Annotated in this window: 56 protein-coding genes (1 of these 56 cut by a window edge); 28 read left to right on the top strand and 28 right to left on the bottom strand. The window is 72.2% G+C overall.

The genetic code is table 11. From position 1 onward, the window contains the following. Together HGB44_RS17670 and HGB44_RS31600 are read left to right on the top strand one after the other, a co-directional pair. A protein-coding gene (locus HGB44_RS17670; protein WP_061081329.1) for a S9 family peptidase crosses the window boundary here: on the top strand, nt 1-1,119 show its 3' portion. It extends 801 nt beyond the left edge of the window; only the last 1,119 of its 1,920 coding nucleotides appear in the window; its start codon lies off the left edge, out of view; it ends in the stop codon at nt 1,117-1,119. Between the two features lie 320 nt (nt 1,120-1,439). Continuing rightward, nucleotides 1,440-1,619 (top strand): hypothetical protein, encoded by a 180-nt coding sequence (locus HGB44_RS31600; RefSeq protein ID WP_061081330.1) that lies wholly within the window; start codon nt 1,440-1,442, stop codon nt 1,617-1,619. A 36-nt stretch (nt 1,620-1,655) separates the two neighbouring features. Here the strand turns inward: HGB44_RS31600 and HGB44_RS17660 are convergent, their stop codons facing one another. Continuing rightward, nucleotides 1,656-1,964 carry an ArsR/SmtB family transcription factor gene (locus HGB44_RS17660; RefSeq protein WP_061081358.1) on the bottom strand — a complete coding sequence of 103 codons (309 nt, stop codon included), beginning with the start codon at nt 1,962-1,964 and terminating at the stop codon, nt 1,656-1,658. 59 nt (nt 1,965-2,023) lie between these two features. On the opposite strand from HGB44_RS17660, the gene HGB44_RS17655 reads away from it, so the two are divergent. Further along, nucleotides 2,024-3,043 carry a zinc-binding dehydrogenase gene (locus HGB44_RS17655; protein WP_061081331.1) on the top strand — a complete coding sequence of 340 codons (1,020 nt, stop codon included), beginning with the start codon at nt 2,024-2,026 and terminating at the stop codon, nt 3,041-3,043. A gap of 132 nt (nt 3,044-3,175) precedes the next feature. Here the strand turns inward: HGB44_RS17655 and HGB44_RS17650 are convergent, their stop codons facing one another. Next, complete coding sequence (locus HGB44_RS17650) at nt 3,176-3,757, bottom strand: TetR/AcrR family transcriptional regulator (RefSeq protein WP_061081359.1); 582 nt, start codon at nt 3,755-3,757, stop codon at nt 3,176-3,178. 220 nt (nt 3,758-3,977) lie between these two features. Between HGB44_RS17650 and HGB44_RS17645 the strand changes: the two genes are divergently transcribed. The 11 genes from HGB44_RS17645 to HGB44_RS17595 all read left to right on the top strand — a co-directional run bounded on the left by HGB44_RS17645 (nt 3,978) and on the right by HGB44_RS17595 (nt 11,105). Further along, nucleotides 3,978-4,817, top strand: a complete 840-nt coding sequence (locus HGB44_RS17645; protein ID WP_061081332.1) for a helix-turn-helix transcriptional regulator — start codon at nt 3,978-3,980, stop codon at nt 4,815-4,817. 513 nt (nt 4,818-5,330) lie between these two features. Beyond that, on the top strand, nt 5,331-5,633 hold the full coding sequence (locus HGB44_RS17640) for a gas vesicle protein GvpO (RefSeq protein WP_061081333.1): 303 nt from the start codon (nt 5,331-5,333) through the stop codon (nt 5,631-5,633). 72 nt (nt 5,634-5,705) lie between these two features. After that, nucleotides 5,706-6,119: a gas vesicle structural protein GvpA gene (locus HGB44_RS17635; protein ID WP_061081334.1), complete on the top strand. Its 414-nt coding sequence runs from the start codon at nt 5,706-5,708 to the stop codon at nt 6,117-6,119. Further along, nucleotides 6,116-6,847 (top strand): GvpL/GvpF family gas vesicle protein, encoded by a 732-nt coding sequence (locus HGB44_RS17630; RefSeq protein WP_061081335.1) that lies wholly within the window; start codon nt 6,116-6,118, stop codon nt 6,845-6,847. Before HGB44_RS17635 ends, HGB44_RS17630 begins: the two co-directional genes overlap by 4 nt. 37 nt (nt 6,848-6,884) lie before the next feature. Next, complete coding sequence (locus HGB44_RS17625; protein WP_061081336.1) at nt 6,885-7,133, top strand: gas vesicle protein GvpG; 249 nt, start codon at nt 6,885-6,887, stop codon at nt 7,131-7,133. 21 nt (nt 7,134-7,154) lie between these two features. Then, nucleotides 7,155-7,778 (top strand): hypothetical protein, encoded by a 624-nt coding sequence (locus HGB44_RS17620; protein ID WP_061081337.1) that lies wholly within the window; start codon nt 7,155-7,157, stop codon nt 7,776-7,778. After that, entirely contained in the window at nt 7,762-8,961 is a 1,200-nt protein-coding gene (locus HGB44_RS17615) for an SRPBCC family protein (RefSeq protein WP_061081338.1), read from the top strand. Before HGB44_RS17620 ends, HGB44_RS17615 begins: the two co-directional genes overlap by 17 nt. 101 nt (nt 8,962-9,062) lie before the next feature. Then, nucleotides 9,063-9,506, top strand: a complete 444-nt coding sequence (locus HGB44_RS17610) for a gas vesicle protein (RefSeq protein WP_061081339.1) — start codon at nt 9,063-9,065, stop codon at nt 9,504-9,506. Then, nucleotides 9,493-10,287 carry a GvpL/GvpF family gas vesicle protein gene (locus HGB44_RS17605; RefSeq protein WP_061081340.1) on the top strand — a complete coding sequence of 265 codons (795 nt, stop codon included), beginning with the start codon at nt 9,493-9,495 and terminating at the stop codon, nt 10,285-10,287. Before HGB44_RS17610 ends, HGB44_RS17605 begins: the two co-directional genes overlap by 14 nt. Further along, nucleotides 10,284-10,598, top strand: coding sequence for a gas vesicle protein (locus HGB44_RS17600; RefSeq protein ID WP_013153378.1), 315 nt, complete (start codon nt 10,284-10,286; stop codon nt 10,596-10,598). Before HGB44_RS17605 ends, HGB44_RS17600 begins: the two co-directional genes overlap by 4 nt. Nucleotides 10,599-10,631: 33 nt before the next feature. Beyond that, nucleotides 10,632-11,105, top strand: coding sequence for a gas vesicle protein K (locus HGB44_RS17595; RefSeq protein WP_082768424.1), 474 nt, complete (start codon nt 10,632-10,634; stop codon nt 11,103-11,105). A gap of 124 nt (nt 11,106-11,229) precedes the next feature. Here the strand turns inward: HGB44_RS17595 and HGB44_RS17590 are convergent, their stop codons facing one another. Genes HGB44_RS17590 through HGB44_RS17580 form a run of 3 tightly spaced genes read right to left on the bottom strand, consistent with a single transcriptional unit; the run spans nt 11,230 to nt 14,419 of the window. Beyond that, on the bottom strand, nt 11,230-12,129 hold the full coding sequence (locus HGB44_RS17590; RefSeq protein WP_061081341.1) for a carbohydrate ABC transporter permease: 900 nt from the start codon (nt 12,127-12,129) through the stop codon (nt 11,230-11,232). Continuing rightward, nucleotides 12,126-13,148: a carbohydrate ABC transporter permease gene (locus tag HGB44_RS17585; RefSeq protein WP_061081342.1), complete on the bottom strand. Its 1,023-nt coding sequence runs from the start codon at nt 13,146-13,148 to the stop codon at nt 12,126-12,128. The genes HGB44_RS17590 and HGB44_RS17585 overlap by 4 nt, the downstream gene beginning before the upstream one ends. Next, the gene (locus HGB44_RS17580; RefSeq protein WP_061081343.1) at nt 13,145-14,419 is read right to left on the bottom strand and encodes an ABC transporter substrate-binding protein; all 1,275 of its coding nucleotides are present in this window, start codon (nt 14,417-14,419) and stop codon (nt 13,145-13,147) included. The genes HGB44_RS17585 and HGB44_RS17580 overlap by 4 nt, the downstream gene beginning before the upstream one ends. 148 nt (nt 14,420-14,567) lie before the next feature. Here HGB44_RS17580 and HGB44_RS17575 point away from each other — a divergent pair, with 148 nt between their 5' ends. Both HGB44_RS17575 and HGB44_RS17570 read left to right on the top strand, forming a co-directional pair. Beyond that, nucleotides 14,568-15,617, top strand: a complete 1,050-nt coding sequence (locus tag HGB44_RS17575; protein WP_061081344.1) for a LacI family DNA-binding transcriptional regulator — start codon at nt 14,568-14,570, stop codon at nt 15,615-15,617. Between the two features lie 280 nt (nt 15,618-15,897). Further along, nucleotides 15,898-16,209, top strand: a complete 312-nt coding sequence (locus HGB44_RS17570) for a hypothetical protein (protein ID WP_061081345.1) — start codon at nt 15,898-15,900, stop codon at nt 16,207-16,209. A 76-nt stretch (nt 16,210-16,285) separates the two neighbouring features. Here the strand turns inward: HGB44_RS17570 and rpsR are convergent, their stop codons facing one another. Next, on the bottom strand, nt 16,286-16,543 hold the full coding sequence (gene rpsR, locus HGB44_RS17565; protein WP_061081346.1) for a 30S ribosomal protein S18: 258 nt from the start codon (nt 16,541-16,543) through the stop codon (nt 16,286-16,288). 360 nt (nt 16,544-16,903) lie between these two features. Between rpsR and HGB44_RS17560 the strand changes: the two genes are divergently transcribed. Continuing rightward, on the top strand, nt 16,904-17,716 hold the full coding sequence (locus tag HGB44_RS17560) for an alpha/beta fold hydrolase (protein WP_061081347.1): 813 nt from the start codon (nt 16,904-16,906) through the stop codon (nt 17,714-17,716). A gap of 57 nt (nt 17,717-17,773) precedes the next feature. Here HGB44_RS17560 and HGB44_RS17555 read toward each other — a convergent pair whose 3' ends face one another. Then, nucleotides 17,774-18,148 carry a carboxypeptidase-like regulatory domain-containing protein gene (locus tag HGB44_RS17555; RefSeq protein ID WP_168444048.1) on the bottom strand — a complete coding sequence of 125 codons (375 nt, stop codon included), beginning with the start codon at nt 18,146-18,148 and terminating at the stop codon, nt 17,774-17,776. Between the two features lie 272 nt (nt 18,149-18,420). On the opposite strand from HGB44_RS17555, the gene HGB44_RS17550 reads away from it, so the two are divergent. Together HGB44_RS17550 and HGB44_RS17545 are read left to right on the top strand one after the other, a co-directional pair. After that, the gene (locus tag HGB44_RS17550) at nt 18,421-18,951 is read left to right on the top strand and encodes a hypothetical protein (protein WP_061081349.1); all 531 of its coding nucleotides are present in this window, start codon (nt 18,421-18,423) and stop codon (nt 18,949-18,951) included. A 152-nt stretch (nt 18,952-19,103) separates the two neighbouring features. Continuing rightward, nucleotides 19,104-19,760, top strand: coding sequence for a TetR/AcrR family transcriptional regulator (locus HGB44_RS17545; RefSeq protein ID WP_061081360.1), 657 nt, complete (start codon nt 19,104-19,106; stop codon nt 19,758-19,760). A gap of 73 nt (nt 19,761-19,833) precedes the next feature. On the opposite strand, the gene HGB44_RS17540 is transcribed toward HGB44_RS17545, so the two are convergent. The 3 genes from HGB44_RS17540 to HGB44_RS17530 all read right to left on the bottom strand — a co-directional run bounded on the left by HGB44_RS17540 (nt 19,834) and on the right by HGB44_RS17530 (nt 22,814). Then, the gene (locus HGB44_RS17540) at nt 19,834-20,940 is read right to left on the bottom strand and encodes a Gfo/Idh/MocA family protein (protein ID WP_061081350.1); all 1,107 of its coding nucleotides are present in this window, start codon (nt 20,938-20,940) and stop codon (nt 19,834-19,836) included. Further along, the gene (locus HGB44_RS17535) at nt 20,937-21,674 is read right to left on the bottom strand and encodes a sugar phosphate isomerase/epimerase family protein (protein ID WP_231972485.1); all 738 of its coding nucleotides are present in this window, start codon (nt 21,672-21,674) and stop codon (nt 20,937-20,939) included. Before HGB44_RS17535 ends, HGB44_RS17540 begins: the two co-directional genes overlap by 4 nt. A 306-nt stretch (nt 21,675-21,980) precedes the next feature. Then, a complete protein-coding gene (locus HGB44_RS17530) occupies nt 21,981-22,814 on the bottom strand; it encodes a DeoR/GlpR family DNA-binding transcription regulator (protein ID WP_061081352.1) in 834 nt (277 codons plus the stop codon). 165 nt (nt 22,815-22,979) lie between these two features. Here HGB44_RS17530 and HGB44_RS17525 point away from each other — a divergent pair, with 165 nt between their 5' ends. The 4 genes from HGB44_RS17525 (at nt 22,980) to HGB44_RS17510 (ending at nt 27,881) form a co-directional block, all read left to right on the top strand. Then, nucleotides 22,980-24,347, top strand: coding sequence for a hypothetical protein (locus HGB44_RS17525; RefSeq protein WP_061081353.1), 1,368 nt, complete (start codon nt 22,980-22,982; stop codon nt 24,345-24,347). An 18-nt stretch (nt 24,348-24,365) separates the two neighbouring features. Beyond that, entirely contained in the window at nt 24,366-25,748 is a 1,383-nt protein-coding gene (locus HGB44_RS17520; protein WP_168444047.1) for a GntP family permease, read from the top strand. Between the two features lie 235 nt (nt 25,749-25,983). Continuing rightward, nucleotides 25,984-27,234 (top strand): 3-oxo-tetronate kinase, encoded by a 1,251-nt coding sequence (gene otnK, locus HGB44_RS17515; RefSeq protein WP_061083327.1) that lies wholly within the window; start codon nt 25,984-25,986, stop codon nt 27,232-27,234. Further along, complete coding sequence (locus HGB44_RS17510) at nt 27,231-27,881, top strand: class II aldolase/adducin family protein (protein ID WP_061083326.1); 651 nt, start codon at nt 27,231-27,233, stop codon at nt 27,879-27,881. Before otnK ends, HGB44_RS17510 begins: the two co-directional genes overlap by 4 nt. 236 nt (nt 27,882-28,117) lie before the next feature. Here the strand turns inward: HGB44_RS17510 and HGB44_RS17505 are convergent, their stop codons facing one another. From HGB44_RS17505 to HGB44_RS17440, 14 genes are all read right to left on the bottom strand, one after another. Continuing rightward, complete coding sequence (locus tag HGB44_RS17505) at nt 28,118-29,521, bottom strand: alkaline phosphatase family protein (RefSeq protein ID WP_061083325.1); 1,404 nt, start codon at nt 29,519-29,521, stop codon at nt 28,118-28,120. A 24-nt stretch (nt 29,522-29,545) separates the two neighbouring features. Beyond that, entirely contained in the window at nt 29,546-30,712 is a 1,167-nt protein-coding gene (gene eboE, locus HGB44_RS17500) for a metabolite traffic protein EboE (protein ID WP_061083324.1), read from the bottom strand. Beyond that, complete coding sequence (locus tag HGB44_RS17495) at nt 30,709-31,584, bottom strand: TatD family hydrolase (protein WP_061083323.1); 876 nt, start codon at nt 31,582-31,584, stop codon at nt 30,709-30,711. The genes eboE and HGB44_RS17495 overlap by 4 nt, the downstream gene beginning before the upstream one ends. Then, a complete protein-coding gene (locus HGB44_RS17490) occupies nt 31,584-32,261 on the bottom strand; it encodes an EboA domain-containing protein (RefSeq protein WP_061083322.1) in 678 nt (225 codons plus the stop codon). Before HGB44_RS17490 ends, HGB44_RS17495 begins: the two co-directional genes overlap by 1 nt. Beyond that, nucleotides 32,258-33,112 (bottom strand): sugar phosphate isomerase/epimerase family protein, encoded by an 855-nt coding sequence (locus HGB44_RS17485; protein WP_061083321.1) that lies wholly within the window; start codon nt 33,110-33,112, stop codon nt 32,258-32,260. The genes HGB44_RS17490 and HGB44_RS17485 overlap by 4 nt, the downstream gene beginning before the upstream one ends. After that, on the bottom strand, nt 33,109-33,978 hold the full coding sequence (locus HGB44_RS17480; protein ID WP_061083320.1) for an SCO3242 family prenyltransferase: 870 nt from the start codon (nt 33,976-33,978) through the stop codon (nt 33,109-33,111). Before HGB44_RS17480 ends, HGB44_RS17485 begins: the two co-directional genes overlap by 4 nt. After that, nucleotides 33,975-35,129 (bottom strand): inositol-3-phosphate synthase, encoded by a 1,155-nt coding sequence (locus tag HGB44_RS17475; protein WP_082768626.1) that lies wholly within the window; start codon nt 35,127-35,129, stop codon nt 33,975-33,977. Before HGB44_RS17475 ends, HGB44_RS17480 begins: the two co-directional genes overlap by 4 nt. 47 nt (nt 35,130-35,176) lie before the next feature. Then, nucleotides 35,177-35,917 carry a hypothetical protein gene (locus HGB44_RS17470; protein ID WP_061083318.1) on the bottom strand — a complete coding sequence of 247 codons (741 nt, stop codon included), beginning with the start codon at nt 35,915-35,917 and terminating at the stop codon, nt 35,177-35,179. 171 nt (nt 35,918-36,088) lie between these two features. After that, complete coding sequence (locus HGB44_RS17465; RefSeq protein ID WP_061083317.1) at nt 36,089-40,423, bottom strand: ThuA domain-containing protein; 4,335 nt, start codon at nt 40,421-40,423, stop codon at nt 36,089-36,091. A 686-nt stretch (nt 40,424-41,109) separates the two neighbouring features. Further along, nucleotides 41,110-41,943, bottom strand: a complete 834-nt coding sequence (locus tag HGB44_RS17460; RefSeq protein ID WP_061083315.1) for an ABC transporter ATP-binding protein — start codon at nt 41,941-41,943, stop codon at nt 41,110-41,112. Further along, nucleotides 41,940-42,974 (bottom strand): FecCD family ABC transporter permease, encoded by a 1,035-nt coding sequence (locus HGB44_RS17455; RefSeq protein ID WP_061083314.1) that lies wholly within the window; start codon nt 42,972-42,974, stop codon nt 41,940-41,942. The genes HGB44_RS17460 and HGB44_RS17455 overlap by 4 nt, the downstream gene beginning before the upstream one ends. Continuing rightward, nucleotides 42,971-44,014, bottom strand: coding sequence for a FecCD family ABC transporter permease (locus HGB44_RS17450; protein ID WP_061083313.1), 1,044 nt, complete (start codon nt 44,012-44,014; stop codon nt 42,971-42,973). Before HGB44_RS17450 ends, HGB44_RS17455 begins: the two co-directional genes overlap by 4 nt. Next, the gene (locus tag HGB44_RS17445) at nt 44,014-45,054 is read right to left on the bottom strand and encodes an iron-siderophore ABC transporter substrate-binding protein (RefSeq protein WP_061083312.1); all 1,041 of its coding nucleotides are present in this window, start codon (nt 45,052-45,054) and stop codon (nt 44,014-44,016) included. Before HGB44_RS17445 ends, HGB44_RS17450 begins: the two co-directional genes overlap by 1 nt. 372 nt (nt 45,055-45,426) lie before the next feature. Then, nucleotides 45,427-46,266, bottom strand: coding sequence for a helix-turn-helix domain-containing protein (locus HGB44_RS17440; protein ID WP_061083311.1), 840 nt, complete (start codon nt 46,264-46,266; stop codon nt 45,427-45,429). Nucleotides 46,267-46,478: 212 nt separating this feature from the next. Here HGB44_RS17440 and HGB44_RS17435 point away from each other — a divergent pair, with 212 nt between their 5' ends. Beyond that, on the top strand, nt 46,479-48,020 hold the full coding sequence (locus HGB44_RS17435; RefSeq protein WP_231972645.1) for an MFS transporter: 1,542 nt from the start codon (nt 46,479-46,481) through the stop codon (nt 48,018-48,020). 110 nt (nt 48,021-48,130) lie between these two features. Further along, nucleotides 48,131-48,772: a hypothetical protein gene (locus HGB44_RS17430; protein ID WP_061083309.1), complete on the top strand. Its 642-nt coding sequence runs from the start codon at nt 48,131-48,133 to the stop codon at nt 48,770-48,772. Between the two features lie 321 nt (nt 48,773-49,093). On the opposite strand, the gene HGB44_RS17420 is transcribed toward HGB44_RS17430, so the two are convergent. Next, nucleotides 49,094-50,254, bottom strand: a complete 1,161-nt coding sequence (locus HGB44_RS17420) for an RNA-guided endonuclease InsQ/TnpB family protein (protein ID WP_168444046.1) — start codon at nt 50,252-50,254, stop codon at nt 49,094-49,096. A gap of 232 nt (nt 50,255-50,486) precedes the next feature. Beyond that, entirely contained in the window at nt 50,487-50,828 is a 342-nt protein-coding gene (locus tag HGB44_RS17415) for a hypothetical protein (protein ID WP_061083034.1), read from the bottom strand. A gap of 98 nt (nt 50,829-50,926) precedes the next feature. Here HGB44_RS17415 and HGB44_RS17410 point away from each other — a divergent pair, with 98 nt between their 5' ends. Continuing rightward, entirely contained in the window at nt 50,927-51,697 is a 771-nt protein-coding gene (locus HGB44_RS17410) for a helix-turn-helix domain-containing protein (RefSeq protein ID WP_061083035.1), read from the top strand. Beyond that, entirely contained in the window at nt 51,694-51,876 is a 183-nt protein-coding gene (locus tag HGB44_RS17405) for a DUF397 domain-containing protein (RefSeq protein WP_013153337.1), read from the top strand. The genes HGB44_RS17410 and HGB44_RS17405 overlap by 4 nt, the downstream gene beginning before the upstream one ends. Before the next feature lie 101 nt (nt 51,877-51,977). Here the strand turns inward: HGB44_RS17405 and HGB44_RS17400 are convergent, their stop codons facing one another. Together HGB44_RS17400 and HGB44_RS17395 are read right to left on the bottom strand one after the other, a co-directional pair. Then, entirely contained in the window at nt 51,978-52,307 is a 330-nt protein-coding gene (locus HGB44_RS17400) for a DUF3140 domain-containing protein (protein WP_061083036.1), read from the bottom strand. Nucleotides 52,308-52,491: 184 nt separating this feature from the next. Next, nucleotides 52,492-53,541, bottom strand: a complete 1,050-nt coding sequence (locus HGB44_RS17395) for a LacI family DNA-binding transcriptional regulator (RefSeq protein ID WP_061083037.1) — start codon at nt 53,539-53,541, stop codon at nt 52,492-52,494. Nucleotides 53,542-53,821: 280 nt separating this feature from the next. Between HGB44_RS17395 and HGB44_RS17390 the strand changes: the two genes are divergently transcribed. Further along, entirely contained in the window at nt 53,822-55,339 is a 1,518-nt protein-coding gene (locus HGB44_RS17390; RefSeq protein ID WP_061083038.1) for a sugar ABC transporter ATP-binding protein, read from the top strand. Nucleotides 55,340-55,372: the final 33 nt, after the last annotated feature.

The following is a 55,372-nucleotide window of genomic DNA, read 5'->3' as shown; positions in this document are numbered from 1 at the left end:
GAGGCCGACACCCGCTTCCCCTCCTCCGTGATCGTGCACTCGACCACCGGAGAGCTGCTCGGCGTCCGCTACCTCGGCGCCCGCCAGGAGATCCACCCGCTCGACGCGCACTTCGCCGAGGTCCTGCCGCACCTGACCGAGCTCTCCGACGGAGACCTGGCATTCGTGTCCAACGACGCCTCCGGCCAGAAGTGGGTGGTGGACTTCACCCACGACCGCGACCCCGGCGTCACGTGGTTCTACGACCACACCACAGGGCGGGCGCGCCGCCTGTTCCGGCCCTTCCCGCACCTGGAGCCGGCCCGGCTCGCCCCGGTCACCCCGATCACGCTGACCGCCCGCGACGGCCTGTCCCTGCCCGTCCACCTGACCCTGCCGGTCGGGGTCGAACAGCGCGACCTGCCCACGGTGGTACTGGTGCACGGCGGGCCGTGGTACCGGGACAGCTGGACCTACGACCCCGAGGTACAACTGCTGGCCAACCGCGGATACGCGGTGCTCCAGGTGAACATGCGCGGTTCCACCGGCTACGGCAAGGCCCACACCCAGGCCGCGATCGGCGAGTTCGCCGGCAGGATGCACGACGACCTGATCGACGCCCTGGACTGGGCCATCGCCCAAGGCCACACCGACCCCGGCCGGGTCGGCATCTACGGCACCTCCTACGGCGGCTACGCCGCCCTGGTGGGTGCCGCGTTCACCCCGGACCGATTCGCCGCCGCGGTCAGCTACACCGGCATGACCGACCTGGCCGAGCTGGCCGAAGGGGTCGTCCCGTTCGCCCGCCGCAGCCTCGTGAACAACTACCTGCGCTACTTCGGCGATCCCGAGATCCCCGAGCAGCGGGCCGACATGCTGGCCCGCTCCCCGATCAGCCGGGTGGACGACATCACCGCGCCGGTGCTGCTCGTCCACGGAGCCAACGACGTCCGGGTGGCGCGCCGCCACTCCGACCGGGTCTTCGAGGCGCTGCGTGCCCGAGGCGCCGAGGTCGAGTACCTGCTGAACGAGAACGAGGGCCACTGGTTCGTCAACGCCGACAGCAACATCGAGCTGTACACCACGCTGGAGCGCTTCCTCACCCGCCATCTCGGCGGACGCTCCTCGACCACTTCCTGACCCGCGACCCACCGGGGTCTCGCGACCACACCCGCGGGACCCCGGCAGGCTGCCTCGACTCCATCGGAGACCCACGTCGACTCCGAACTCCGAAAACACACCGACGACGGAACCGACAGAGACACCGCTCAGACATCCCTGAAATCCAAAAAACTCCTCGGTAAGGAGAAGGGTCTTTCCCGACTCCTCCTCGAACACGGCATCCGGGTGTCAGCATCGGTTCCTCAGTGAGCCCTTCTCATCTTGTTTCTCGGAGCTGAAGGACCAGCACGGCGCGGGTGATCTGGCCGACGCGCGGGCAGCAGCGTAGGCGGCGCAGGATGCCCCGCTGCCTGAACTGGGCGATCGCGCGTTCTCCCGGATGCGGAGCCTGGCGTGTGCGGGTCCGGCCCCGCGTGGTCAAACGCGTGATCTTCGAGTACAACGCCGAAGGCGACGTGGACCGGACCGGTTGCAAGGCCACGATCAGCACCGACATCCTGGCTGGGATCGGTCCTTGACCACGCTCGAACAGCCTTGATCACACGGCATCGGATCTAGAACACGTCGCCCAAGGTCTCCAGAAGGCGGGCGATGTTCGCCTCGTCGCGGCGGTAGTAGGTCCACTTGCCCCGCCGAGTGGCGACGACCAGTCCTGCTCGCCGCAGCATGGCGAGATACTGCGAGGTGGTCGACTGCCCCAGGCCTGCACGCCGCTGAATGTCGGTCACACAGACGCCGATCTCAACGTCGCCGGGCTCCTGGCCGGGGAAGCTCATCGGCTCCTTGAGCCACACCAGCATCTGGCGGCGGGCCGGGTTGGACAGGGCCCGGAACACAGCCAGCAACTCCGTCTCCGAGAACATGTGTTGATCGTAGCGCGAATACATTGATGATTCGGGATATGACGATCTAGGATCGACGCATGCCTACTTCGATGCGTGTGATGGAGCTCGTCCGCTTCGGTGACGCGAACACCGCGTTCGCCTCCCGCGAGCTGCCGAGACCCACCGCCGGACCCGGCCAGGTACTGGTGCGCGTGCTGGCCACGTCCGTGAACCCCCTCGACCTCCAGACCCGGCGCGGCGACTACCGGGACCAGGTGGCACTGCCCGCGGTGATCGGCAACGACGTGTCCGGCGTGGTGGTCGAGACCGGTCCCGGGGCGGACGACTTCCAGCCGGGTGACGAGGTCTGGTACCTGGCGCCGATCTTCGCCGGACAGGGAACCTACGCCGAGTTCCACGTGGTCGACCAGACCCTGGTCGCCCGCAAGCCCGCACGGTTGTCGCACGTCGAGGCCGCCGGCCTCGCGCTCGTGGGCATGACGGTGTGGGAGGCGCTGGTCGAACGCACCAGGGTGCAGGCCGGGGAGCGGATCCTGGTGCACGGCGGAGCGGGCGGGATCGGCTCGGCCGCCATCCAGCTCGCCAAAGCGCTGGGAGCCGAGGTGGTGACCACCGCACGGGCCAGGGATCACGAGTTCGTCACCGGACTGGGAGCCGACGTCGCGATCGACTTCTCGGCCGGTGACCACGTGCAGCGGGTCCGCGAGCTGGGCGGTGTGGACGTCGTGCTGGACACGGTGGGCGGGGACACCCTCTCCCGTAGCCCGGAGGTCCTCGCCGACCGGGGCCGCGTGGTGTCCATCGTGGACACCCCCGAACCCCAGAACCTGCTCGCCGCGTGGGGCGTGAACGCCACCTACCACTTCCTCTTCGTCAGCCCCGGCAGAGCGAAGCTCGAAGCCCTCGGCCGTTTGGCCGACCAGGGCGAACTCCGGCCGGTGATCGGCGCCGTGCTACCGCTGGCCGACATCGCACAGGCACACGCGCTCTTGGAGGGCGGCTCTTCCGGACAGGGCCAGGGACGCCCACGAGGCAAGGTCGCCATCGCCGTGCACCCCCTGGACGAGCCACCCCACCGGGCGACGCCCTCGCCCTGAGCTTCTCTAAGTGCGGAAGAGCGAGTCGGGTGAGCAACGTGGGCGAGGTGGCGCTCATCGCCGGGCTCGCCCTCACCGCGCGAAGGGCGGACCACACCCCGTCCCATGCCCTGGCGTGACCAGGCCGAACCCTCAGGTCCTCGGCCTCATCCCGGCGAAGAGGGCTTCGAGGACCTGGTCGACGTAGGCGTGGGTCAGGGGCTCGTCGGTGATCAGCAGCCGGTAGTACAGAGGACCCGACAGGATCGCCATGCCCAGGCCGATGTCGTAGTCCTCCGCGATCTGCCCCTGTTCCTGGGCCGCGCTGAGGCGGGCGAACGTCTTCTCCGTCTGCGGGCGGACGAAGCGTTCGTTCAGCCCGGCGGCGATCAGGGGGTCGTGCTGGGCCTCGCCCACCAGGGACCGGTAGAGCGGACCCCACGGAGGGCTGCCCAGCAGGTCCACCGCCGCGTGGGCCTGTCGGCGCAGGTCGGCCATGACGTCGCCGGTGTCGGGGTAGTCCAGTGCGGGCTCGTTGAGCGTGAGCAGTGAGTCCAGGAACAGCAGGCCCTTCGAGGGCCAGCGGCGGTAGATCGTGTGCTTGCCGACACCGGCGCGGGCGGCGACCGCCTCCATGCTGAGCGCCGCGTAACCGCCCTCCTGGGCGAGGGCGAGTGTGGCCCGCATGATCGTCTTCGTGCGGGCGGCGGCTCGCTCGGAGTTGCTGGTGGTCATGGCACGCATACTAACGGCACGACACGGGCCGTTTTGAGGTGCACGGAACGATCCTCCGCCCGGAGCGGGGCGTTGACCACGGCCTCCCGGTTCCAGGATCGGCGGGTCCTCCCTCGTGCCCTCCCGCCCCCCGGGCCGTGAAGGGGGGATCGACGATCCGTGGTTACCGCCGCGCGCGCAAGGTAGACACGAAGCAGTACCACCGGGAAGAGGGAGTGCCGTGATCGATCGCACCGGGCTGGCGGAGTTCCTCCGCAACCGCCGGGAGGCGCTGCAACCCGAGGACGTCGGCCTGCCGCGCGGGCAGCGCCGCCGGACCAGCGGTCTGCGGCGCGAGGAGGTCGCGGCGCTGTGCCACATGTCGACCGACTACTACTCCCGGCTGGAACGGGAGCGCGGACCGCGGCCGTCGGGCCAGATGCTCTCCTCCATCGCCCAGGGGCTGCACCTGTCGCTCGACGAGAGGGACCACCTGTTCCGCCTCGCCGGACACAACCCGCCCGCGCGGGGTACGGCCAGCGAGCACATCAGCCCCGGCCTGCTTCGGGTCCTGGACCGCCTGGACGACACGCCCGCCGAGATCGTCACCGAACTCGGCGAGACCCTGCGCCAGAGCCCGATGGGCGTCGCGCTCACCGGCGACACGACCAAGTACACCGGGCCCGCCCGCAGCGTGGGGTACCGGTGGTTCACCGACCCCGGGGCGAGGCGGCTCCACGCGCCCGAGGAGCACCCGTTCCTCACCCGCATGTACGCCTCGGGCCTGCGCGAGCTCGTCACCCTCCGGGGCCCCGGCTCGCGGGCCGCGTACCTCGCCGACCTGCTCCTCGGCCGGAGCGAGGAGTTCCGACGGGTGTGGGAGGACCACGAGATCGGTGTGCGCCCCCACCACGTCAAGCACTTCGTGCACCCCGAGGTCGGCCCCCTGGAACTGAACTGCCAGAGACTGGTCGACCCCGGCCAGGCCCACTCGCTGCTCGTCTACACCGCCGTCCCCGGCAGCGAGAGCCACGACAGGCTGCACCTGCTGTCCGTCATCGGAGCCCAGGCGATGGGCTGAGGGGCCCGCTGACACGCGCCGCCCATCCCTCACGGGCTGGAGGCGGCGATGTCCTGGCCCCTGTCGAGGACGCCGCGCGGGCCCCCGTCCACGCTCCCGGCGCGCGTACCTGGCCCCCGGCCGTGACGCGCGGGCGGACGAGGCGTACACGCTGCTCCGCTTCCCGCGCGCCGGGTGAGGCAGCTTCACGCCGCGTCGCCACGCGATTTTCCTTTCCTGATAAGAGGTTGCGGATCGGAACATTCTCGCGGGCGTTTTTGCGTGCCGTGATTTCCGGGACCGGTGCGCGGGAGGCCTTCCTGTTCCCCCGCTTTCCCGCGCTCCCCGGAACAACCGAGGCCCTGGAGTCCCGGCGTTCCCGTGTTCCCCGATTTCCCGTGTCCGTGCGTTCCCGCCCGGCGCGTTTGTCCCCGCCTTGACCTGGGGGAGGTTTTGTCCCGGTCTTTCTCGGTAGTGGGTCAAGCCAAGGGCACGGCAAGAGAAATCGGATAATGGCCGACGGCCAGGAGATCCATGAGTCAGGACAGCAAGGACGACGGTTCCCCTCCGCGCGAGGAACGGCGCAAGACGATGACGCAGCGTCTGCGCGAGGCCCGGGAGCAGTTCGAGGAAGTGACCGGGCTGGAGGTCGAGGGCGTCTCCGGGTTCCAGCGATCCGGCGACGGCTGGGACCTGACCCTCGAAGTACTCGAACTGCGCCGGGTTCCGGACACGGTGAGCCTGCTGGCCACGTATTCCGTGGACCTCGACGCCGACGGGGAGATCGAGGGATACAAGCGCACCAAGCGCTACACCCGCGGTCGCTCCGACGGCTGAGCCCGGCCGACCCCGGGCGGACGGGGCGCCTGTCCTTCCCGCAACCTCACCGACGAAAGGAGCATGATTCCGATGACGGTGATGCAGCAGTCATCCGGAGGCGGCCGCAGTTCCGGCAACCTCTACGAGGTCCTCGACCTCATCCTCGACAAGGGACTGGTGATCGACGTGTTCGCCAGGGTCTCCCTCGTGGGCATCGAACTCCTCACCGTCGACGTGCGCATCGTGGTCGCCAGCGTCGACACCTACCTGCGCTTCGCCGAGGCGTGCAACCGCCTCGACCTGACCAGCAGCGGCGGGGCCGGACTCCCCGACCTGCTCGACAGCGGCATGGAGAAGGGCGCGCGCAGCAAGTCCAAGGGCGCGCTCTCCGGGGCGGCCGAGGCCATCTCCGAGTCCTTCTCCAAGGGGCAGTCCGAGGAGCAGGAGAAGCAGCCCGCGCGCGCCCGCCGCCGCTCCTCCGCCAAGAAGGAGGGCGAGGAGTGAGCACCTACGTCTACGGGATCGTCCGCGACGACGAGTCCCTCGACACCATGAAGCTGTCCGGTGTGGGCGAGGACGCGGCGCCGGTGCGCTTCGTGCGCGCCTACGGCGTGGCCGCCGCGGTCAGTGACGCCCCCGAGGGCCTGCGCGCCAAGCGGCGTGACCTGACCGCGCACCAGAACGTCCTCCAGGACCTGGCCCTGGGCCACGGCGTCCTGCCCCTGCGCTTCGGCGCGGTGAGCGAGGACGACGACGCGGTCGCCGCCGAGCTGGCCCGCTTCGCCGACCACTACTCCGTCCTCCTGGACCAGCTCCAGGACCGGGTGGAGTTCAACGTCAAGGCCGGCCACAACGAGGAGGCGGCCCTGCGCGCCGTGCTGCGCGCCGACGAGGGGCTGCGGGCCCGCAACGAGGAGCTCAAGGCGGCCGGAGGCGGCACCCCCTCCGAGCGGATGGCCTTCGGTGAGCAGGTCTCCCACGCGGTGGAGGAGCTCAGGCGCCGCGACGCCGAGACCGTCCTGAAGCCTCTGGAAGGCCTGGCCGAGCGCGTGTCCGCCTGGCCCGCCGTGGACGGCGGCCTGGCCAACGCCTCCTTCCTCGTGCACCGTGACCGCACCGAGGACTTCCTGCGCGAGGCGGCCCGGGTCCAACAGGAGCTGGCCTCCTACATGGAGGTCCGCGTCAACGGACCCCTGCCGCCCTACAGCTTCGTGGCGTCCCCCCAACAGTGACCCCGCCGGGCGGGGACACCGAACAGGAGTCAGGGGCATGGGCCTCCTCAGCATGATCCTCACCGCTCCCGCCGCGCCGGTCCGGTTCGTCGACTGGACGGCGCGCCAGGTCCTGGACGCGGCGGAACGGGAGATGTACGACCCCTCACGCATCCGACAGCAGCTGGCGGAACTGTCCGAGCGCTTCGACGCCGGAGAGCTGTCCGAGAGCGAGTTCGACCAGGCGGAGGACGAGTTGCTGGACCAGCTGGAGGAAGCCGAGCGGTACCAACAAGGTCTTCGATAGACGATATTGAGGTGAGATCCCGTGGGGGACACCGCGAAAATCGTGGCCGCCGCAGTGGGCGGCTACGTCCTGGGCCGGAGGAAGAAGTTCAAACTGGCCCTGGGGCTGGGCCTCTACCTGGGGGCCAAGAAGCTCGACATCAAACCCGGACAGCTCGCCCAGGGGCTGCTCAAGGAGGTCTCCGCGCTCCCGGTGGTGGGTGAGCTCAAGGGCCAGTCCCGCGAGCAGCTGCTCAACGTCGGCAGGAGCGCGGCGGGCAACATCGCCGGCAAGTGGGCGGGCGGCCTGGCCGACTCCCTCAACAGCCGCACCGAACGCCTGCGCGACGGCGCGGCCGGGGTCACCCCAGGCTCCGACGAGGACGAGCCCGACGAGGACGACGCCGCGCGGGGCGAGGCCGCCGAGGACGCGGACGAGCCCCGGGGCGACGGCGACGTCGAGGCCCGGCAGGAGCGGGGCGAGGCCCCCGCCTCCGAGCGCCGGACCAGACCCAAGGCCGCGAAGGCGTCCCGGGGCGCCGCCTCGGGCACCGCCACCCGGGCCAAGGGCACCGCCAAGAGCGCCTCGGGCACCGCCAAGCCCGCCCGGCGCAGGCGCGCCGCGGACACCGGCGGAGAGGGGGGCGACGATGGCCGCGACGACTGACTCCCAGGGGCCGCTGGCCCGGCTGCGGTCGGCCGCCGACAGGAACGAGGGCACGTCCAAGCTCGCCGACGCCCTTCAGGACTACCTCAGCGCCAAGGCCACCAGCGTGGTGAACGGCGCTGCCCGCAGGCTCGGGGCCACGGTGGAGCGCCTCACCAGTGACGGCGCCCCCGTCGCGGCCGGGGTCGGCGGCGAGCTCGCCCAAGGCAAGAACCCGGTGAACGCCGTGGTGACCGGCGGGGCGAAGGGCCTCAAGGACAAGGTCGGCCAGGGGCTGGGCACGGGGTCCTCCGGAGGGGGCGGCAAGCCCTCCAAGACGGTCAACATCGTCGAGGACGTCGACGTGGGCGTCCCGGTCCGCGTGGCCTACAACCAGTGGACCCGCTTCCCCGACTTCGGCTCCTTCGCCAAGGGCGTGCAGAGCGCGGAGCGCACCGGGGACACCTCCTCCCACTGGAGGGGCAAGGTCTTCTGGTCCAGCCGCAGCTGGAGCGCCGAGGTCACCGAGCAGGTCCAGGACCAGCGGATCGCCTGGTCGACCGAGGCCGCCAAGGGCACCATGAAGGGCGTCGTGACCTTCCACCCCCTGGGGGAGAACCTCACCCGTGTCCTGCTGGTGGTGGAGTACTACCCCAAGGGCCTCTTCGAGCGCACGGGCAACATCTGGCGGGCCCAGGGCAGGCGCCTGCGCCTGGACCTCAAGCACTACCGGCGCCAGGTCATGATGCTGCCCCGGGACGAGGCGGCCGAACTCCGGGGCTGGCGCGGCGAGGTCCGCGGGGGAGAGGTCGTCCTCTCCCACGAGGACGCCGTCGCCCTGGAGGAGGCGGACCTCACCGAGGAGCAGTGGGCCGAGCTGGAGGAGCTGGACTCCGAGGAGCGGGCCGAACTCGCCGACCTGGACTCCGAGGAGCGGGCGGAGCTCGCCGACCTGGACGACGGGAACGGGGAGGCCCCGGACGATGATCCCGAGGACGGGTTCGAGGAGGAGCCCGAGGACGACGGGCCCGAGGCCGGGGAGGAGCCCGCGGACGAGCCCGAGGACGACGAGGGCGAAGAGGAGGAACTCCTCGATGACGAGGCTGAGGGCGAGGACGCTGATGAGGCGGACGAGCAGGACCTGGACGGAGAGGACGACGAGTACCCCGACGAGGAGGAGCGGCCCGCGGCCGAGCGCTCCTGAGCAGGGGGCCGCCTCCGCACCGGCAGCCGGGACCGCGACGGCGGCGCGCGCGTGACCCGTGGCCGTGACGGATACGCGGGACCGGGAGGGAACTGGTACGCATGAGTGAACCCACGCCCTGGCGGGGCGAGCCGAGGCAGATCCGCTCCTCCGGCGGATCCTCCTCCGCCAACCTCGCCGACGTACTCGAACGCGTTCTCGACAAGGGCGTCGTGATCGCGGGCGACATCAAGATCAACCTGCTGGACATCGAACTCCTCACGGTCAAGCTCCGGCTGCTCGTCGCCTCGGTGGACAAGGCCAAGGAGATGGGCATCGACTGGTGGGAGCACGACCCCGCCCTGTCCTCCCGTGCGTCGCGGCGCGGGGACGACGAGCTGGCCGAGGAGAACAGGCGCCTGCGCGAGCGCATCGAGGCCCTGGAGGAGCACCGCACCGCGCAGGTCGCCTCGGGCGAGGCGCACCCCCTCCCCGAGGAGGGCTCCGAGACCCCGGCCGCGGAGGGCTCCGGCGCCCGGGAGGAGGGTGAGCATGGAACGGCCTAAGCAGGCGAGCTACGTCTACGCGGTGTGCCGCCCCTTCGGCCTGGCGACCACCGAGGGCATGACGGGCGTGGGCGGCCACCCCGTCCACCTCGTCGTCGAGGGCGACCTGGCCGCCGCGGTCAGCACCGTCCCCCTGGACGAGTTCGACGAGCAGGCGCTCCACGCCAAGCTGGAGGACCTGCGCTGGCTGGAGGAGGTGGCCCGGGCCCACCACGGCGTCGTGGACGCGGTGGCCCTGCGCTCCGTGGCCCTGCCGCTGCGGCTGGCCACCGTCTACCGCGGGGACGAACGGGTCCGCCAGGTCCTGCGCGAGAACGCGGAGGCCTTCGCGGCGACCCTGGACGAACTCGTGGACCGGGTCGAGATCGGTGTGAAGGTCTACGCCGAGGCGGGCGCGCGCACCGCCGGGCAGCCCGAGCCGCAGACCCCCGCCGACGAGAGCCCGGGCAAGGCCTACCTGCGCAGGCGCAGGGAACAGCGCGACCGCCGTGACGACACCTGGCAGCGGGCCTCCGCGCTGTGCGAGCGGGCCGACGAGGTCCTGGGCGCGATGGCCCGGGCGCGCGCCCGGCACCAGACGCAGAACGCCGCGCTGTCCGAGGCCTCCGGCGAGAACGTCATGAACAACGCCTACCTCGTGGACGGGGAGCGGGTGACGGAGTTCCTCGCCGCGGTGGACGAGCTGAACTCCCGCGCGCCGGAGGGCACCAGGATCGAGGCCTCCGGGCCGTGGGCCCCCTACTCCTTCGCCTCCCCCCGAGCGGCGGAGGCGGGCGCATGAGCACGGTGAACGGATCCGGCCCCGCCGGGAACGGCCCGCCCGGCACCGGCGGCTTCCCCGGCCAGGCCCACTCCCTGACCACGATGCTGGACGAGGACCACCCCCTGGCCAACCGGGAGATCTCCCTGGTGGACCTGCTCGACAGGGTCCTGGCCAAGGGGGTGGTCGTCTCGGGGGACCTGACCGTCTCCATCGCCGACGTGGACCTGGTCCGGGTCTCCCTGCACGCCCTGGTGTCGTCGATCAACGAGAACGTGCCCTCGCCCTGGGAGCACGGTCACCCCCTGAGCGGATGGATCCGGCAGGAGTGAGGACCGGCCCCGGAGGGAGGGGAAGGAGGCGGTATGCCAGAGGTGAACGGGAACCCGCTCCGCGCGGCGCGGGGCCCCGAGGGGCCGACGCCCGTGCGCGTGGCCGACGCCGACACGGTCCCGGGAGGCGGGAACGACATCCTGGGACGGCTCCAGGACGCCCTGGACGAGACGGCGGACCCGGACCGGGTCGGCGAGGGGCCTGCGGGCCCCGAGCGGCAGCGGCTGCGCCACCGGATCGAGACCGAGCCCGACACGGTCGAGCGCGACCTGATCAAGCTGGTGCTCACCGTGGTGGAGCTGGTGCGCCAGCTCATGGAGCGCCAGGCCCTGCGGCGCGTGGACCAGGGCGACCTCACCGAGGACCAGGAGGAGCGCATCGGCATGACGCTGATGCTGCTGGAGGAGCGTATGACCGAGCTGCGTGAGCGCTACGGGCTCTCCGCCGCCGACCTCAACCTGGACCTGGGCCCGCTGGGGTCCCTGCTGCCCAGGAACGGGGAGTAAGCGAAGGTGTCCCCGGTGCCCGCCTCAGGGGGAGTCCCTGACAGAGGGCGGGCACCGGGGTGGGGAGGGGTCGGCGGGGCCTCACGCGGCCGCGGCCGCCGGGCGGGAGTGGAGTGGCCCGGGGCTACTTTCCACCGACCCCCATCATGCCGCGCACCAGGGAGCGGCGCGCGAAGAGGTACACGAGGAAGAGGGGCAGGGTGGCCAGCACGACCGCGGCCAGCATGCCGGGCACGTCCACGCGGTACTCGCCCTGGAACTCGAACAGGCCCATGGTGATCAGCCGGTTGTCCGCCGACTGGGTGAGGATCAGCGGGAACAGGAACCCGTTCCAGGCCTGGAGCGCGGCGTACACGCCGATGGTGCTCAGCCCCGACCGCGACATCGGCACCACCAGCTGGAGGAAGGTGCGCACCGGGCCCGCGCCGTCCAGGGCCATGGCCTCGTACAGCTCCTCGGAGATGTCGCGCATCGACCCCACCAGGATCAGCACGCACACCGGCAGCGCGAACGCCGCCGTGGGCAGCACGATGGCGGTCAGGGTATCGTACAGCCCCAGTTCGATGATGATCAGGTACACCGGGATGATCACCGCCTGGGACGGGATCGCCAGTCCCAGCAGGAACATCCGGAACACCCCCGTGGTCCACCGGGTGCGCGAGCGCACCACGGCGAACCCGGTCATGGAGGCGAGCACCAGCACGATCGCCACCACCGCGACGGTGACGATCGCGGTGTTGAGCACGAAGCCCAGCACCCCGTTCTCGACCGCCTTGACGTAGTTGCCCAGGGTCGGGTCCGTGGGCGGGGTGAGCGGCCCCGCGGAGGTGTAGTTCTCGGAGCGCTGCACCGTGGCCACGAGCAGCGCGTACAGCGGCACCCCCACGACGGCCAGCCACACCAGGGCGCCCAGTCCGGCCAGGAGGTTGGGGCGCCGACGGCCCGGCCGCCGCCGCGGGAGGACGGGGCGGCCGCTGCTCGGGAGCTGCCGGGAGGCGGGCCTCTCGGCCGTACTGGCGGTCACATTCCCTCCCGGGTGCTGCGCATGTCGCCGAAACCGGTGAAGCGGATGAGGAGCAGGGCGATCAGCGTCGCCGTCACCACCAGGGTGAACGCGACGGCGCTGGCGTAGCCCAGCTCCCAGCTCCGGAAACCGGCCTGGTACATCAGGTACGGGACGATGGTGGTGTTGGTGCCGGGCCCGCCCCCGGTCATGATGAGCACGGTGTCGAAGTAGGTCAGCGCGCCCACCACCATCAGCACCGACGAGGTGGTGATGGTGTGCTTGAGCTGCGGCAGCGTGATGTACCAGAACGCCCGCAGCTTTCCCGCCCCGTCGATCTCGGCGGCCTGGTACAGCGTCGCCGGGATCTGTCGGGCGCCGCCCTGGTAGAGCAGCATGTGCAGCGGGATGAACTGCCAGGCGCTGACGAACACGATCACCAGGAACGCGCTGTCGGGACCGCCCAGCACGTCCACCGACGACAGGCCCAGACGGGGCCCCAGCCAGGCCAGCGGGCCGAAGTTGGGGTCCAGCAGGGCCCGCCAGACGAGCGCGATCGCCGCGGAGGACAGCAGCAGCGGCAGGAAGAAGACGGCGGAGAGCACCGCGCGGTTGCGCTGCTGACCGGCGGCCCAGACCCCGAGCAGCAGGCTGATGGGGGTCTGGACGATCCAGGACAGGGCGGTCAGCAGCACGCTCAGCCACACGGCGTTGTGCATCATCGGGTCGCCGACCAGGCGCGACCAGTTCTCCAGGCCGATGAAGCGGGGCGAGCCCAGCCCGCCCCAGGAGGTCAGGGACAGGTAGGCCACCAGAACCATCGGCAGGGCGGCGAAGACCCCGAAGTACAGCAGGCCGGGCAGTGCCCACGCCGGTCCGGGCCGCCCCGTGCGGGGGGCGGCGCCCCGCGCGGCGAAGCCGCCGTGCGGGGCGTCGGGCCGGGGGCCCCGGGGGGCGAAGCCGCCCGACCCGGTGCCCCCGGACGCCGGGTTGCCGGTCATGGTGCCACCGGTCGCCTGGCTGTCGGTGCGGCCGGTCACAGGGCCGCCAGCGCGTCGACGAACTGCTCGGGCGTGCTCTCACCGTTGAACAGCGACTCGATCTCGGTGACCATCGGCGTGGCCACCTCCGGGGGCAGCGCCTGGTCCCACGAGAGCTGGAAGTGCGGTGCGTCGCGCACCATCTCGTACTGGAAGGTGGCGAAGTCCGGGCTGGGGCTGTCGGCCACGGCCTCCTCGGCGTTGGTGGTGGTGGGCACCTCGCCGTTCTCCACCATGTCGGCCACGTACTCCTCCTCCGACATGTACGTCAGGAACTCCATCGCCTGGTCCATGTACTCGGTCTCGGCGGACACCGAGAAGTAGTTGGTCGGGTTGCCGACCACGTTGGCGGGGTCGCCCTCCCCGCCCTCGATCGGCGGGAAGGCCACGTATCCCAGGTCGTTCGTCGCGAACTCCTCGTCCTGGTCCAGGATGGTGGAGTACTCCCACGAGCCCATCAGGTGCATGGCGGCCCGGCCCTCGGACAGCAGCGCGGAGGCCGCGCCCTCGGTGTAGCTCACCGAGGCGTAGGAGTTGCCGAACGCGCCCTGGTCCACCAGTTCCCGGACCATCTGGGCGGCCTCCAGCACGGCGGGGTCGCGCCAGCCCTCGGAGTCGCCCTCGGCGATGCGCGCGAACACCTCGGGGCCGCCGATGCGGTCCACGAGGTACTGGAGCCACATCTGCTCGGTCCAGGGGTCGGCCCCGGCCAGGGCGAAGGGGGTGACGCCCTCCTCGGTGAAGGTGTCGACCAGGCCCAGGATGTCCTCCCAGGTCTCGGGGGGCTCCGCCCCGGCTTCCTCGAACACCGTCTCGTTGTAGAAGAGGATGACCGGCTGGGTGCCGCGCAGGGGGATGCCGTACTGCACGCCGCCGACCTGGCCCGCCTCCAGGATGGAGGGGATGAAGGAGTCGGCGAGCTCGGGGTTCTCGGCGAGCATGTCGTCCAGGGGGACGAGCATGTCCTGCTCGACGTAGGGCTCGATGCTGCCGCCGCCCCAGTTGAAGAACACGTCCGGCTTCTCGCTGGAGCCCATCGCGGTGCGCAGGCGTTCCTCGTAGCTGTCACCGGGGACCTCGTCGATGACCGCCTCGGTCTCGGAGGCCTCGTTGAACCTTTCGACGGCGCCCTCCTGCACCACGACCAGGGTGTCCTGGTACATCCACACGTGCATGCGGTCGTCTCCGCCGCCGCCACCGGAACAGGCGGTGACGGCGAGCAGGCAGAGCGCCGTCGCTCCGGCGGCGGAGCCCAGGCGGGGGGTTCTCATGGCCACTCCTCTTTCGAAACTATCGGTCAGTATTTCGAAATATTTGCGCCCGAATGTACGCGGCGTCACCCCGAGCGTCAATAGGAGGATGAGAGCTGGGTCACCAGGAGCCGCGCGGAGTTGCCATGACCGCGTAGGATCAGGCGTCGTGAGCGCAGACCCGACCCCCGACTCCGCCCGGACCACCCTTTCGGAGCCGGTCACCATCTCGAAAATTGCGGAAGCCGCAGGCGTATCGGTGCCGACGGTCTCGAAGGTGCTGAACGGACGCGCCGACGTGGCCAGCGAGACCCGTGCACGTGTGGAGGAGCTGATCCGCCGCCACGGCTACCGGCGACGCCGGGGCCCGGGCGGAGGCCGTTCCTCCATGGTCGACCTGGTCTTCCACGAACTCGACAGCGCCTGGGCGGTCGAGGTCATCCGGGGCGTGGAGAGCGTGGCGCGCTCGGAGGGCCTCAGCGTCGTGCTGACCGAGTCCGGGGGCGCGCAGACCCCCCGCGACGACTGGGTCGACGCCGTGCTCGCCCGCCAGTCCACCGCCGTGATCCTGGTCTTCTCCGACCTGGCGCCCGAACAGCGCACCCGCCTGACCGCGCGCGGCATCCCCTTCGTCGTGGTCGACCCGGCGGGGGACCCGGGCCCGGACATGCCCTCGGTGGGCTCGGCCAACTGGAACGGCGGCCTGGTCGCCACCCGCCATCTCATCGAGCTCGGCCACCGGCGCATCGGCGTCATCGGCGGGCCCCGGCACGTGCTGTGCAGCAAGGCCCGCATCGACGGCTACGCCTCCGCGCTGGACTCCGCCGGGCTGACGGCCGACCCCGCGCTGGTCCGCTACGGCGACTTCCACGTCGAGAGCGGGCGCGACCGGGGCCGGGAACTGCTCCGGCTGGACGACCCGCCCACGGCCGTCTTCGCGGGCAACGACCTCCAGGCCATGGGCCTGTACGAGGCCGCCCGCGAGCTGGGCGTGCGCATCCCCGAGGACCTGAGCGTGGTCGGCTACGACGACCTGCCGGTGGCCCGCTGGATGGGGCCGCCGCTGACCACCGTGCGCCAGCCGCTCACCGAGATGGCCGAGGAGGCGACCCGGATGGCGCTCACCCTGTCGCGCGGCGGCACCCCCGCCAACCTGCGCCTGGACCTGGCCACCGACCTGGTGGTCAGGCGCAGCAGCGCCCCGCCCTCCGCCTCCTGAGGAGGGCGGCCGACGGAGGCCGCGGTCCCCGCCCCGGCCCCGCGCGGGGAAGGGGGCGAACGGACCCCGCCGCCTTTTTCAGTGGAATGGGGGCGGTTCTGCCGCGGTGGCCTCCGGAATGAAAACCACAATCATCCCCCGGGGGTTCCGGTGTGAAATTCCGGTGGGTGGCGGACAAATTCTCCGTGCCTCGCCACGGCGGCGCTTGATACGCGACCGGTGGTCGAATAGTCCTGGGTGTGTTCGCGTTCTGTCGTCTGACCGTTTTCCAGGGGGAGAGATGGCCGCACAGCATACTGTTCACGAGGGGCACGCGCACGAGCACGGGCACGGGTGCGGGCACGTGTCCGTGCCGTACCAGGGCCACGTGGACTACGTCCATGACGGTCACCTGCACCGCGAGCACGACGGGCACTGGGACGAGTGCTCCACGCGGGGCCACTCCGTCCACGAGGGGCACGCGCACGAGCACGGGCACGGGTGCGGGCACGTGTCCGTGCCGCACGAGGACCACGTGGACTACGTCCATGACGGTCACCTGCACCGCGAGCACGACGGGCACTGGGACGAACACGCTCCCGGTCACTCCTGACCGCGCCGGCCCCTGGCCGCGCATCGGTCAGTCGTTCCCGCGGGCGGCCGTTCCCCCCGGAACGGCCGCCGGGTCCTCAAGGCCTGTTCGCCGGGGTGTTGGCCGGGTAGGGCAGCAGGGCCATCTCGCGCGCGTTCTTGACCGCCGCCGCGATCAGCCGCTGCTGGCGTGCGGTCACCCGCGTGACCCTGCGACTGCGGATCTTCCCCTTCTCGGAGATGAACTTGCGCAGGAGTGCGGTGTCCTTGTAGTCGATGTAGTCCATTTCCCCCAGCGGATTGGCGAAACTCCGCGTGGGCTTGCGCTTTCCCGGACGGTGTGCTGAAGAGGGCATGTTCGCCTTTCTGGGAACTCCGCGAAGGGGCCGGTGCTGATTTCCTGTCGCGTCTCCTCGTCCGTGGCCGGGCGGGAGTCCGACAGTGACTCCAGGGCCTCGGCGCCGAGGCCGGCACCGACGAAGGAGAGGCGCTGGCCGCGGTCGCCGTACCGGGCCCACCGCGCGCATGCGCCCTCCCCTCCTCGACTGTCCGCGGATACTGAAAACGATTATCGTTCCCAAATCCTACACGGTCGGAAGGGGACCCGTGCCCCGCCCTTCGCCGAGCGGGGGGTGCGTGCCCTCACAGGCCCCCGAACCCCTGGCGCCGCCCTCTGAGGGTGTGTGCGAGGATGGCCCCGGATTCCGGGAGGGGCGATGACGGTGATCACCACGGACGACGGGCTTGGCATCGAGTACACCGAGCACGGTGACTCCCGGGGACGCCCGGTCGTGCTCCTGGCCGGGTTCAAGGCCCCCGCGACCTCCTGGTGCCACCAGGTCGCCCCGCTCACGGACGCCGGATACCGGGTGTTCACCGTGGACCTGCCCGGCCACGGCGCAGCGGGGCCGCTGCCCACGGGCATGACCATGGACCGGCGCGGCGACTGCGTCCACGCCCTCCTGGAGCACCTGGACCTGGAGGGCGCCGTGCTCGTCGGCGGTTCCATGGGCGCCAACACCGTCTGGGCGTACACCTCCGCGCACGGCACCGGCCGCCTGGCGGGCGCGGTGTCGGTGGACCAGACCCCGAAGATGCTCAACACCGCGGACTGGCCGTACGGCTTCTACGGCTACGACGAGGGCAACGCCGACACCTACTTCGCCGACGGCATCCCCGCCACCGGCCGCGGAACGCCCCTGTGGCGGCGCGGCGTGCGCCTGGTCAGGACGCTGCGCGCGATGCGCGGCACCGACCGCGAGCTCACCCCCGCGGAGCTGGAGCTGCTGGGCGACCACGCCCGGCGCGACTGGCGCGACGCGGTCGCCGGGCTCGACGTGTCCGCCCTGTTCGTGGCCGGGGCAGAGAGCGAGCTGTGGCCCGCCGAGCACGCCGCGGCCGCCGCCAGGCCCAACCCGCGCGCCGGCGCGGCCGTGGTGCGCGAGGCCGGGCATGCCGTGAACATGGAGCGGCCGGGCGCCTTCAACGCGGGGCTGCTGCGTTTCCTCGCCCGCGTCGAGGGCTTCTGACCCGGGCTGGCCCGACACGGGGCGGGGCCTGATCACGGGAGCTTCGGCGGGAGCGGCCTACCGGGTGAAGCGCAGGTCGACGGTCACGTCGTCCTCGCCGAGAACGACGGTCTCCGTCCCGGTCCGCGCACCGTCACCCCCCACCCCGTGGAGGTCCCAGCTTCCCGGGAGCAGGGAGACCCGGTAGCTTCCGTCGGCGACGGTGGACACCCCGGCCTCGTGCGAGGCCACGACGGGGTCCTCGTTCGAGGACCACCGGATGAACACTCCCTCCACCGGTTCTCCGGAGGAGTCGCGGACCGTTCCCGTGACGGTCGAGAACCGTGATTCCCCGGTGTCCGTAGGCGGGTCCCCGTCGCTGACCACGGCCCAGGGGGCGGCGCAGGAGATGCCGAGGAGGACCGCCGGCAGGGCGACCGCGGGACGTCGCACGCCACCCGTCGCCCGCGCCATCCGCCTCACCGCCAAGGAACGTCGGGCCGTATGCCCGGAATGTCATTTCATCCTGCCACGGGGACCCGGCCACGAGGAGGGCCGTTGGGTCCTGCGGGGGCCGGGAGCGGCGACGGATTCCGGCGTGGTGGGATGTCCGTATGGTTCCGCGGTCGAAACCCCCGAAGAACGCGCACCCGTCGCCGTACACGCCCGGTGGCACTCCGAGACCCCCTGACCCGAGGGCCCCGGAGCCCGGGTCCGCACGCACGATGACCATTTCCGAAGCGGTGTCCAGGACTGCCTCCGGCGGCGGGATACACGCCTTCCTGATCCTCCTGATGCCCTTCTCGATCTCGGACGGGGTCACCTCCGGGGTCGCCCTCACCGTGCTCCCGGCGGCCTACGCCGTCTTTCTCACGGTCACCACGTTTCCCGGCCTGATCGCCTTCCTCCTGGAGCGCAGGCGTGCCTCCGGCCGCAGACACGAGTCCGAGCACAGGTGCGCGTACGGGCACAGGCGTACGTCCGGGCCCAGGGCTCCCGCGCTCCGCGCCACGAAGGCCGCTCCCTCCGCGGTCGCGGCCCTGCTCTACGCCCTCTTCCCCGCGTCCATGATGGTCACCGAGGGCCCCGACGCCCTGGCCATCGCCTTCTCCCTCTTCATCGCCCTGTTCGGCTACCTCGTCCACCGGGCCTGTCTGTCGGTCACCTTCTCCTCCGCCGCGGGAGCCGTCGTCCGCGCCGTGGCGCTGACCGCGCCCCTGCTGCTGATCCTGGGACTGGCCTCCGCCCTCCCGTGAACGGGGGAGACCCCGACCGGCCCCCGGGCACGGGGACGAGCCGCGGCGCCGATGCCGACACACTGGTAGGCGTCCACGAGGGAGAGAACCGCACCGGCCCCGCCGCGCGTGAGCGGCGGCCGACCGTGCGGTCCGGGTCGAAGGAGGGCGTGGTGAACGGTGGTGCGGGTGCTTCCGGCCGGACGTACCGGAAGGCCGAGAAGCGGCGGTCGCAGATCCTGTCGCGCGCGATCGAGGTGTTCGCCGAGCACGGGGTGGGCGCGTCGCTACGGGCCATCGGCGAGGCCATCGGGGTGTCCCACGCGGCGCTGCGCTACTACTTCGCCTCCCGGGACGAGCTGCTGGTGGAGGTGTACCGGGAACACGAGGCGACGGGGTGCGAGCCCTCGGACCCGGACGCCGTCTCGGCGGTCGCGGTGATGGAGCGCAGCGCGGAGCGCAACCGCTCGATCCCCGGCCTGGTCGAGCTGTACGCGACGCTGACGACGGACGCGTTGCAGGAGCAGCGGCACCCCGCGACGCGGGAGTTCGTCCGGGCCCGGTTCCGGGAACTGCGCGCCGACCTCGCCGAGCGCGTCCGCGCGGGTCAGCGCTCCGGGGAGATCGCGGCCGACATCGACCCCGACGACGCGGCGGCCCTGGTGATCGCCGCGTCCGACGGGCTGCAGTTGCAGTGGCTGCTCGACCCGCAGGAGGTGGACGTCTACCGCGCGCTCCAGGTCCTGGAACGGCTGCTGCCCGGCGGGGGAGGGGGCGGCGGGACCGGGGACGACGAGGCCGGGGGCGGCGCGTCGGCCCGGGCCCGGTGAACGCGCCCCGGGCGCCGTCGCCGCGCGTGAGCGGTGACGGCGCCCGGGGTTCTTCGGGTCAGACGCGTGCCGCCTAGAGGGTCGGGTCGGCCGGGTCCCACCCCGCCGGGAGCGGGGCCACCGGCTCCACGGCGGAGGTGATCTCCACGGGCAGTCCGCCGGCCGCGGCGTCGCGGATGCCCAGCAGCACGTCCAGCACGTGCGAGGCCACGGCCCCCGACGCGCGTTCGGTCCCGCCCGCGCGTATCGCGCGGACCAGGTCCACGACACCGGCTCCCCGCCCGTACACGGGCCCCTCGGCGGGGAGGGCGACCGGCTCCTCCCGGTCGTACCGCCACAGGGTGGTGTCCCCGCCGAACGTGTTCGGGTCGGGCAGGACGATCGTGCCCTCGGTACCGTTGACCTCCACCATCCCCGCTCTGGGCAGCGCGTGCTGGAACGAGAACGTGGACTGGGCGGAGCGCCCCGGACCGAACTCGACCAGCGCGGCGTGGTGCGTCGGAACCTGCACCTCGAACACCTGGCCCGCGCGGGGACCGCTCGCGATCGTGCGGGTCGCGCGGCCGGTGGAGGCCACCGCCTGCACCCGGGTCGCGGCGCCGAAGACGTGCACGAGCGCGGTGACGTAGTACGGGCCCATGTCGAACAGGGGCCCCGCCCCGTGGGCGAAGAGGAAGTCGGGGTCCGGGTGCCAGGACTCGGGCCCGGGGACGTGGAACATCGTGGTCGCGGTCAGCGGCTCCCCGATGTCGCCGCGGGCGATCGCGCGCAGCGCGGTCTGCGTTCCCGCGCCCAGCACCGTGTCCGGCGCGCAGGCGACCCGCAGTCCCGCCTCCCCGGCCCTGGCCAGCAGCGCGGCGGCCGCGTCGTGGTCCAGGGCGAGGGGTTTCTCGCTCCACACGTGCTTGCCCGCGTCGAGGATCCGGTGCCCGACCTCGGTGTGCACGGCCGGGACGGTCAGGTTGACCACCACCTCGACGTCCTCGCGTGCCAGCAGCTCCGCCACGGTCCCGGACGCCGGAACACCGTACGCGGCGGCCTGCGCGGCGGCGCGTGCCAGGTCCAGGTCCGCGACGAAGCGGACCTCGACGTCGGGGAACCGCGTCAGGTTCTCCAGGTACTGGGTCGAGATGTTGCCCGCGCCGATGACGCCGACCCCGGCGGCCCCGGTGCGCGTCATCGGTCGTTCTCCCCGAGCCAGGCCAGCGACCGCGCGATGCCGTCGAACACGTCGCCCGCGTAGGCGTCGAACTCGACCACGCGGATCGCCCGCGGCGCGGCCTCCAGGACCGCGCGGACGTCGACCTCGCCCGAACCGGCGGGCTGCTGCCGGTTCACGTCGCCGTCCAGGGTGCCGTCCTTGACATGGATCAGCCGCACCCGGTCGCCGAACGCGCGCAGGAGCGCCGCGGCGTCGGCGCCGCCGACCCCCGCCCAGTAGGTGTCGACCTCCAGCACGACCCGCGGCTCCAGGTGCTCGACGAACACCTCCAGCGCGTGCCTGTCGCCGATGCGGCTGCTCAGCTCCCAGGCGTGGTTGTGGTAGCCGAACTCCAGTCCCCGTTCGGCGGCCAGTTCCGCCAGGCGGTTCACGCGCTCGGCCAGCTCGGCCACCTGGTCGGCGGTCTGCCACCGCTCGCTCGGGACCAGCGGGTCGATGACCGTCGCGATGCCCAGTTCGGCGGCCGCGTCGAAGATCCCTTCGGGGGCCTGCGCGTCGATCACCGGGGCGTGGCCGGAGGGCGCGGTGACGCCCGTCGCGGCGAACACGCGCCGGTACTCCTCGGTGTCCAGGTGGAACGCGTACGGCTCCACGTGGGCGAACCCGATCTCGGCCAGGCGCGCCACGGCGCTCTCCAGGCCGTCGGCGAGTTCGTCGCGGATCGAGTACAGCTGCACGGATGTCGTGGGCACGGGGGGCTCCTTCGTTCGCTCGGGCTTCGCCCTGTCGCTCACTTCGCGGCCGCGCCCCGGGGGTGCGGGGCAGGACCGCGCACCCAGATTCTTACATTGGAAGATTTTTGTCCAGGGCTTTTCCGGGAGCACGGTCCGGCGGCGCGCTCCGGGCTCCCCGGCCGCACGGGCCGCGGCGGGCGCGGCTCCGTGCGGGGCGGGCCAGGACATGCCGAAGGGCCGGACGGCGCCCCGGCGGGGCGGGGGCCGGTCCGGCCGTGCGCACGAGTGCGCCCGGCCTCCGGGAACTCCCCGGTGGAGCGGGGGTCAGGCGGTGGGGGCCTCGGCCTCCTCGCCGGATCCGGTCGTCGGCGCGTCCTCGTCGGCCTCCCGCTGGGGCGCCACGACCTCCAGGCCCACGCCGAGTTCGCGGATCGCGCGCACGGACGACTCGGCGAGGCGGTCGTCGGTGATCACCGAGGCGAAGCTCGTGAGCGCGGCGACCTTGAACGTGCCGAAGGCCCCGTACTTGTCGGCTCCGGCGACCAGCACCGACGTCGAGGCCGCCGCCATGGCCGCGCGTTTGACCGCCACCTTCGCGCGTGAGGGCGTGGTGGTGCCCCGGCTCAGGTCCCACGAGCTCGTCGAGACGAAGGCGACGTCGATGTTGAACTCCTCGATGGTGGCGGCCGCGATGTCGCCGACCGAGGAGCGGTTCTCGCGGTCGATCTGCCCGCCGATGAGGAACAGGGTCACGTCGGGGTGGTCGGTGAGGGAGGCGGCGGTGGTGATGTCGTTGGTGATGACGGTGAGGCCTGTGACGCTCCACAGCGACGGCACCAGGTGCCCCAGCGTCGTGCCCGCGTCCAGGTAGACGGTCTGCCCCTCGCCGACCATGGCCGCCGCCGCGCGGGCCATCGCCCGCTTCTCGGCCACGTCCACCCGCGACTTGTCGCGGTAGGAGGGCTCCGAGCGCACCTGCGAGACCAGTTCGACGCCGCCGGGCACCGAGCGGACCCGCCCCTCCTCCTCCAGCGTCATGATGTCGCGGCGCACCGTCATGTGCGAGACGTCGAGGATCTCGCACAGCTCCTTCACGCTCAGCACGCCCGTACCGCGCAACTCCCGCACGAGCAGTTCACGCCGTTGCGCCGGAATCATCGTTCTCCCTCGGTCGCGCTCATGGGCCCCATGGTAACGAGTGTTCCCAAATGGTACCAGTCGTGATAATTGTTGACTCCCATGTTCAGCTGGTGTTAAACATGGCGCGTTGCCGTAGCGGCCCGGCGCACACGTGCCCCCCGCGAGGCCGGAGAAGGAGAACCCATGCAAGCCACCGACGCCACCACGGCGCCGCCGCCCGTGCGCTACGCGCTCACCGGAGCCCGCGGCGGATTCGCGCGCACCCTGCTCGCCCAGACCCCGCGGATGGAGCGGCTGCGGCCCTCGGTCCTGTGCGACCTGGACACCGAGGGGACGGTCGCGCTGTGCGCCGAGCTCGGCTACCCCGCCGACGCGCTGGCGGTGTGCTCCAGCGCGGACGAGGTGGCCGCGCTGGCCGACGGGCGGATCGCGGTGATCGCCGACGCCCGCCTCCTCGAACACGCCGACTACGACGTGCTCGTCGAGGCCACCGGCAGCCCCGAGGCGGGCACCCGGGCCGCGCGGACCGCCATCGCGGCCGGACGCCACGTGGTCATGGTCTCCAAGGAGGTCGACTCCGTATCAGGAGTCGCGCTGGCCGACCTCGCCCGGGAGCGGGGCGTGGTGTACACCCCCGGGATCGGCGACCAGCCCGCCAACCTCATCGAGTGGTACGAGCGGACCCGCCTGCTGGGCCTGGACGTCGTCGCGATCGGCAAGTCGGGCGAGTACGACCTGGTCTTCGACCCGGCCACGGGACGCGTGCGCCAGCTCGACCAGGAGGTCGACGCCCCCGGCCTGGCCGACCTGCTGACCCTGGGCGAGGACGTGCCCGCCACGCTCGCCGCCCGCGCCCGCGCCGTGGCGGGCCTGTCGCGCTCGGCCGCCGCCGACTACTGCGAGATGGGGGTCGTCGCCAACCACACGGGCCTGGTGCCCGACACCGAGGCGCTGCACTACCCCGTCGCGCGCGTCGCCGAACTCGCCGACGTCTACTCCCTCGCCGAGGACGGGGGCATCCTCTCCCGGCCCGGCGCCGTGGACGTCTTCAGCGTGCTCCGCCTTCCCGAGGAGGCCTCCTTCGCCGGAGGGGTCTTCGCCGTCGTCCGCACCGGCGACCCCGTCTCCTGGGCACTGCTCGCGCAGAAGGGCCACGTGGTCTCGCGCTCGGGACGCTACGCCTGCCTGTACCTGCCCTACCACCTCATGGGCGTGGAGACCCCGCTGAGCCTGCTGGACGCCGTGGACCGCCGCCGCGGGGCGACCTCACGGCCCCCGGCCCCGCACGCGGTCCTGGCCGGGCGGGCCCGGCGCGACCTCCCCGCCGGGACCAGGCTGGACATGGGCGGACACCACCACGACGTCCAGGGGGTGGCCCCCGTCCTGCTGGACACCGCCGACGCCCCCGTCGACGTCGCACCGCTCTACCTGGCGGCCCACGCCACCCTGGGCCGCGACGTCGCGGCGGGCGCACTGGTGCGCCTGGACGACCTGGCCGACGCCAGCGACGCACTCCTGGACGCCTGGCGCCACGCCCGCACGCACCTGTGAACGATCGGACCCACTGACATGCCGGACATCTACACCCTGTTGGCGTTCCTCGCCGCCATCGCGGTACTCGTACTGCTCATCGCCCGCTTCAAGGTCCACCCCGTGGCCACGCTGTTCATCGTGGTCGTGGCCCTCGGCCTCGTCCTGGGCATGGGCGGTACGGGGACCGTCGAACTCGTCACGACGGGCTTCGGCAACACCCTCGCCAGCGTGGGGCTGCTGATCATCTTCGGCTGTGTGCTCGGCAAGATGCTCGAACTGAGCGGCGCGGCCCTGAAGATCACCGAGACCGCGCTGAAGCTGTTCTCCCAGAACAAGGTGCCCTGGGCCATCGCCCTCGCCTCGACCGTCCTGGGCATCCCCCTCATCGCCGACACCGCGGTCGTCATGCTCATCCCGATCGTCTCCGCCCTGGCCTACCGCACGGGCATCTCGATGATGAAGCTGGGGCCGATCCTCTACCTCGGCGCCTACGTCATGACCTCGGTCGTCCCGCCCGGTCCCGGACCGCTCGCCTCCGCGTCCCTGCTCGGCGTCAGCACCGGCGAGGCCATCCTCTACGGCCTCATGGTGGGCATCCCCGGCGTCGTCGCCGCGACGGTCTACCTGTCGCGGACCAGGACGCACGTGCCGCCCAAGCCCGAGTTCGTCGAACACCTGGCCGCGGGCTCCGGCGGATCCGCCACCGGCCCCTCCGGCGGCGGCGACTCCGTCACCGGCACCGAGGCCCCGGCCACGGTGGGCCTGTTCGGCTCCCTGGTGCCGATCCTGGCCCCCATCGCCCTCATCGTCTTCGCCTCCCTGGCCGGTCCGGCACTCCCCGAGGGGGCCTGGATCACCGAGGCCGTCCTGTTCGTCGGCGAGCCGACGGTGGCGCTCTTCCTCGCCTGCCTCCTGGCCCTGCCGCTGTTCCGCGGCCGCTGGCACGACAAGTCCACCCTCAACGACCTGTTCGAGGCGGGCCTGCGCATCGCCGCGATGCCCATCGCCCTCACCGGCGTCGGCGGGGCGCTGGCCACCATCATCCGGGAGACCGGCGTGGCCGAGAGCGTCGCCTCGGGCATCGAGAGCACCGGCCTGTCACCGGTCATCATCCCCTTCCTCGTCGCCGCCGCGGTGTGCACGATCACGGGCTCCAACATCCTGGGCGTGATGACCTCGGCGGCCATCATGCAGCCCCTGGTGTCCGAACTCGGCCTGGCGCCGATCGTGGTGTACCTGGCCTGCGCGACCGGCGCCCAGATCATGAAGCACGCCAACTCGTCCGGCTTCTGGGTCACCACGACGCTGTCCAACATGACGGTGGGCCAGGGCATCCGGTCGATCGGCGTCGCCTCGTTCCTCTCGGGCGTCACCGGGTTCCTCGTGCTCAACGTCATGATCGCGACCGGCGTCGTCTGACCAGTGTTCCTTTGGGCCTCCGCTCCGCTCCGGCCCTGGTTCGGGCGCCCGGAGCACGGGAACCTTCGGCGCCTACGGTGAGACTGCCCGTGCCCACCCCTCGCCCACCGCCACCCTCAACGGACGCCTACGGCGCAGTCCTGCTCGCAGCCTCGCCTCCGGCACCTCCAGAACCCGGCGGGCGCCCGAACCGACCTCTCCGACCGAACCGCCCCGACCACAGGGAGTACCTCACATGGCGACCCTCGGCGTGATCGCCGACGACCTCACAGGCGCGACCGACGTCGCGATCGCCCTCACCGCGTCCGGCCACCGGACCACGGTCGTCCTGGACTCGCGGGACCCCGGCGGCGCCGACCCCGTCGCCGCCGCGGCGGAGGGGGCCGACGCCGTCGTCGTGGCCCTGAAGTCGCGCACCACGCCCGTCGACGCGGCGGTCGCGGCCTCGCTGGACGCCCTCGACCGGCTGCGGAGCGCGGGGTGCGAGCGGTTCTACCTCAAGTACTGCTCGACCTTCGACTCCACCCCGGACGGCAACATCGGACCGGTCGCGGAGGCGGTCCTCGACGCCCTCGGCGAGGAGGTCACGGTCGTCGCACCCGCCTTCCCCGCCAACGGGCGCACCGTCTACCGCGGCCACCTCTTCGTGGGGGACGACCCCCTCGACGAGTCCCCGATGCGCCACCACCCGCTCACGCCCATGACCGACTCCAGCCTCCCGCGCCTGCTCGCCCCCCAGGTCAGCGGCGGCGAGGCCGACGTCGCGCTGGTGCCCTGGCCGGTGGTGGCCCGGGGGGCCGACGCGGTGCGCGGGGCCATCGCGTCGGCCGGCGCGGAGGGGGCCCGGTTCGTGGTCGTCGACGCCCTGACCGACGCCGACCTGCGCACGCTCGCCGACGCGACGCGGGACCTGCGCCTGCTGACGGGCGGCAGCGCCCTCGCCCAGGGGCTCACCGGCCCCCACGGGACGGGCCGCCTGCCGCTCACCCCGCCCGAGGGGCCGCGCGTCGTGCTCTCGGGCAGCGCCTCGCGGGCGACCCAGGGCCAGGTGCGCCACGCCCTCGCCCACGGCGGGGGGCACCACCTGCTCCCCTCCGACCTGCGCGGGGACTTCGGGGCGACGGTGTCGCGTGCCGTGGACCGCGCCCTGGAGGGCGGCGCGTCCCCGTTCGTGGTGTACGCGACCGCCGCGCCCGAACACGTCGTGGACACCGCCGACGCGCCGCTCATCGAGGAGGCGCTGGCCGAGATCGCCGAACGCCTGGTCACCGCGGGAGTACGCGCGCTCCTGGTGGCGGGCGGGGAGACGAGCGGAGCCGTCGTGCGGCGCCTGGGCGTGGCCTCGCTCGCGCTGGGACCCGAGATCGACCCGGGCGTCGCGTGGACGCTCGGACACAGGAACGGTGAGGACGTCCAGCTGATGCTCAAGTCCGGCAACTTCGGCCGCGAGGACCTGTTCGTCCGCGCCTGGGAGGGGGACAAGTGAACCGCGAAGCGCGCGAGGCCGCCCGGGAGCTGTGCGCGGTGGGACGCCGCGCCGTCGAACTGGGGCTCAGCCCGGGTGCCTCGGGCAACGTGTCCGCGAGAGCCGGGGGACTGACCCTGATGAGCCCCACGGGGGTCTCCCTGCGCGACCTCGACCCCGAGGACCTGTCCGTCCTGGACGAGGCGGGGGAGCACGTCGCCGGTCCGCCCCCCTCCAAGGAGTTCCCGCTCCACCAGGCGATGTACCGGCGGGTCGCGGACGCGGGCGCCGTCGTCCACCTGCACTCGCCCCACGCCTGCGCGGCCTCGTGCCTGCCCGCCTGGTCGGAGGCCTCCGCGCTGCCGCCCGTCACGCCCTACCTGGTCATGCGGGTCGGCCAGGCGCCCCTGGTGCCCTACGCGGCGCCGGGCAGCGACCGGCTCGCCGACAACCTCTCCCGCCTGCCCGGGCGCTTCCGCGCGGCCCTGCTCGCCAACCACGGTTCGATCGTGGCCGCCTCCGGTCCGGCGGCCGCCCTGGACGGCGCCGTCGAGCTGGAGGAGGCCTCGCGCATCGTCGTCTCGCTGCGGGGGAGCGAGTTCTCCGTGCTCTCGCCCGAGGACGTGCGCGAGCTGACCGGGCGCTACGGCACCGACTGGGACCTGTGACCGCGGGGGCGGGCGCCGCGCGGCCTCGGTGAGGCACGCGGTGTCCGCCCCGCGCCCGTCCGCCCCTGGCTGGCCGGATGCGCCCCCGTCGGACCGGGCGGAAACGCTGCCGGTGCGACACGGGGGTTCTGACCTGCGGTGATCTTGTGCTTATAGCGAGTCTGGAGCGTCGAACCCCGCCATGAGTACAAGATCACCGTGAGGGGGCGCTCCGGTGGTCCCCTGGGGTGACCGTATTAGGGGGAAGGAGCCGGTCCCGCCGGTGCCGGCACACCGGCGAGACCGAGTATGAGGTCGCGGACCTCGGTGGCCGCGACGCGTTCCCGGGCGAAGCCCGGATCGGAGCACAGCACCAGGGGACCGTCGTCGGGGTCGGCGTGCGCGCGCCCGTGGGTGCCGCGCACACAGCCCGGGTCGAGCGGGACCACGTTCATGGCGTAGCGCAGGCCGACCTTCTTGCGGGCGAGGTTGGCCGCCGCGCGTGCTTTGACCAGCCGGTCGGCGGGGTCCAGGAAGAGTTCGGCGGGGTCGTAGCCCGGTTTGCGGTGGATGTCCACGCCGCGCGCGAAGTCCGGCGCCGCCTCATCGCGCAGCCAGTAGTAGTAGGTGAACCAGGCGCCCGGGTCGGCCACGAGGACGAGTTCGCCGGAGCGCTCGTGGTCCAGCCCGTGCTCCGCCTGCCCGTCGCGGTCCAGGACCAGGTCCACCCCCTCCACCCCGGACAGGAGGCGGGCGACCGCGGGCACGTCGCCGGGGTCGCGGACGTAGACGTGGGCGCACTGGTGGTCGGCCACCGCGAAGGCGCGCGACTCCCACGGGTCCAGGTACTCCATCCCGTGCTGGGTGTACACCTCCAGCAGCCCGGCCTCCCGCAGCACCCGGTTGACGTGCACGGGCCTGTCGGCGGGGGTGATGCCGTACTCGCTGAGAACCATCACGGCGGTGCCCGAGCGCTCGGCGTCGTCCAGCAGGGGCGCCAGGGCCGCGTCCATGTCGACCACCGCCCGGCGGGCCTGCTCCGAGTCGGGCCCGTACCGCTGCAGGTCGTAGTCCAGGTGGGGGACGTAGCACAGGGTCAGGTCGGCCCGCGGCATCAGCCTGCGGGTCGCGGCCACGATCCACTCGGTGGAGCGGATCGAGGCGGTCGGTCCCCAGTAGTGGAAGAGCGGGAAGGGCCCCAGCTCCGCGGTCAGCTCGTCGTGGAGCGCGGGCGGACGGGCGTAGCAGTCGGGGGACTTGCGCCCGTCGGCGTGGTAGACCGGCCTGGGCGTGACGGTCCAGTCGGTGGTGGCGCCCATGGCGTACCACCAGCACACGTTCGCGGTGCGAAAACCCGGCCGGCGGCGCCGGGCGGTCTCCCACACCTTCTCGCCCCGGACCAGGCGGTTGTGCTGGCGCCACAGGTACACCTCGCCCAGGTCCCGGAAGTACCAGCCGTTACCGACGGCGCCGTGCCCCGCGGGGGTCCGGCCGGTCAGGAACGTGGACTGGACGGTGCAGGTGACGGCGGGCAGGACGGTCTCCAGCGGGGCCTGCCAGCCCTTCTCGGCCAAGGCCCGGAGCCGGGGCGCGTGCCGTAGCAGCCGGGGCGTGAGCCCGACCGCGTCGACCACGAGCAGGCGCGGTTCCTCCGTCGGCATGGGGTGTCCCTTCGGTTCGGGGTGTCAGAGGAGGGTCAGGCCGAGGCCGGTCAGGCGGTCGCGGGCCCAGGCCACCTCGGCGGCGATGCCCTCGGTGAGGCCCTTGCCGTCGGCGGGGCGCAGCTCCTCGGGCAGCACCGACCAGGTGTAGGTCTCCACCTCCACGTGGTCGGTGCGCGCGCCGCCGGGCCCCAGGAGACAGTCGAGGGTGCGGGTGAGGTGGTCGGCGGTCCCGCGCAGCGGGGCGGTGGCGGGGGCGTGCAGGGGCACGTGGAAGTGGGTGCGCCAGGGCGCGCCATCGGGTAGCGGAGCGGCGCCGCCCAGGGCCTCGTGCAGGTCGTCGCGGCCCTCCCGCGCGCCGTCCTCACCGCGTGCGCGCGTCTGGTGCAGGAAGCGGTCCTCGGTGAAGGCGGCGAGGGCCTCGCGCGCGGCCGGGTCGGCCGGGTCGGGGACCTCCACGGCCGCCGACGCCTGGGCCTTGACCACGGGCAGGCCCGCGGCGCGGAGCCGGTCCAGGGCCGCCCCCGGCTCCTCGAAGGCCGTCGCGAGGTGGCAGGTGTCCAGGCACACGCCCAGGTGCGGCGGCAGGTCCCGGAGCAGGCGGGCCGCGTCCCGGGAGGTCTCGACCACGCACCCGGGTTCGGGTTCCAGCCCCACCCGCACCGGCCGTCCCTGCCGAGCCAGGTCCTCCAGGGCTTCGGAAAGCTCGGCCAGGTGCGCGCGGGCGGAGGCCAGGCGGTCGGGACCCCACGGTTCGCGCCAGGCCAGGGGGAGGGTGGAGACGCTGCCCCGCGCGGCGTCGTCGGGGAGCAGCCGCGCCAGCACCCGGGCGCAGTCCACCGTGTAGTCCAGCCTGGCCCGGTCGGTCCAGTCGGGGTGGTACACGGCCTGCTTGACCACGGGCGCGTGGAACCCGGTGTAGGGGAAGGCGTTGAGGGTCACCGTCTCCAGCCCCGCGGCCCCCAGCTCCGCGCGCAGCCGGTCGGTCAGGCGCGGGTCCGCCGCCAGCTCCCGGGCCAGCGGGGCGGGCAGCCACAGGCCCAGGCCGAGCCGGTCCGCGCCCAGGGCCTCGCGCACGCCGCCGCCGTGGACGCGGATCTGGCGCAGGACGCCGTCCAGGTCCTCGGCCGGGTGCACGTTGGTGCAGTAGGCGAGGTGGACGACCGTGCCGTCGGGGTGGCGCAGCCTCACGCGGCACCTCCGCCCGCGCGCTCGCCGCGCAGCACCGAGTTCCCCGAGTAGGTCGCGGTGTGGTCGGCCCCGTGCACGTCGTCCAGCAGCAGGCGTCCGCTGCGGCCGTAGAACTCGACGGGGTTGTCCCACAGCACCCGTTCGACGTCGCGGTCGGTGAAGCCCGCGGCGAGCATGGCCTCGCCGGTGCGCAGGGTGGCCAGCGGATCGCTGCGGCCCCAGTCGGCGGCCGAGTTGACCACCATCCGCTCCGGACCCCACTCCGACAGGACGCGGACCATGCGCTCCGGGCTCATCTTGGTGTCGGGGTAGATGGAGAAGCCCAGCGTGCACCCCGACTCGTGCACCATGGCCACGGTGGCCTCGTTGAGGTGGTCCACGAGCACCCGCTCGGGCGGCAGGCCCGACTCGGCGACCAGCTGGAGGGTGCGGCGGGTCCCCTCCACCTTGTCGCGGTGCGGGGTGTGCACCAGGACGGGCAGCTCGAACTCCCCGGCCAGCTCCAGCTGGCGGCGGAAGGCCCTCTCCTCCTCGGCGGTGCCTGAGTCGAAGCCCACCTCGCCCACCGCCACCACGCCGTCCTTGGCCAGGTAGCGGGGAAGCAGGTCCAGCACCCCCTCCAGGCGGGGGTCGTTGGCCTCCTTCGGGTTGAGCGCGATCGTGCAGTGGTGGCGGATCCCGAACCGCTCGGCCCGGAACTGCTCCCAGCCCACGAGGCCGTCGAAGTAGTCGCGGAACGAGCTCACGCCGGTCCGGGGCTGGCCCAGCCAGAACGACGGCTCGACCAGCGCGCGCACCCCGGCGGCGTACATCGCCTCGTAGTCGTCGGTGGTGCGCGAGGTCATGTGGATGTGCGGGTCGAAGATACGCATCACGCCTCCGTTCGGTGGGTGTCCAGGCGGGCTGCCTGCCCGGGGAAGCGCCGCAGCACGAGGTGGACGTCGGCGGGGACCGGCCGCCCCGCCAGCACCCGCTCCTCGGCGTGGTCGGCGCACATGCGCGCCAGCTCGGCGTCGGCGCGGTCGGGCAGCCCGGCCGCCGACTCCAGCGGCACCCCGGTGAACAGGCACTTGAGGATTCCCTGGCGCCAGGACTCCGCGTCGAGCAGGGCCGTCGCCGCGCTGGAGGCCGCCGCCGCGACCAGCCGGGTGTCGTTGGTGCGCATCGCGTCGGCCAGCAGCTCGCGCGCCGCACCGGCCAGCTCCTCCCGGCCGGCGCCGAGCACGTCGAGCACGTCCAGGCCCCGCAGGACGGCGCGCCGCTCGCCCGCGTCACCGTGGTGGTAGAGCCCGCGGACCTCCCGGGCCAGCTCCGGCGGGGTCAGGGCCCCGGACAGCGCGGTCAGCAGCTCCACGCGCACCAGGTCCTCCAGGGTCGGCCCGGCCACCCCGTCGGGGTCGCCGGAGGGACCGGCCCCCCGTGCCACGCTCCTGGCCGCCGCGGGGAAGAGCGCGCCGATCCGTGCGGGCCGCTCCCGCACCCGCCCGACCTGGGCGGCGAGGGCCTCGCGCGCCGCGGCCGTGTCCAGGAAGGCGTACTCCCCGCTCATACGTCCGCCCTCCGCCCGCGGGAGTCGGCCAGCGCCCGGGTGAGCGCGCGGATCGACCGCTCGGCCACCAGGGGAGCGGCGTGCCCGTGGCGGGGCAGCTCCACCGACGCCAGGCCCCGGTAGCCGACATCCTCCAGGGCGCCCAGGACTCCGGGCAGGTCGATCTCGCCGTCGCCGAACTCCAGGTGCTCGTGCACGCCCGGCCGCATGTCGTCCAGCTGCACGTTGGCGATCAGGGCCCCGGCGCGCCGGACGGCGCCCTCGGGGCCGTCCGGCTCGTTGCACACGCCGTGCCCGACGTCGACCGTCACCCGCAGGCGCGGCGGGTCGCCGAGCCGGTCGCGCAGTTCCAACGCGTCGGCCACCCGTTCGGCGAACATGCCGGGCTCGGGTTCGAACGCGCAGTCCACGCCGAGGTCGTCGGCGGTGGCCAGGACACGTTCCACGCCCGAGGTCAGCCGCGACCAGCCCCGCTCCCGGCTCACCCCCGCGGGGAGGACGCCCGACCAGAAGGAGACGGCCTCGGCCCCCAGGTCGTCGGCGATGCGCACCGCGCGGCGCAGAAGGTCCACCCGAAGGTCGGCGCCCTCGTCGCAGACCAGGGTGGGTTCGTGCTTGCGGCGCGGGTCCATCAGGTAGCGGGCGCCGGTCTCCACGACCACCGCCAGGCCCAGCTCGGACAGCCGCCGACCGATCCGGGCCGTGCGCGCGAAGGCGTCCGGCGCGAAGGGGTCCAGGTGCGGGTGGTCCAGCGTCAGCCCCACCCCCTCGTAGCCGAGGTCGGCGATCAGGGCCAGCGCGTCGTCCAGCCGGTGGTCCCAGAAGCCGTTGGTGCCGTATCCGAACCTCATGTGAACGACACCGCCTTGGACGCCCGCGCCGCCACGGGCGCGCCCACGGCGAGCGCGCACGCGACGTTCGGCGCGCCGCACCCGGCCAGCAGGGCCGCCTGGAGCGGGATCATCCCCCGGATGCCCACACCCGTGGCCGCACGCGCGTTGCGCGCCTCGGGTTCGATCAGCGCCCGGACCTGGGCGGATCCCACCCTCACCGCGAAGACCCCCGCGAACGCCCCCGCCAGGGCCCTCTCCGCGACGCCGCCCGACGCACGTCCGCGGGCGGGCGCGGCGGCGAGCGCGGCGCTGGCCAGGGTGCACAGCAGCGCCCCCGCCGCGACGGAGGGCCGCGTCCCGTGCACCTCGCCCCGGCTCAGGGCGGTCACCCCGAGCGTGTGGGCGGCCAGCGCCAGCGCGGGCCTGGCCGCGTCGGCGGGGCGCTCGCCCGCGCCCAGCAGCACGTCCAGCCCCCGGGCGGCCGCCATGCCCAGCGGTGCCAGCGGGGTCTTCTTGAGGAGGAGGTCGTAGCCCCACACGGTGGCCGTCAGAGCCGTGGCCACCCCCGCGGCCCGGCGTCCGCCCGCCGCCGCGGCCAGACCCACGCCCGTCACGGTCAGCCCCGCGGCGACGGCCAGGGCCTCGCCGGGTCGGACCGCCCCGGAGGGGATGGGGCGTTCGGGGCGCTCGACCGCGTCCACCTCCCGGTCGGCGTAGTCGTTGAGGGCCATGCCCGCCCAGTACAGGCAGACCGAGGCCGCGGGCAGGGCCCAGGCCCCGGTGCCGCGCAGGCCGCCCGCCGCCGCGGCGCCGGCCAGGGTGTCGCCGGGAACGCTCAGCGCCGCGGGCAGGCGCACCAGCCTCGCCAGGTCGCGTGCTCTCATTCGTCCTCCTCCGCCGGTGCCGCGCACCAGGACGTCAGGGCCCGCCACTGTTCGGCGAGGCCGTGTTCGCGGGTGCCCACGGGATCCTTGAAGAAGAACGCCAGCTCCGGCACGGGGCCGACCCGGCCCCGCCGGTGGGCGTGGGCGGTCAGCCGCGCCAGGTCCAGCACCAGGGGCGCGGCCAGCGCGGAGTCGTAGCCCGACCAGGTGAACTGGAGGGTCATCCGCGCCCCCAGGAACCCCTCGAAGGAGACGTGGTCCCAGGCGACCTTGGCGTCCCCCAGGTCGGGGACGTAGTCGATGTGCAGGGGCCCGTCCGGCCCGTGGCCGAGCATGTGCTCCAGCCCCCGGGCCTTGGACGCGAGCTTGCTCTCGGCGTTGACCGGGTCGGCCAGGGTGGCGCCGTCGCCGCCGCCGAGCAGGTTGACCGAGGACCACGAGCGCACGTGCAGCGCCCGGGCGGCGAACATCGGCGCCAGCGCGCTCTTGACCAGGGTCTCCCCGGTCTTGCCGTCGGAGCCGGCCCACGGCACGCCCGAGCGCTCGGCGAGCCGCGCCAGGGCGGGCAGCCGGGGCCCGGTGTTGGGCGTGAACTCCACGAACGCGCAGCCCGCGCGCAGGGCCGCGTACGCGTACGCGGAGCTGGCCGGGATCCGCGCGGTCCCGGCGTCCAGGGCCGCCTCCAGCGCGTCGGCGTCGCCGTGCTCGGCGTGCGGTTCGGGCCGGGGCTCGGTGCTGGACAGGTCCACCACCACGACGCGTTCGAGCGCCTCCCGCTCGGCGAACCCGCGCAGGTCCGCCTCCAGGCGGTCCACGTCCCGGCGCCCCACTCCAGCGGCGGCGTCCAGGCCCCGGCGCAGACCGCGCTCGGTCCGGTCCAGCTCGTCGGCGAAGGCCGGCGGCAGGTGTGCGGGCAGCACCCCCGCGCGGGCCAGCCGCTCCGCGCTCTTGCACAGGCGGGTCTCGGAGACGTCGTGGCCGCCGAAGACCAGGTCACCGATCCCGGGCAGGCGTGCCGGGGCGAACTCGGGGCGCTCGGTCACGCACCCCGTCCGTCCCGACGCGCCGGACCGCACCGCGAGGGCTCCCAGGACGGCGGTGGTCGCCACCGATCCCCGTGCCCCGATCAGCCATACTCCGACTCGCGTCAACGCGTGCTCCCCTCTGCGTGCCTTCGGGCGTTCTGGGAACGGTGTGGTCACTGGTCGCCGCTGTCGGCGCCGCCCTCCGCCGGCGCGCCGCTTCCACCGGCCTCCGCGCCGTCGGGGCCGAGGGCGCCGCTGCCGGGCGCCGCGGGCAGGTACAGGTGGACGTGGCCGTGGCCGGACTCGACGCTGACCATGTCCAGCTGGGTGGCCGCCACCGACCAGCCGCGCACCGCCTGGGTGCGCAGGTCCCCGGCCAGCTCCAGCAGCTCCGTCCGCTGTCCGTCCTGGGCGCGCTCCGCGTTGGAGTAGGCCACGACCGCGGATCCCAGCAGGTCCACGGCGTTGGACAGCCCGGCGTGCGCGACGTTGTGGCCGCTGCTGCCGGAGGGGGCGTCCTCGAAGTGGACCGCAGCCTCGTGGACGGTCGTCAGCCAGGAGTCGATCTCCCCGGCGTCGGGGGCGTCCCCGGCGGGGGTGGAGCCGTCGGGCGGCACGGCCGCGTCCAGGCTCTCCACCACGGGCACCAGCTGCTCGTGCGCGGCGGTGGTGCGTTCGACGAGCTGGTCGACCTGTGCGCGGTCGCGTTCCTGCGCGGAGGCCTGGAGCTCGGCGACGCGAGCCGGGTCCGGGGTGGTGTGGTCGTCACCGGTGAAGGTGAGGACGAGGACGCCGACGAGGGCGGCGACCACCAGGACGGATCCGGCGGTCAGCCACCAGGTGAGCCTGGGCGGGGGAGCCTTCGTCGCCTCGCGGGACGTGGTGGGAGAGGAGAGGTCCTTCTTGGCGGACACCGTGACACCTTCTTCTCGTCGTACCTGGGGGCCGAACGCCGCGACGTCGCGCTTGTCTCCGGTGGGGCGCCACCGCGGGGGTGGCGGGGCCGGCCGGCCCCGCCGTGGTCACGGGACCCCCGGCGGACGCTCACCCCTCGGGTGGGTGCGGCGTCCGCCGGAGGCGTCCCGTCACTCGTCGTCGATGAGGGGACGCAGCCTGTCGGCCAGCTCCACCAGCTCCTCTCTCGCTGCCTCGTCGGCGACCGCCTCGGCCACCTCGACGAACCGGTCCAGGGCGCGCGTGGCCTGCCCGGTACGGCCGACGTTCAGGTGGTGTTCGGCCAGCTCCAGCTGCGGGGTCAGCCGACGCGCCTCGGACACGGTCAGCGCGCCGTCGGCCTCCAGGGCGTCGACGCGCTCCTGGACCTCGGCGAACGTGACCGGTTCGACCGGGTCCAGCTCCTGGACCAGGACGTCGCGGAAGAGCACCCGGTCGGCGTCGCCGTGGTTCTGCAACCCGACGTGGCCCGAGGCCAGGTCGCGTGCCGGGTCGGTGCTCTCGAACTCGTTCACCAGCTCCCCGTTGATCCACACGCGGATCATCGGGTCGGCCACCTCGATCTCCATCTCGTTCCACTCGCCGACCCGCGCGGGGTGGGAGTCGGCCGCCTGGAAGTCGTAGACGGCGCCGGTCTGGTGGATCGGGTCACCGTCGGGAGCCCCGTAGCCGTCGATCTGGATCTCGTAGCCCTCCTCGACGGCGACCCAGGGGTCGTCCCCGGGGTCGGGGAAGCCGACGAAGACACCGGAGTTGTCCGTCTCCTCGGAGGCGAGGAAGTCCAGCTTCAGCCGGTAGGACTCCATCTCCGTCTCGTGCCAGAGCAGCCCCATGCCGCCCTGGGTCTCCAGGGCGCAGCCCTCGCCGTCGTCGACGACGCCGAAGCCGCCCGGGCCCGCCATGGTCCATCCGTCGAGCGACGCGCCGTCCCATAGGGGGGCGTAGCCCTCCTCGGCCTCGGCCGGGGCGCACTCCGGCGGCTCGGTGCCGCCCGCCTCGACCGTGATGGTGGCGGTGCCGGAGGCGCCGGTGTCGCCGTTGCCGTCGGTGGCCACGGCGCTGACCTCGTACTCGCCCGCGGCGGCACCCTGCCAGGTGGCCGTGTAGGGGCCCTCGGTCACCGTGGCGACGACCTCCTCGCCCACGAGGAAGTCCACCTTCTCCACACCGGCCTCGGCGTGGTCGGTGACCTCGGCGGACAGGGGGACGTCCTCGCCCTCCTCGAAGACCGCACCGTCCTGCGGGCTGGTCAGCTCGGTCTGGGGGCCGTGCTCACCGTGGCCGTCCAGGACCGCCTCGAAGTAGTTGACGTTGAACAGGCCGTCCTCGACGGCGGGGCCCTCACCGTCGAAGACCAGGTACAGCGTGAAGGTCTCCCCGGGGTCGGTGACGTCCATGGTCACGTCGGTCCACTCCTGCCAACCACCGGTGGAGGGCACGTCGACGCTGCCGAGCAGTTCGCCGTCGGGGGCGTTCACGCGCGCCTCGATCGTTCCGCCCGCCCCCGCGGAGGCGACCCGGAACTCCATCTGCTCGACCCCGACCAGGTTGGTCGTGTCGTAGGCCGTCCAGTCGCCGTGGCCGATGTGGCTGACGTTGACCAGGCCGCCCTCGGCGTCCTCGGTGGGTTCGGTCCGGACCCCCTCGCTGTCGGTGAAGTACTGGGCCTGGGTCCGGGCGGGCTTGAGGGTGACGCCGTCGCTTCCGGCGAGGCCGGGCGCCCCGTCCCCGCCGGAGTCGGTGTACTCGGCCTCCAGCACCCAGAAGATGTTCATGTCGTGCCCGTGGCCGCCGTCGACCTCGGTGATGCTGACGCCCTCGCAGCTGTCGTACTGGGTCCAGGGGTGGGCGTGCCGGTCGTGGCCGAGCGAGGCCGTGACCGCGACGTCGCCGCACTCGATGCCCTCGCCCACGGAGCCGTCCTCGGCGTCCGCCACGTCCACGCTGAAGGGGATCTCGTCACCCCAGTGGAAGAACTGGCCGTCCCGGGGGGTCTGGAAGGAGACCTCGGGCGCGGTGTTGCCCGCGGTGACCGTCGTGGTGGCGGTGCCCGTGCGGCCCTCGCCGTCGGTCACGGTGAGAACGACCGTGTACTGGCCCGCCTCCTCGAAGGTGTGGGTGGGCGAGACCTCGGTCGAGGTCTGGCCGTCGCCGAACGACCACGCGTACTCCAGGGGCAGGCCGCCGGGGTGGTGGGAGCCCTCCGCGGAGAACTCCACCTCCAGCGGGGCCGGTCCCGAGGTCGTGGAGGCGCTGATGTCGGCGACCGGGGTGGTCCCGCCGCCGGTGTAGTCGATGCGCGACAGCGCCGAGTCGTCGGCACCGCCGAAGTAACCGGACCCGTACTCCAGCACGTACAGGGAGCCGTCCGGGCCGAACTCCATGTCCATGGGGTTGGCCAGGCCGATGTTCGGGACGGTCTCGGTGATGTCCAGGACCTGGCCGTCGTCGCCCAGGTGCACCTGCTTGATCCAGTCGCGGTCCCACTCGTAGAACAGCGGGATGCCGTCGTAGTACTCGGGCCACTTGGTGTCCGACTCCAGTTCGGGGTCGAACTGGTAGGCGGGGCCGCCCATCGGGGCGCCGCCGCCCGTGCCCAGCTGCGGGAACTCCTCCGACTCCTCGTAGCTGTACCAGATCGAGGCGGGGGTGACCGGGGGCAGCTCCTCCAGGCCGGTGTTGCGCGGGGAGTCGTTCACCGGCGCGGCGCAGTCGAACTCCTCGCCGGAGGTCCCGGAGGTGAAGTCGTAGTCGACGAACGCGCTGTTGTTGCCGATGCAGTAGGGCCAGCCGATGTTGGCGGGTTCGGTGATGGCGTGCCAGGAGACCGTGTTCTGCGGTCCCCGTTCGGGGTTGGGCTCGTTGGCGTCGGGGCCGTAGTCGCCCAGGTAGACGGTGCCGTCCTCCTCGTCCACCGTGAACCGGAACGGGTTGCGCAGGCCCATGGCGTAGATCTCGGGCCGGGTCTGCTCGCCGCCGTACTCCTCCGGCGGGAAGAGGTTGCCCTCGGGGATCTCGTAGCCGCCGTCGTCGGTGGGCGTGATCCGCAGGAGCTTGCCGCGCAGGTCGTTGGTGTTGGCCGAGCTGCGCTGGGCGTCGAAGGCGGGGTTGCGCGACTCGCGCTCGTCGATGGGCGTGTAGCCGTCCGACCCGAACGCGCTGGTGTCGTCGCCCGTGGCCAGGTAGAGGTTGCCCTCGGAGTCGAAGTCGATGTGGCCGCCGACGTGGCAGCACATGCCCCGGTCGGTCCCGACCTCCAGCAGGACGTTCTCGCTGTCCAGGTCCAGGGCGGGGGAGTCCCCGTCCGTGAACTGGAAGCGGGAGAGGTTGTTGTGGCCCTCGTAGGGCTCGAAGTCCTCCGGTGAGCCGTCCGCCGGCGCCTCACCCGGCGGGACGCCCTCGATCACGGGCGCGTAGTACAGGTACACCCACCCGTTCTCCTCGAAGTCCGGATCCAGGGCGATGCCCTGCAGCCCGTCCTCGTCGTGGTTGTACACCGGGACCCGGGCGATCAGCTCGGTGGTGTGGGTGTCCGGGGACCACAGCCGCACATCGCCGCCGCGGGTGATGTGCATCACGCGTCCGTCGGGCAGGACCGCCAGGCCCATGGGCTCGCCCACGGCGTCCTCGCCCTGCGCGAGGGTGACCTTCTCGAAGTTGTCCCACTGCGTGGCGCCGCAGTCGCCCTCGGCGGTCCCGGCCGCCCACCGCAGTCCGCCGAGCAGGTGCTGGGTGAACTCCGGCTCGGAGTAGGACTCCACGGTGTGGCCGCCGCCGGTGTACCAGGACCGGCCGCCGTCGTAGGCCTGACACCAGGCGATGGGGTGGTCCCACCCCATCTGGCCCCCGGGGTCGACCTGGTCGGCGTAGGAGTCCTCGTCGAGCCCGGCCAGGACGTGCACGTCGCCGCGGGGTGACAGGTCGAAGTCGTACCACTCGTCGTGGCGTTCCCAGCTGGCCGGGAGGTGCTCGGTGGAGGGGTGGACCCTGTCGTTGACCACCACCTGGGCGTCCTGCGTGCCGGGCGGGTGGCTGGAGAAGTAGCCGCCGACGAGGTCGCCGTACCACTCCCAGTCGTAGTGGGTGTCGGAGGCGGAGTGGACGCCGACGAAGCCGCCGCCGCCCTGGACGTAGCGCTCGAAGGCGCCCTGCTCCTCCTCGTTGAGCACGTCGCCGGTGGTGGACAGCCAGATCACCGCGTCGTAGGCGGCCAGGTCCTCGTCGTTGAACACCGAGGAGTCCTCGGTGTGCGCGGTCTGGAAGCCGTGCTCCTCGCCGAGCGCCTCGATGAGCGCGACGCCGTGGGGGATCGAGTCGTGCCGGAAGCCGGTGGTCTTGGAGAAGATCAGCGTGTTGAACGCGTCCTCGCCGGTCTCGTCGGCGTACGCGACCGGTGCGGTCAGCGTGAGCGCCATGGCGACACCCGACGCCAGCGCGCCGAGTGTCAGCAGGGGTCTCTTCTTCATACGGAACCTCACCTGGGGGGTGGGAGCGAATCGATGAGTCCGTGCGGCGTGCCGGCGCCGACGGCAGGGCGGCCCGGTGGTCGCGGCCCGGTGGGGGCCGTGTGGCTGCGACCGGTGGGCTGACGGGGGAGTTCCTGCTATCAGGTGCGGGAAGCGGGGGTGCCGCCTCATCGGTCTCAGCCCATACCGGCTCCTTTCCTCACTGGCCCTGCCGGAGGCGGACGACGCGGTGGCCGGGGATCGGAGCCGCCCGGCTCGTCAACGCCCCGTCCACTTCTCGGAGGAGGAGGCCCGGCGGGTCGCCGCCGCCGGACTTCACCTGGTGCAGGCGTTGCAGCTCTTGGTAACCGGGAAAGGCCATGCCGACGGTCCGAAGACGCCACATCGCCCAACCCTTGTGACCTGCCTCACCTGCTGCATCGAACCGTACGTCGGGCTTATGTCGATCGTCAAGCAGAAGTTGTCAGTGCAGGTCGCAATAGATGGAGTCCGATCATCCAATAGACGCTGGTCCGCAGGGGGATTCGGCGCGTGCCCTCCCGGGTCGACGGGAGCGCCCGGAGTCACCCTGTGGGCATGATCCGTCGCACAGGGTGCTGAGTGGGGGCATGCGGAAGCGCCGGTGGAGGCCGGAGCCCGGACCGGCTCCGGCCTCCACCGGCGCCACCCGCCCGGCGGGCGGGCCCTCACCCCGCCAGCTGCTCCTCCCCGCGTGCGGCCCCGGTGCCGTGGTACCTGCCCAGAGGCAGCATGAGGGGCCTTCCCGACGTGGGGTCGGTGATCACCTCGCTGCGCAGGCCGAACACGGCGTGCACCGTCTCGGGGGTGAGCACCCGCTCGGGCGTGCCCGCGGCGTGCAGCCGCCCGGACGCGAGCGCGATGAGGTGGTCGGCGTAGCGCGCGGCCAGGTTGAGGTCGTGCAGGACCAGCACGATCGTCGTGCCCAGCGAGCGGTTGAGGTCGGTGAGCAGGTCCAGGACCTCGACCTGGTGGCTGACGTCGAGGAACGTGGTCGGCTCGTCCAACAGGAGCAGGTCCGTGCGCTGGGCCAGGGCCATCGCGATCCACACGCGCTGGCGCTGCCCGCCGGAGAGCTCGTCGACGGGCCGGTCGGCGAGGTCGACCGTCTGCGTCGCCTCCAGCGCCTCGGCCACGGCCTCGTCGTCATCCCGGCTCCACCGCGAGAGCATCCTCTGGTGGGGGTGGCGGCCCCGCCCGACGAGGTCGCTCACGGTGATGCCCTCCGGGGCGATCGGCGACTGCGGCAGCAGCCCGAGCGTGCGCGCGAGCTCCTTGGACGGCAGGCGGTGCACCTCCTTGCCGTCCAGGAGCACGTGCCCGCCCCGGGGCGCGAGCAGCCGCGACATCGAGCGCAGCAGGGTGGACTTGCCGCACGCGTTGGCGCCCACGATCGCGGTGATCCTCCCGGGCGGGATGGTCAGGTCCAGGGACTCGATGACGACGCGGTCCTTGTAGCCGAGCGTCAGGTCCTCGACGAGCAGCGAATGGTCCGTGGTCACAGGGAGCCTCCCACGCGGTTGGTGCGGACGATCAGGTAGACGAGGTAGGGGGCGCCGAGCACGCCGGTGACGACCCCGACCGGGTAGCGCGTCCCGAAGGCGTACTGCGCGCACAGGTCGGCGACCAGGATCAGCAGCGCCCCGACCAGCGCGGAGGGCACCAGCAGCGAGCCGTTCGGCCCGACCAGGCGCGCCGCGATCGGCCCCGACAGGAAGGACACGAAGGCCACCGGCCCCGCCGCGGCGGTCGCGAAGGCGATGAGCCCCACCGCCGCGACGATCGCGACGAGCCGGGTCAGGTCCACGCGCACGCCCAGGGCCGAGGCGGTGTCGTCGCCCAGCTGGAGCGCGGAGAGGTTGCCCGACTGGGACAGGAGCACGGGGGAGAGCACGGCCAGCGCGACCAGCACCGGGACGGTCTGGTCCCAGCTGGCGCCGTTGAGGCTGCCGGTCAGCCACCGCATGGCCTCCTGCAGGTCCCACTGGGCGGCCTGGTCGAGGATGTAGTCGGTGACGCTGGTGAGCATGGCGGCGATGCCGATGCCGATCAGGATCAGGCGCGTCCCGGCGACCCCGTCCTTGAAGGACAGCCCGTACACGACCAGAGCCACGAGCAGGCCCGCGACGATCGCGAAGGCCGACACCCCGGCCTCGCCGAGCGAGAGCACCACGATCGCGAACACGGCCGCCGCGCTGGCCCCCGCACTGATGCCGATGATGTCCGGGCTGGCCAGGGGGTTGCGCAGCATGGTCTGGAACGTGACGCCCGCGAGCCCGAAGCACAGCCCCGCCGCCACCGCGAGCACGGCCCGCGGCAGCCGGAGCCGCCCCACGGTGAACGAGGCGCCCGGCACGTCCTGGCCCAGGACCACCCGCACGACGTCGCCCAGCGGGTAGAAGGTCTGCCCGACCATCAGGGTCAGGGCGAACACGAGGACGATCGCCACGGCCAGGGCGGCGATCACGACGCGCCGCCGGTACGCGCGGCGCACCCGGCCGCGGGTGACGGTCTCGACGGTGGAGGCACTCAAAGGGCACGAACCTTCTGACGGCGGACGATGTAGATGAAGAACGGGGCGCCGATCAGCGCGGTCACGATCCCCACGTCGATCTCCGCGGGGCGCGCCACGATGCGGCCGACCACGTCCGCCGCGGTCAGCAGGGCCGCACCGGTGAGCGCCGAGAACGGGATCAGCCACCGGTGGTCCACGCCCACGAGCAGGCGGCACACGTGCGGGACGACCAGGCCGACGAAGCTGATCGGCCCGGTGACGGCGGTGCTCGCGCCGCACAGCACGACCGCGCCGACGAAGGCCGCGCCCCGCGCGAGCGCGACGCGCTCGCCCAGGCCCGCGGCGAGCTCGTCGCCCAGCGCGAGGAGGTTGAGCGCACGCGCCGACAGCAGGCACACGGCGAATCCGGCCAGGAGGAAGGGCAGTATCTGCGTGACGCTGTCGAAGGTCCCGCCGCCCACGCCGCCGATCTGCCAGGACCGGGCCCCGTCGGCGATGTCGGCGCGCGGGAGCACGACGGCCCTGATGAAGGAGGCCAGGGCCGCGGTGGTCGCCGCCCCGGCGAGGGCGAGCTTGAGCGGTGTGGCCCCGCCGCGCCCCAGGGAGCCGATCGTGTAGACGAACACCGTGGTGACGCCGGCGCCGACGATCGCCACCCACACGAAGCTGGTCGCGGAGGCCAGGCCGAAGTAGGCGATGCCCGCCACGACGGCGAGCGAGGCGCCCATGGTCACGCCCAGGATGCCCGGGTCGGCCAGGGGGTTGCGGGTCACGCCCTGCATGACCGCCCCCGCCACGCCCAGGGCGGCGCCGGCGAGCACGGCCAGCAGCGTGCGGGGGATGCGCTTGGCCACCGCCGCCTGGTCGAAGTTCTCGGCCGCGCCGCCGAACGCCTCCACGACGGCCGTCCAGGGCACGTCGCGCGAGCCGACCACGACCGAGGCGAACATGAGCGCGACCAGCGCGCACAGCACCACCAGCAGCCACAGGGTCTTGCCGCGCCTCGGGCGCCGCACGACGGCGGCGCCCGAGACGGCGGGTGAGGTGTCCGTCGCCACTACTGAGCCTCGTCAGCGGCCTCGGCGAGGAGCGACAGGTAGTCGTCCAGGACCCACGAGATCGACAGCGGGGTCGGGTTCGCGGCCGTGCCCAGCGGGTCGTCGCCGGGGAGGTTGACGACGGAGCCGTTCTCCACGGCGGGCATCTGCGACAGCAGCGGGTCGCCCTCCAGGGTCTGCACCAGCTCCTCACCGCCGTAGGTGACGATGATGTCGACGTCGTTGAACGCGTCCGCCTGCTCGGCGCTCCGGCTCAGGGAGAACTGGTCGGTCTCGGCCGAGGCGGTCGCGATGCTCTCCGGGGTCTCCAGGCCCAGGTCCTCGAAGAACATGGCGCGCGTGTCGTGCGTGGTGTAGAAGCTGACCTCGCTCAGGTCCGTGGTGTCCACGTGGGTCAGGAACATCGCGGACCGGTCCTCGAACTGCGGGTACTCCGCGACCGAGTCCTCGATCTCCTGCTCCAGGCCGGCGATGAGCTCCTCGCCCTCGGCCGCCATGCCCAGGGCCTGGCTGTTGAGCTCGATCATCTCCCGCCACGGGGTGCCCCAGGCGGTCTCGGGGTAGGCGACCACGGGGGCGATCTCGCTGAGCGTGTCGTAGTCCTCCTGGGTCAGCCCGGAGTAGGCGGCCAGGATCACGTCCGGCGCGGTGTCGGCGACGGCCTCGAAGTCGATGCCGTCCGTCTCGTCGAACAGGACCGGGGTCTGCGCGTCCAGCTCGGTGAGCTTCTCCTCGACCCAGGGCAGCACGCCGTCGCCGTCGTCGTCGCCGAAGTCGGCGGAGGCCATGCCGACCGGAACGACTCCCAGGGCCAGCGGGACCTCGTGGTTGGCCCAGTTCACCGTCGCGACCCGCTCGGGCTTGGACTCGATGGTCGTCGTGCCGAGCGCGTGCTCGATGGTGACGGGGGTCCAGTCCCCGGAACCGCCGCCGTCCTCTCCGCCGGAGGAGTCGGAGGAGTCGCCGGAGGAGCAGGCGGCGAGCGCGACGGTGAGCAGCGCGGCGCCGGAGAGCGCGGCCAGCCTTGAAACGCGGGGCATGGTTTCCTTCCCATCGTGGCCTTGGGGCCTCTTGCGGCCGTGGGGCCTCAGCCATGGCGGTGCCATGGTCCGGCTCCCGCACCGCCCCGGAGCGCACACGGGGGCGTGCGTCCGGGAGGGGACCGGTCAGGTGCGGGGCCGCGCGGGGGACGGAGGTCCGGGGGTGCACGCGCCGACCCGACCGCGGCGATGCCGAGAGATTAGGTTTGCCTAACCGAATTTAGGGTGTCCTTGGTGGGTTCGCAATCACGTAGATGCGACATCTTTTGTAGCGAAACGGACAAGAGGGGTGTGGCGGGGGAGGCTGGAGAGCCCGGTGGGGCCCGTGTCGCCGGTCCTGCCACAGGAGCTGAAACGCTGTCCCCGCAGGCATCACAGGGCGCGGAACCGGCCCGGACTCAGCCCCGTGACCCGCCGGAAGGCCGCGCCGAACGCGCTCGCCGAGTGGTACCCCACACACACCGCCACCTCGTCGATCTCGTCCCCCCGCGCGAGCATCGTCACCGCGTGCTGCACGCGCGCGGTGGCCAGCCACTGGCTGAACCCCAGACCCGTCTCGGAGCGGAACGCCCGGGTGACGGTGCGGGTGCTCACGCCCAGCCGCGCCGCCCACACGGCCAGGGTGGTGGTGTCGGCGGGGTCCTCGCGCACGGCGGCGACGATGGGGGCCAGCAGCGGCGACTCGGGGATGTGCAGGATCAGCTCGCGCCGGGCCGGGGCGAGGACGTCCAGCACCATCGCCTCGGTCCGCGAACGCTCGTCCGCGGTGAGGCCCTCGGCGTCGAGCCGGTCGAGCAGGAGTCGCAGGAGCGGGGTGACCTCCATCGCGACGGGCCCGTCGGAGATCGAGGGCACCGCGTGGACGCCGAACTGCGCGGCGCGGTGCCAGGTCCCTGCGGGGGTCCACCCGGAGTGGCGCGTCCCGGCCGGAAGCCACAGGCCGACCGTGGGGGTGATCGTCCAGACCCGCGTGCCGACGGTGGCGGAGGAGGCGCCCCGCTGGTTCCAGAGCAGTTCGTGCGTGGGGTGCGAGTGCTCCTCCCAGAACGTGTCCCGGGGGATGATCTCGGCGCTGCCCATGACGACGAAGGGCACCTCGATCTCACCGGCGGCGTAGGAGGGGAGCCTGCGGCTGTCGATCGCGTCGTGCTGCGGGGGTTTGGCGGGATGCGTCCGGGCTGTGGGACCCGGTCGGGTGTCTTGCTCGACCACGTCATCCAGGTTAGGCGCCGGTGGGCGCTGTGGCGGCGGTGACCCCGCTTCCGTCCCGCGGTCCGTGCTCCAGCTTCGTAGCGGCCGTTACGGGGTGCGGGGGAGGGGCGCGCCGAGGACCGCGTTCCCGTTCCCCGGCTCCGCGCGAACCCCTTGACCTCAATAAAAGTTGAGGTTTCAGAATGGGGTCCAACACTCACGACACGAAGGAGATGCGCGTGCGTACGACGCGTAGTCGGCGGCGGAGTCCGGGTTCGCGGGCGGCGCCACGCCCCGGGGTGCTGCTCGCCAGCGTCATGCTGGGCGTCCTGGTCGTGGCCATGTCGATCTCGGGGACGGCCGTGGCCGTCCCCGAGATCGGGGCGGACCTGGAGGCCTCCGGCGCCGCGCTGCACTGGGTGGTGGCCGGATACAACCTCACCTTCGCCGCGTTCACCCTGGTCTGCGGCTCCCTGGCCGACCTGTTCGGGCGAAGGTTGCTGTTCGCCGTCGGCGCGGTCGTCTTCCTCGCGGGCAACCTGGCAAGCGCCCTGGTCGGTGACATCATCCTGCTGGACGCGGCACGCCTGCTCACCGGTGTCGGCGGCGCGGCGATCATGGCCAGCGGCGGCGCCCTGCTGGCGACGGGCTTCGACGGTGCCGCGCGCACCCGGGCCTTCGCCGCCATGGGCACCATGGCGGGGGTCGGCATCGCGATCGGCCCGACCCTGTCGGGTCTGCTGGTCGGCGCCGTGGGCTGGCGCACGGCGTTCCTGGCCTACGCCGCGGTCGGCCTGCTCATCCTGGTCGGATCGGCGTTCGTCGCCGAGTCGCGGTCCTCCGAGCGCCCGCGCGTCGACTGGTTCGGCTCGGTGACCTTCGTGGTCAGCCTGACACTGGTCATGTACGCGGTCATCGAGGCGCCCGAGGCGGGCTGGGGGACCCCGGCGGTGGTGGGCGCTCTGGTGGCCGGTGCGGCGCTCCTCGTGCTCTTCCTCGTCGTCGAGAGCCGGGTGGCCCGGCCGGTGCTCGACCTGAGCCTGGTGCGCGACGGCCGGTTCATGGCCTGGTGCCTGGCGACGCTGACCACCTCGATCGGTTTCCTGGGGGTGCTGGTCTTCCTGCCGACCTACCTCCAGGGGGCGCAGGGGGTGTCCGCGCAGACCGCCGGTCTGATGATGCTCATGCTCACGGCGCCGGTGCTGGTGGCCCCGTCCCTGGGCGGGTGGCTGGTCGCCGGGGGCGTGTCGGCACGCGGGACGATCGTTGTCGCGCTGTTGCTCGTGGCCGGGGGCAACGCGCTGCTCACCGTGCTCCACCCGCAGATCAGCGCGCTGGGGCTGGCCCTGCCCCTGGTACTGATCGGCACCGGCATGGGGTTGTCGTTCGGCATCACCGACGGCCAGGCGATGGGCGTCATCGAACCCCGGAAGGCGGGCATGGCGGCGGGTTTCCTCAACACGCTCCGCGGTGGTGCCGAGGCCCTGGTTATCGCGGTCTTCGGGGCGGCGCTGACCAGCATCGTCGCCGCCCGCACGGGATCGTCCGAAGCCGCCGCCCGTGCGACCGCCGGGGACGTGGGAGGGTCGGACGCCCTCGCGGGTCACCTCACGGCGGCCTGGGACGTCACGTCCTGGGGTGTCGCGGCCCTGTCGCTGGTCGCCACGGCCGGGGTGTTCGTGCTCCTGGCCCGGCGCCGGGGCGTGGTGGAAGGGGTTCCCGGGTCGGGCGGGACGGAGGCGGAGCCCGCGGGGCGGGAGCCCGTCGAACGCTGACGGTTCCGCGGCGTGCCGCGGCGGCCCGGAGGAGCACGGCCGGGCCGCCGGGCCTGCGGGGGCGATTCCCTGGGGCGGGCGCTGTCACAGGCGTGTGCTTCGATACCGGCATGAACGCGCCCGAGACCGCCCTCCGCCTGCCCGAGCCCGCCGCCGTGCGCGTCCTGTCCCGCAGGACGGCGCTGCTGGAGTTCCTCATCGCCCCCGACAGCCGCTACCGCAAGCACGACTTCACCTCCGGTTGGCGGCCGGGGTGGGACCTGGCGACGATGAGCAACGGGGGAGGGGACGAGTACGCCATCGCGCTCTCGGACACGGCCGGTCTCATCCGCTGCTTCGATCATGAGTCAGAGATGAGCCCCTACGCCAATGACGAGGAGCACTGGCCGGGGACGGTCGACGCCCTGCCCGGGGAACTCGCGTTCCTCATGGCGGACACCGATTTCAACGGCGGGGACGCGCTGTCGGTGAGCGCTCTGCTGTGGCGTCTGCCCGCGGACGCCTCCTGGCGAACCGGGGTCGCCGGAGACCGGGGAGACGGTTCCGGTTGGCTGCTGGGCGGTCTGTACGCCGCCGATCCCGCACGGTACCTCCACGAGGAGTTCCAGGACTACTACGAGCGCGCCCTGGACCTCGACGCGGTGCACGCGGTGTTCGAGGGACGGCCCCTGACGAAGGAGGTCGCGGCCGGGCTCAACTCCGAGGCCGACCCCTCCGAGCTGCTGCGCCGCGCGGAGGTGTACCCGGCCTGAGGTCTGGCCTCTCCTGTCATCCTCGGCGCGGAGGGGCCCGTCATCGTCCGGCGGAGAACGTCAGTTCCCCGCGCGAGGGGCGGACGGGTGGATGCGGTACAGCACGTTCGGGCGCAGCGGCCCCTCGGGCACGGTGGGGTCGTCGAAGTCGTCGGCCGGGTTCCGGGTCATGCCGATCCGGCGCTTGACTTCCTCTCCCTCGTGAACGAGGGAGATTCCGACCACCCCTTGTCGGGGCGGTGGTGCTGCGCGCCTCGCGGCCGCAGCTGGTTCCTGCTTCATCGACATGGCATCCCAGAGGTCTCGGCAGGCTGGCACGGTTCACCCCGAAGGGTTAGTCCATCCGCGCGTGAGAATGTTCTGGGCCGCGTTGACGTCCGCATGAGCTGTGTGCCCGCACCTGCCGCAGCGAAAGACCGATTGGCTCTCTCGGTTCTCCACCGCGACGTATCCGCACGAGTGACAGGTCTGGGACGTGTACGCGGGATCAACCTCCACGATCCGACTCCCGGTGCGCCGGGCCGCGTTCTGACAGGCGAGCTTGAGGCCGTGCCACCCTTTGGCCAGGATCGCCCGGTTCAACCCCGCCTTCTGGCGCACGTTGACGCCCGGGGCGTCGACGGTGCCTTTGGCCGAGGCGGTCATGTTCTTCGTGGTGAGCTTTTCCAGCACCACGACCGCGTTCTTGGCACACAGCGTGTGCGCGGTCTGGGCGGCGAAATCGGCGCGCCGGGCCCGCACCCGTCCGGTCAGCGCGGACAGGGCGGCCCTGGTCTTGGCCCGGTTGTTCGACCCCTTGCGTTGGCGGGCCAGGCGTCGGCGCAGACGGCGCTCCCGCTCGGCCTCTTTGGGGGTTTGGAAGGTACGGTCGAGCAGGTCTCCATCGCTGGTGGCCACCGCCACCACCACACCCCGATCCACACCCACCGCGCTGTCGGGGCGCTCATGCTCCTCCGGAGTGGCCTGGCCGTCCTCGCACAGCAGCGACACGTACCAGTGGGCACCGTCGCGGGAGACGGTGGCCGAGCGCACGGTGCCCCGGGGCGCGCGCGACCAGCGAAAGCGTACCCATCCCAGTTTGGGCAGCTTGATGCGTCCCCACCTGCGGCTCAGGCGTTCGATGCTCATCCGTGTGCCGTCGGGGAAGCGGAAGGAGGGCTTCCACCGGTCCTTGGCACGCCATCGCACCTTGAACGTGCCGTGGTCCTGACAGGCTCGGTCCAGGTCGCGAAGGGTCTGCTGGAGGATGTGGGAGGGGGCGGCCTTCAGCCAGGTCTCCTCGGTCTTGGCCTCGGCCAGTTCACGGGCCTGGAGGTGGTAGCCGCAGTAGGGCAGGCGCTGGCCGCGCTGCCAACGGGACACGGCCTCACGCCGCTGGTCCAGGCCGGTGTTCCACACCGCCCGACAGATATCGCCATAGACCTGACACAACTCGGCCTGCTCGTCAGTGAGCGCGAGCCGATAACGGAATCCCGTCAGCATGGTAAGACCTCCCCTCGAAGAACCAGCACACACCATAGCCAGGCCCTACGACATTGTGGTGGGGACGGCTCGCCCCGTCTTGAAGGGCGGGGTCTGCACCGAAACCGACCAATCCTCTTCCCAGGAGAAGCGTTCCTGGCCCGTAATCGAAATGTCAATTCTCGGATGGAACGTAGAGAATTGAGATGTTTCCGGGATTGGTGTAGATTTCGCGGTTTTTGTCTTCCCGTACTCACTGCGTTCCGCGAACCTGGCGGTAGGCGGAACGGTTCGGCAGCGGCGGCTGGAACCCGGCCCTGTCCTCGACCACGGAGTCCACGAGGAGGCCGAGTCGGTCGCGCTGCACGTACTTCCAGGTGCCGTACCGGTCCTGGTAGCTCCAGGAGAAGTCGTTCTTGAGGCCGATGGCGACGTTGCCCAGGTAGGAGGGGCCGACGAGGGCGCGTTCGACGTCGGGGCCGTGGGTCCAGGGGAAGCGTCGCCACTCGACGGTGAAGGCCAGGCCCCGCTGGCTCTGGAAGGCGGTGACGGCGGCGGCGAACATGTCGTCGGAGGATTTCCGTGTTTCGTTCATGCCCCCAGCATCCGACGCGGGAGTTCTGTTCCTCCAGTGAGCGATTTGTATCTACAAAGAGATGGTTCCAGGAGGAACGCCGAGGTTAGCTTTGGGTTATGGTGCAACACGATTTCGGTGCATACCTGGCCGAAGAACGCAATAACTCTGGCTACACCCTCCGCAAGCTTGCGGCGCTGGTGAACCTGAGCCCATCGACCATCTCCCGATGGGAGAACAACCATGTAGTTCCGCTTCGGAGCGAAGTGGAGAAAGTGGACAAAGCACTGGAGTTGCAGGGGCGGCTTGTCAGCGTGTGGGAGTTCGCGAAGGCGGAAGGGCTCCCGCAGTGGATGCACAGCGTCTCGCGTCTGGAGGAGGCGGCCGAGGCGATAGACCTCATATCTCCCTTGCTGGTGCCTGGTTTGTTGCAGTCTTCGAGTTACGCGCGACTGGTGTTCGAGGAGTCGCTGATGGGACGCCAGCCGGGTGACCTTGAACGCTTGGTGGAACTGAGGTGTGGCAGGTACGAGCAGCTGCGAAAGCTCAATAACCCTCGAACCATCGCGGTCTTCCCTGTGACGGCCGTGACCTGCGTCCCTGACCGGGTTCGGAAAGAGCAGGCTTCACACCTTTTGTCCATTGCTGAAATGGGCAGGATGCGCTTCCACCTGGTCCCGGAGGACTCCATCCTGCTCGGGGTGACGTCCATGCTGCTGCTGTTCCATCTTCGTGATGGTGGGAAAGCGGCTGTGAGCGACCATGTGGACGGCGCTACCTTGTATGAGGACACGAAGGTGTACGACCGCTTGCATGGTCTGGTGAAACAAGCACTGGGTAGCGCTCTCCCCGCCATCCAGTCACGAAAGCTTCTGGAGGAGCTACGGTGAACGAGCGACGCGACTTCCACAAGTCCAGCTACAGCACGTCGGGCGGGAACTGTGTGGAGGTCAGCGAGGGCCGCGACACCCTCGTGCGGGACACCCAGAACCGGGAGCTGGGCCACCTCAGCTTCGACCGCCGCGAGTGGACTTCCCTCCTCTCCCTGCTGGCGTCGTCCCCCCGCTAGCGACAGCGTTCCCGGCGCTCTCCCCCCGAGACAGCAAGACCCCCGTTCCGGTAGCCGGAACGGGGGTCTTTCGTCGGTGGAGGCGCGGGCAGCGCGGCGCGTCAGTCCTTGAGCGGATCGTGCCCCCAGTTCATCAGCGAGTACCGCCACGGGGTCTCGCTCGGGTCCCCGGACGGCTTCTGCGCCAGGTGCCGGTGCACGTAACCGGTGACCTTGCGCATGTGCTCGTAGTCCCGCTCCTTCAGATCACCCCGCGAAGCGCGCAGGATGTCCACGATCCGCCGCCCCGAGCGGTGGCCCTTGGACTCCCCGTCGCCCTCGCCCACGGACTTCGACTCGCCGGTCTCCAGCCACCGCTCCAGCTCCTCGGGCGTCATGTTGACCGCCTCGCCGAACCCCTGCCGGACCCGCCGCCGCTGCTCGTCGTCCATGTCCCCGGCCCCCGTTCCCCCGTCAGCCTTCGCGCGGCCCGCGTCAGCGAAGCCGCCCCGGGCGGACTACCCCTCCCGCCGGACCGGTACAACCCTGAGCAGGGCTTTTGCCCGGGCTTTTCCAGGGGCGGAGACACAGGGGAACACGGAGACACGGGGGATAAGGGAGACACGGGAACCCGGGTCAGTCCCGGTACACCGCAGTCGAGCCCCGCACCACCAGCTCCGGGGTGAACAGCACCCGCTCGTGGACGTGCTCGCCGTGGTTCAGCTCCGACTCCAGCAGGCGCATCGCCGCCCGGCCCAGTTCGTACTTGGGCTGGGCCACCGTGGTCAGCCCCGGGTGCACCAGGTCGGCGAAGTCCACGTTGTCGTAGCCCACCACCGACATGTCCTCGGGCACCCGCAGGCCCCGCTGGCCCAGGCCCTTCATCACGCCGAGCGCCAGCTGGTCGTTGGCGCAGAACACGGCTTGGGGGCGCTGCCGCGGCCCCCCGCCCAGGATCGCGTCCACCGCCCGCTCACCCTGTTCGGGGTTGAGCAGCGGCTGCTCGACCACCCGCACGCAGGTGTCGGGGTCCAGCCCGGCCTCGGCGAAGGCGTCGCGCAGGCCCTCGTGCCTGCGCCTGACCTGTTCGATGGCGAACGGTCCGGTCAGGAAGGTCACCGTCTCGTGCCCCAGCCCGATGAGGTGCCTCCCGGCCGCCATCCCGCCCGCGTGGTTGTCCACGCTGACGCTGCACCCCACGTCCTCGGCGACGTCGCCCCGGTCCAGGGCCACCCAGGAGGTCCCCTGGCGGCTCAGCCACAAAAGGTCCGACAGGTCGTCGTTCACGGGCATCACCACGGCCCCGGCCGCGCGCTGCTCGGCCAGCAGGCGCACGTTGCGCTGTTGGCGCTCGCGCTTCTCCGCGGAGTTGAGCAGCACCACGGCGAGTCCGGAACCGGCCGCCTCGTCCTCCACGCCCCGCGCGACCTCGGTGAAGAACGGGTTGGTCACGTCCAGCACGAGCAGCCCCACGGACTCGCTGCGCCCCGAGCGCAGGCTGCTGCCGGAGGAGTTGCGCACGTAGTCGAGTTCGGCGATGGCCGCCTCGACCCGCAGGCGGGTGGCCTCGGCGACACGCTCGGGACGGTTGAGCACGTTGGACACGGTTCCGGGCGAGACCCCGGCGTGCCGGGCGACCTCGGTGATACCCACGCCTCGGCGTGCGTTGGGGGACCTGGTGGACAAGGGGCTTCTCCCGTGCGTGTGCGGAGGGCGATGCGAAGCATCGTACTCACACCCCGATTGAAACGTGTCAATCCGCTGCCCGTGGCGGGGCGCTCCTGGCCCCACGACTGCTGGAAAGGGCTTACCGGAAGGGGGGTCGTTATCGGGGCGAGACCTGCGAATTCTTGGGTGATCCTCTTGACGGTGTGGTGTGGGGCACTTAACATCCACTTCATATTAAAACGTTTTTGCCGTGTCCGGGGTAGCCACGCCGGACACGGCTCGGAGAAGGAGGGCGCACGTGGACCCAGCAGAGGTCCCCCCACCCCTCGCCCTGGTCGACGTCACCAAGTCCTTCGGGAGCGTCAGGGCCCTGCGGGGGCTGTCCCTGGAACTGCGCTCCGGAGAGATCCACGCACTGGTGGGCGAGAACGGTGCGGGCAAGTCCACCCTGGTCAAGACCATCGCGGGGGTACACCGGCCGGACGGCGGACAGGTGCTCGTGGACGGGCGTCCCGCGGAGTTCGCCGCTCCCGTGGACGCCCAGCGCGCCGGGGTCGCGGTCATCTACCAGGAACCCACGCTGTTCCCCGACCTGTCGGTGGCCGAGAACATCTTCGTCGGCCGCCAGCCCCGTACCCGCATGCGCACCATCGACCGCGGCCGCATGCGCCGCGACACCCGGGAGGTCTTCGCGCGCCTGGGCGTGGACATGGACCCCGACCGCCCCGCGCGGGGGCTGTCCATCGCCGACCAGCAGCTCGTGGAGATCGCCAAGGCCCTCACCCGACAGGCGCGGGTCCTGGTCATGGACGAGCCCACCGCAGCCCTGTCCGGCGTGGAGGCCGAGCGCCTGTTCACCGTCGCCCGCACCCTGCGCGACGCCGGTTCGGCGCTGCTGTTCATCTCCCACCGCTTCGACGAGGTCTTCGCCCTGTGCGACCGCATCACCGTGGTCCGCGACGGCGCGTTCGTCTCCTGTGACCCCACCGGCGACCTGGACGTGGACACCGTCGTGCGCCGCATGGTCGGCCGTGAGGTCACCAGCCTCTACCCCAAGGAGGAGGCCGAGCGCGGCGAGGTCCTGCTGGAGGTCGACGGCCTGACCCGCCACGGCGTGTTCGCCGACGTGTCCTTCTCGGTGCGCGCCGGGGAGATCGTCGCCCTGTCCGGGCTGGTCGGCGCCGGACGCAGCGAGGTCGTCCGCGCCGTGTTCGGCGTGGACCGCTACGACGCGGGCACCGTGCGGGTGGAGGGCAGGCCGCTGGCGCCGGGGCGGCCCAGGGCCGCCATGGCGGCCGGGCTCGCCCTGGTCCCCGAGGACCGCCGCCAGCAGGGCCTGGTCATGGAGTCCTCCATCGAGCGCAACGCCACCGCCACCCGCCGCTGGCCGCTCAGCCGCCTGGGCCTGCTGCGCCCCCGCGCCGAGCGCGACTCCGCCCGCGAGTGGGGCGAGCGCCTGAGCCTGAGGTTCGGCAGCCTCACCGACCCCGTCTCCACCCTCTCGGGCGGCAACCAGCAAAAAGTCGTCCTGGCCAAGTGGCTGTCCACCGAACCCCGTGTGCTGTTCGTGGACGAGCCCACGCGCGGCATCGACGTGGGCACCAAGGCCGAGGTCCACCGCCTGCTCTCCACCCTCGCGGGCCGGGGGCTGGCCATCGTCATGGTCTCCAGCGAACTCCCCGAGGTCCTGGGCATGGCCGACCGGGTCCTGGTCATGCACGAGGGCCGGGTCACCGCCCACCTGGACCGCGGGGAGGCCGACGAGGAGTCGGTCATGTACGCGGCCACCGGACAGCGACCGAGCGAGGCCGCATGACGAACACGGTCAGTACCGCCCCCGCCCCCACCC

It is taken from the genome of Nocardiopsis alborubida (genome assembly GCF_012396365.1).
GTDB lineage: Bacteria > Actinomycetota > Actinomycetes > Streptosporangiales > Streptosporangiaceae > Nocardiopsis > Nocardiopsis alborubida.
Note: the sequence above shows the minus strand (reverse complement) of the source record. Positions and strands in the feature narration are given on the sequence as shown.

What these genes read in the sequence shown, in the direction of transcription:
- HGB44_RS17415 (WP_061083034.1), bottom strand. Translation starts at nt 50,828, where the DNA reads ATGAACGAAACACGGAAATCCTCCGACGACATGTTCGCCGCCGCCGTC.
- HGB44_RS17445 (WP_061083312.1), bottom strand. Translation starts at nt 45,054, where the DNA reads ATGCCCCGCGTTTCAAGGCTGGCCGCGCTCTCCGGCGCCGCGCTGCTC.
- HGB44_RS17540 (WP_061081350.1), bottom strand. Translation starts at nt 20,940, where the DNA reads ATGACGCGCACCGGGGCCGCCGGGGTCGGCGTCATCGGCGCGGGCAAC.
- HGB44_RS17525 (WP_061081353.1), top strand. Translation starts at nt 22,980, where the DNA reads ATGCAAGCCACCGACGCCACCACGGCGCCGCCGCCCGTGCGCTACGCG.
- HGB44_RS17505 (WP_061083325.1), bottom strand. Translation starts at nt 29,521, where the DNA reads ATGCCGACGGAGGAACCGCGCCTGCTCGTGGTCGACGCGGTCGGGCTC.
- HGB44_RS17560 (WP_061081347.1), top strand. Translation starts at nt 16,904, where the DNA reads ATGACGGTGATCACCACGGACGACGGGCTTGGCATCGAGTACACCGAG.
- HGB44_RS17655 (WP_061081331.1), top strand. Translation starts at nt 2,024, where the DNA reads ATGCCTACTTCGATGCGTGTGATGGAGCTCGTCCGCTTCGGTGACGCG.
- HGB44_RS17465 (WP_061083317.1), bottom strand. Translation starts at nt 40,423, where the DNA reads ATGAAGAAGAGACCCCTGCTGACACTCGGCGCGCTGGCGTCGGGTGTC.
- HGB44_RS17600 (WP_013153378.1), top strand. Translation starts at nt 10,284, where the DNA reads ATGAGCACGGTGAACGGATCCGGCCCCGCCGGGAACGGCCCGCCCGGC.
- HGB44_RS17635 (WP_061081334.1), top strand. Translation starts at nt 5,706, where the DNA reads ATGACGGTGATGCAGCAGTCATCCGGAGGCGGCCGCAGTTCCGGCAAC.
- HGB44_RS17605 (WP_061081340.1), top strand. Translation starts at nt 9,493, where the DNA reads ATGGAACGGCCTAAGCAGGCGAGCTACGTCTACGCGGTGTGCCGCCCC.
- HGB44_RS17650 (WP_061081359.1), bottom strand. Translation starts at nt 3,757, where the DNA reads ATGACCACCAGCAACTCCGAGCGAGCCGCCGCCCGCACGAAGACGATC.
- HGB44_RS17660 (WP_061081358.1), bottom strand. Translation starts at nt 1,964, where the DNA reads ATGTTCTCGGAGACGGAGTTGCTGGCTGTGTTCCGGGCCCTGTCCAAC.
- HGB44_RS17520 (WP_168444047.1), top strand. Translation starts at nt 24,366, where the DNA reads ATGCCGGACATCTACACCCTGTTGGCGTTCCTCGCCGCCATCGCGGTA.
- HGB44_RS17480 (WP_061083320.1), bottom strand. Translation starts at nt 33,978, where the DNA reads ATGAGAGCACGCGACCTGGCGAGGCTGGTGCGCCTGCCCGCGGCGCTG.
- HGB44_RS17485 (WP_061083321.1), bottom strand. Translation starts at nt 33,112, where the DNA reads ATGAGGTTCGGATACGGCACCAACGGCTTCTGGGACCACCGGCTGGAC.
- rpsR (WP_061081346.1), bottom strand. Translation starts at nt 16,543, where the DNA reads ATGCCCTCTTCAGCACACCGTCCGGGAAAGCGCAAGCCCACGCGGAGT.
- HGB44_RS17595 (WP_082768424.1), top strand. Translation starts at nt 10,632, where the DNA reads ATGCCAGAGGTGAACGGGAACCCGCTCCGCGCGGCGCGGGGCCCCGAG.
- HGB44_RS17410 (WP_061083035.1), top strand. Translation starts at nt 50,927, where the DNA reads ATGGTGCAACACGATTTCGGTGCATACCTGGCCGAAGAACGCAATAAC.
- HGB44_RS17550 (WP_061081349.1), top strand. Translation starts at nt 18,421, where the DNA reads ATGACCATTTCCGAAGCGGTGTCCAGGACTGCCTCCGGCGGCGGGATA.
- HGB44_RS17570 (WP_061081345.1), top strand. Translation starts at nt 15,898, where the DNA reads ATGGCCGCACAGCATACTGTTCACGAGGGGCACGCGCACGAGCACGGG.
- HGB44_RS31600 (WP_061081330.1), top strand. Translation starts at nt 1,440, where the DNA reads ATGCCCCGCTGCCTGAACTGGGCGATCGCGCGTTCTCCCGGATGCGGA.
- HGB44_RS17580 (WP_061081343.1), bottom strand. Translation starts at nt 14,419, where the DNA reads ATGAGAACCCCCCGCCTGGGCTCCGCCGCCGGAGCGACGGCGCTCTGC.
- HGB44_RS17490 (WP_061083322.1), bottom strand. Translation starts at nt 32,261, where the DNA reads ATGAGCGGGGAGTACGCCTTCCTGGACACGGCCGCGGCGCGCGAGGCC.
- otnK (WP_061083327.1), top strand. Translation starts at nt 25,984, where the DNA reads ATGGCGACCCTCGGCGTGATCGCCGACGACCTCACAGGCGCGACCGAC.
- HGB44_RS17530 (WP_061081352.1), bottom strand. Translation starts at nt 22,814, where the DNA reads ATGATTCCGGCGCAACGGCGTGAACTGCTCGTGCGGGAGTTGCGCGGT.
- HGB44_RS17420 (WP_168444046.1), bottom strand. Translation starts at nt 50,254, where the DNA reads ATGCTGACGGGATTCCGTTATCGGCTCGCGCTCACTGACGAGCAGGCC.
- HGB44_RS17640 (WP_061081333.1), top strand. Translation starts at nt 5,331, where the DNA reads ATGAGTCAGGACAGCAAGGACGACGGTTCCCCTCCGCGCGAGGAACGG.
- HGB44_RS17615 (WP_061081338.1), top strand. Translation starts at nt 7,762, where the DNA reads ATGGCCGCGACGACTGACTCCCAGGGGCCGCTGGCCCGGCTGCGGTCG.
- HGB44_RS17430 (WP_061083309.1), top strand. Translation starts at nt 48,131, where the DNA reads ATGAACGCGCCCGAGACCGCCCTCCGCCTGCCCGAGCCCGCCGCCGTG.
- HGB44_RS17435 (WP_231972645.1), top strand. Translation starts at nt 46,479, where the DNA reads ATGCGCGTGCGTACGACGCGTAGTCGGCGGCGGAGTCCGGGTTCGCGG.
- HGB44_RS17610 (WP_061081339.1), top strand. Translation starts at nt 9,063, where the DNA reads ATGAGTGAACCCACGCCCTGGCGGGGCGAGCCGAGGCAGATCCGCTCC.
- HGB44_RS17400 (WP_061083036.1), bottom strand. Translation starts at nt 52,307, where the DNA reads ATGGACGACGAGCAGCGGCGGCGGGTCCGGCAGGGGTTCGGCGAGGCG.
- HGB44_RS17495 (WP_061083323.1), bottom strand. Translation starts at nt 31,584, where the DNA reads ATGCGTATCTTCGACCCGCACATCCACATGACCTCGCGCACCACCGAC.
- HGB44_RS17625 (WP_061081336.1), top strand. Translation starts at nt 6,885, where the DNA reads ATGGGCCTCCTCAGCATGATCCTCACCGCTCCCGCCGCGCCGGTCCGG.